Raw genomic sequence first — 57,671 nt, 5'->3', positions numbered from 1 at the left:
TTTCCCAGGAAATGATTTCTTCACCCCGCCCCGGTGCCATGGTTTCACTTTCATCCCGATTTCCAGCTCGGAATAATCGAGGGCATTACCATGTTGATCTTGAATATATGTATCATTGGTCACCTTATAGTACGTTCCTTTAATCAAAATCCTTTTATCGTCAAGATCCGTAATGAAACCTTCTTCCCCCTTATCAATGACTTCATCCATGTTCCAATCAGGGGATTGGCAGCTGCCCAGAATAAAAGCAACGAATATAGAGATATAAAGGTTCACTATCATCTTCATACAAATCCCTCCTAATAGAAATAGACGGCTTCTCCCTGAAATAGTTACCAATTATTTATTTAATATAGACAACTTCGGTCATTTCCAAAAGGGGAATGTCATCGACATTCCCCTTTGCCTATTATTAGACCAACTTTCAACTTTACCGGTATCGAAAGTTTAGCCTACTTTTTAAAAAATGCTTTTTTCCCTAATGTTTCGGTGATCTTCGGAAACATGTTATACCATTTCCCAGCTAAATTCATCCAGCCAGGGAGATTGATTTCCCTCTTATTGGTCAGCATCGCCGCTACGATTTTGGCAGCGACATCTCCAGGCTTAAGCATGAATTTTTCAACATTCTTTAAGTATGTACCTGATTCATCCGCAATGTTAAAGAAATTCGTTTCTATGGGTCCAGGATTGACGGTGGTCACAAAAACATGATCGTCCATCAGCTCGAGCCGAAGTGCGTTTGAATAGCCAAGAACCGCGAACTTGGTCGAAGAGTACAATGTTGATTTAGGAGTGGCGATTTTACCGGCCTGTGAAGCTATGTTGATGATATGCCCCGCTTTTCTCAGTTTCATATACGGAAGAACCAGCTTTGTGCAGGCCATCAATCCAATGACGTTGACAGCAAACATTGCTTTCGTTTCATTTAACTCCGTATCCTGTGCTTCTTTAAACGTGCCGAAACCAGCATTGTTGACCAACACATCCACTTCTCCTATTTGCGCATGGATGTCATTAAATACATTTGTCACCTGATCAGTATCTGCAACATCAAGCTTATAGGCATATGCATCAATCCCATATTGGGTGATCAGTTCATTCTTTAGCTGCAGTAATTTATCCAGGCTTCTGGCCAAGAGGACGAGACAGGCTCCCTGCTTTGCACTTTGAATGGCAACTTCCTTGCCAATCCCTCCGGAAGCACCGGTAATAACAATGACTTTGCCTTGCAACTTATTCAAAAAAATGAGCCTCCTTGCGAACATTAAGCGATTGAATACAGAATGACCCCTGATTGGATTTCTGTTTCGACTTCACCCAAGTCTTCTAAATAGTCCAGCTGACCGACCGTTTCCGAAAGTGTCAGGCCCACTTCCTGAAGGTATACTTTCGGAAAAAGCTGCTGACAAACTTCAAAGGCCGATAAAGGCCGATCTTGAAGCATGTTTTTCACCTGCATGGCACGGTTATGCTGCCGCTCGAATCGATACTGAATCAAGTCGGCAACCGCCTCTCCTTCCACTTCAGATCCATGTCCGGAGTAAACAGTGGAGATGGAAAGATCCAATAATTTCTGAAGTGATGCATTATATTGCAGTAAAGGACGAGGCCTCATGCCTCCGGGAAGTAAAGGTGGTTCCATTAATGGATTAGGTGAGATCTTGGCAAGCAAGTGATCGCCTGCGATCATGACACCGTCACTTTCCCGGTAAAAGGATAAATGACTTTGAGCATGCCCAGGAGTCTCGATCACTTTCCAGCCTGGAAGACCGGGGAGCTCATCTCCCTCAGCCAAATATCCATGAAGCTTCCGTTCACTAAGGAAACTGATTTCGTCGCGGTTATGGGTCAGTTCATTTTTCAGCTCTTCTGCCACTCCGAACTTTGTGGCATAATCAAGGAAAAAACGATTATGGGTTTCAAGGAATTCATCACTGATAGTCAACCAGCGCTGATTATTTTTGTGTCCATAAACCGGGATTTCCTTTTCAAAGAAATCGAGTGCACCAGCATGATCAGGATGATGATGGGTTAAAATGATTTGTTCGATATCAGTCAGTTTCAGACCCAAATCCCCAAGCCCTTTAGTCAGGGCTTCCTTTGATCGTTTTGTTTTCACTCCCGTATCGATTAACGTTAAAGCATCCCCTTTAACAACATAAACATTCACATCACCCACTGCAAACGGCGTGGGCAAAGCAAGTTTTGCAATATCTCCATTCCAATTCGCCATTATCTTATCCACCTTAGAAAATTATATTTATATAAATCTTTTTATACGCTAAACAGAATTCCTAGTATACTTATCATGTATAATTACCATTTTACATGTATTTTAAATCACTGTCATTATTTTCACATAATTCATGTCTACTTTTTGTCGTCCTTGCATATATTATCATTGACAGAGTACTGATATATCCTTCATAATCACAAGTAATTAAAGACGGCGTGGCATTGATTAAGGCCAAGTAAATTTATGATGGCGTAAAGAGAGTGAAGCTCGGAATGTGCTGAAAGGCTTCACCGCCCCCTCATTATTGAACCTACCTTATGAGCCTTCAGGAAAACCTGACGTAATTCCCGCGTTAGAGGATTCAAGTGCAGCTTTTCTGTTTATTCGTTATGGAAAAGTTGAACAAAGGTGGTACCACGGAAGCTAGACCTTTCGTCCTTTATTGGATGAGGGGTCTTTTTGTTTTTCAAAAAAGGCCGAAAATACAAAAGAAAAAGGAGCGGGAAATATGGAAAAAATCGCGTTTATCGGAGCTGGATCGATGGCAGAAGCAATCATTTCAGGGCTGGTGACCCAACAGGTGATCGAACCAGCAAATATTTTTGTTACAAATAAATCAAATGATGATCGGTTCGATTATTTAAAGAACCAATATGGTGTTACTGCCACAAGGTCGCTGCAGGAATTAGTACAGGATGCAAGCCTTGTCGTCCTGGCGGTGAAACCGAAAGACATTTTAGAAACGATGCAATCAATAAAAGAATACATCCGTGAGGAAATGCTGTTCATTTCCGTTGTTGCCGGGGTTCATACAACAAGCTTGGAAGGAATCGCCAACAAGCGGTTCTCGATCGTCCGTGCCATGCCTAATACATCGGCAGCCGTAGGAAAATCAGCAACGGCCCTTGCGGCTAACGGTCATACGAAAGACTCGCAATTACAAACTGCGATTACCCTTTTTGAAACGGTAGGTACGGTGGCAGTCGTAGACGAAACCCAGCTAGATGCGGTAACAGGCTTATCAGGCAGCGGCCCTGCTTATATTTATTACTTGGTAGAGGCATTGGAAAAATCGGCAGAAAAAATAGGTCTCGATTCCGAAACCGCCAAGCAATTGATTCTGCAGACACTGATGGGTGCGGCCGATATGTTACAGAAATCACCTAAAACGCCTGCCGTACTAAGAAAGGAAGTAACTTCACCAGGCGGAACGACTGAAGCAGGTCTGAAAGCACTTCAAGCACATCAAGTGGAAGAAGCATTCATTGCCTGTGTACAAGAAGCGACAGAGCAATCGAAGCGAATGGGTAATCAAATAAGTAAAGAACTAGCCAAATATGTAGTTTCGCAGTAAGACGCATGATGATGATCAGCTGTTGCCTGGCCACTCCTACAGCAGTGGCCAGGCAACAGCCCTTTATAAGATCGTGGCATCTTATAAAGGGTAACAGCGTTACTTTATAATCAGCATATCATTTTCATCGAAACTCCAATCCTTCGAATACGCAACCTCCCAATAGTAACCGTCGGGGTCTGAAAAATATCCGCTGTATCCTCCCCAAACAACATCCTGAGGTGATTTTTCGATTGTTCCCCCAGCCTTTCCAGCATTGTTGATCACATCATCCACTTCTTCAATTGATTTAGCATTATAAGCGAGCGTAAGACCCGGGAACCCCTTTTTCTTAGGCGGTTCTTTCTCGTTGATGTCTTTTACTAGCTCCTCTAAAGGATACAAAGCAAGTTTCGTTCCGGCATTATTAAAAAATACGATTGCGGGTTCGCCCTCTTTAATCGATGTACGGAATCCCAATCCGTCCCGGTAAAACCTCAATGATTCAGTAATATCCCTGACACCTAAAGTGATAATGTTGATCCTGTTCATACTAGTCCTCCTTTTTCCATGTTTTAAGGGTAAATTCGACACCTGGATCACTTTTCCCTTTATAGCTTGATTGATCATCAGCCACACCATCACAAATGCTTCTTAAAGTTTCTAAAAATGCTCAACATTTGCATAAGGATCAATCCAAGGGGAAATTCCATCTTGAATTGATCCTTATGCAAATTACGTAGGAATTTCACTTTCTTTGCCGAATGAATACATGTTTTGTCATCTGTAAAGGAATTCCCTCATACTTATCGAATTCAACAACCAAAAGGGGGAATCTCGATGAATACAAGTGCAGTTGCCCGGTTACTGAATGTTTCCCATAGTACGATTCAACGCTGGGTCACCCAATTGAACATGGAAGTAGAACGGAATCAGCTTGGCCACTACCAGTTTTCGGATGAAGACATTGCATTATTGAGAAAAATCCAAGATCAACTGAACGAAGGCATCATTCTCCAAAAGGTCAGCATCTCAGAGAAAAAAATTAGAAAAGCAAGCATCCAGAAACACTCCGAACCGGATAAAGAACATGATCAACTGCTAGAACGGGTCACCCGGCTTGAAAATGGTCTGAAAACAAAAGCGGACGATGTTGTATCCTATCAGCTTTTACAACACAGAAGTGAAATGGAAGACATGCACAAACTCGTTAAGAAACTCGAAGCCCGTATCGAAGCGTTAGAAACACCAATGGGTCAGCCGTTTGATTATTTACTCGCGGCTGAAGAGGCTGCTGCCACTAAAAAGACAAAGAAAAGGCCATTTATAAAAATGATTTTTGGAAACAGAAAGAATGATAGTTCATCATGGAGTACAGCCGACAGCGATTAACATCGATTATCATTCAAGATGAATCATGAGCACCCCACGATAGCCATTTTTCTCATGCCAGGCATTTCTTCAGTAATAGGACCTGATCTAATTAATCACCCCAAAAATAAAAAGGCCCGGCCAAGGTTTAAGTCTCACCTGGGTCGGGCCTTTTCTCATCTTAAATCAACACTGCACGGTCATTGAGCATTTTTTCACCTTTGATGCGCTGGAATTCGTTAAGCAGTTTTTCAACGGTAAGCTTCTGCTTTTCAGCACCTCTTGCTTCAAAAATGATTTGTCCTTTATCCATCATGATCAAGGAATTTCCAAGATCGATTGCCTGCTGCATATTGTGAGTCACCATCAACGTCGTTAGCTTGTTCTTTTCGACGATTTCCTTCGTCAGATTTGTAACAAGCTCTGCCCTGGAAGGGTCGAGAGCGGCTGTATGTTCATCAAGAAGCAGGATTTTAGGATCGGTGAAGGTCGCCATCAACAATGATAATGCCTGGCGCTCCCCTCCTGATAATAATCCCACTTTTGCAGTCATCCGATTTTCCAGGCCCAAATGAAGGGTACCCAAACATTCTTTAAAAAGTTCTTTCCGTTTTTTTGTCACCCCGAAGCCTAATCCTCTTCTATTGGTTCTGCCATAAGCGATCGCCATATTTTCTTCAATCGTCATATGTGGTGCAGTACCAAGCATGGGATCCTGAAAAACGCGGCCAATCATTTTGGCACGGGCATGTTCTTCAATGGCCGATACATTTTCCCCATCAATGATGACTTCACCGGCATCAGGGAGAATTTTGCCGGATATCATGTTCATCAGCGTCGATTTACCTGCCCCATTACTCCCGATGACTGTAATAAATTCGCCTTTTGCCATCTGCAGTTCCAGATTCCCAAGGGCTAGCTTTTCATCTGGTGTCCCTTCATTGAAGACCTTATAAATCTGATTTAACTGAAGCATATCCTTCTCCCCCTTTCGATAAAGTCCCACCATGGCGCATCTGTATTTCTTTTAGACGCCTTTTCTTTCGGCTTTTCTCTTTTTGTTTATCGGTAATTTTCGGAATGACAAGTGCCCCTACCACAATAAGTGCCGTAATTAATTTAACATCGCCTGTTTCAAGAAATTCTACGCGAAGTGCCAAAGTTACGACGATTCGGTAAATGATCGCTCCTCCAATGACCGCAAGGGTCGCACGTGCAATCGTTTTGGAGCCAAATAATGCTTCGCCAATTATAACGGATGCCAATCCGATGACGATGATTCCAATCCCCATGCCAATATCGCTAAACCCATTATATTGGGCAACCAAGGAACCCGAGAAAGCCACAAGTGCATTTCCAATCGCAAGGCCCAGGATCTTCATGTTTCCTGTATGGGCGGAAAAACTCTTGACCATCGCTTCATTATCACCCGTTGCCCGTAAAGCTAGACCGATTTCCGTTTTTAAAAAAGCTGACATCCCAGCTTGAATGATTAAAGCCACAATCAACATAACAATTAGTATGGCCCACGTTTTTGGCAAGCTATCACCAAGGCCCACGATCGATAAAAGACCATTCAACATATTGTCCAGGCCAGTGCCAGCCCAGGCATCCTGGATATTCGTGATAATGGTCGTTTGAGAAAGCAACGGAATGTTGGATGCACCCATGATCCTTAAATTGATGGAATAGAGGGCAATCATCATTAAGATACCTGCCAGAAGTGGATTGATTTTTCCTTTCGTATGCAGGAATCCCGTTATTGTCCCAGCAATGAAACCTGCCACCATGGCACAAAACGTGGCCATGGCTGGCGAGAAACCGTTAACGATCATAATGGCGGCCACAGAGGCACCTGTCACAAAGCTGCCTTCCACAGTCATATCCGGGAAGTCGAGAATCCTGAATGTTAAATAAACACCTAGTGCCATAATCGCATAAATCATTCCCGACTCAAAAGAGTTGAATAAAGCTGAGAACATTTTTTTTCTTCCTTCCCCGAACAAAAGCAGAGTTTATTTTACAAACTCAGCATCTGCTTTCCATTCTTCTTTTATTTCAACACCCATATCTTTTGCTGCCTTTTCATTGATGACCAATTTCAGTTTTTGTGGATATTGAACTGCAATATCTCCAGGCTTTTTGCCATCCTTCAAGATTTCAACCGCTTTTTGCCCCGCTTCATAACCAATATCATAGTAACTGAATCCATATGCTGCAAAACCACCAGCATTCACGGAATCAAGCTCACCAACAAACAATGGAATATCTTTATCATTTGCCACCGAAATGACCGATTCCAGTGCTGAGACAACGGTATTATCAGTAATGATATAGAAAGCATCGGCTTTTCCGATTAATGATTCCGTTGCCTGTTTAACCTCGGCTGAAGTGGACACGGATGCTTCCACGACTTTCAAGCCCGCTTTTTTCGCTTCCGCTTTCACGTTTTTTATTTGGACGACGGAGTTTTGCTCCCCTGTATTATAAACGGTCCCAATTGTCTTGGCGCCAAGTTCTTCTGCCAGGAATTTCATTGATTTGGCAATGGCTTCAGGATGGGAATCCGTCGTACCCGTCACATTTCCGCCTGGCTTATCCAAAGATGTAACGAGCTCCGCCGCTACAGGATCGGTAACCGATGTAAAAACGATTGGTATATCCTTTGTCGCATTCAAAGCGCTAAGAGCACTAGGAGTAGAATTGGCAAAGATTAAATCCACTTTATCCCCAACAAAGTTATTGGCAATCGTTTGACTATTATTTTGGTCACCCTGTGCAATTTGAAGATCATATTTGGCATTGATGTCACTATCCTTTAATGCCGCCTGGAATCCTTCATAGGCCTGGTCCAGGGAATCATGCTGAACGATTTGTGTTACTCCAATGTTGAAGGTATCCTTTTTGCTTTCATCCGTTGCCGTATCTTTTTCCTTGTCATTTCCACACCCAGCCAATAATAATCCTGCGACCAATGTCATAGCTGCAGTTGAATATAATTTCTTTTTCATATTTTCCCCCCGCTTTTCTCTTATTTAAGATTAGGTTTTTTCTAGCGACGTCAACTTTTTCGCTTTTATTTCCTAAATTATAATCGTTTAGTCCCAATTATTCCAATATATTTTTTAACTTTTTAGAATTTTTTGAGTTCTAAATATAAAACATAAAAAAAGCTGCTGTGAAAGGGATGGTAACTTTCACAGCAGCTTTATGGAAAAATCAGTGTTCGACAACTTGGCTGACAATTTCGGTAACTGTAGTACGATCGATTTTTTCTTTGCCTTCTTTTAGGGCTTTCAATGTGGCTTTTGCCAATTCCAAGGGTATTTTACAGAATTGGATGATCTCTTTCGTTTCAATCTCTCCAATGTACGCATCGGCTAATGCAAGATTATGTTCCGTATGGGCAAGCATCTCATCGAAACCCCAGCCATCCGGATAAAAGTTAACACCACGTTCTGCATCTTCCTCACGGTTACGCAGGATATTGACCGTTTGGAGCCCGCGTCCAAATGCGATGGCAAGTTCGCGGTCCGTTTCGGTTCCATCGTACCAGTTCCACATATCAGACAGCATGACCCCCACTAAACCTGCAACATAATATGTGTAATCATCGAGTTCCTCTTCATTATGGATTTGCCAGTCCATAGTAACCCATTTTGCCATGCCTTCGGCCATTTCCTTTGTCGATTCCAAGACTTTGCCTTTTGCACCGGGAGGACAAAATTCAATCCAGTCCGAAAGAAACAGGGTCACCTCGGGAAGATCATCCTTATATGGTTCAAATAACGATTGAAGATCTTCTTCCCTGAAATCTGCATCAAGCAACTCACTAAGAGCCTGTAAAAGGGAAACCTTAATATCTGCAGGAAGACCGGGGTGATCCTCGATCTCATCGATGGCGCGCATGCAAAGGTACGCAGCTCCAATAGCTTCTTGCAATCCCTTTGGAAGGTAGCTGATTGGAATGAAAAAAGTCCGGCTTGTTTTTAGGAGAAAATCCATTGCTTTAGTATGTAGGTCACTTTTGTCAGTCATATTTACACTCCTTTAAATATCCAATGAACAATTGATTAATTATATCAAACATTGGCTTTGATTTCAGCTGCCCGATTCCCCTGAATACAAAGGAACTTTAATTGCCATTAGATCTTCACCCATAATCGTGTTTGCAAAGACCGCTTTGCTTTCCTCTTTTAGCCTCTCAGCATCCTCCGGAGTATACCGTGAACTGATATGCGTAAGGATTAGATTCTTAGCTCCCGCTTTCAAAGCCGTTTCTGCAGCCTGAACGGTGGTCGAATGATAATAGGCTGATGCCATTTCGGATTCTTCCGCTGAAAATGTAGCTTCATGAACAAGGTAATCCGCCGATTCAGCAAGAATGATCGCATTGCTGCACATTCTTGTATCACCAAGAATCGTGATGATCCGTCCTTTTTGCGGAGCACCGAGATAGTCCTTCCCATTTAAGACACGGCCATCATCGAGATAGAGCGTTTGTCCATTTTTCAATGCTTTAAAAAGAGGCCCCGGCTTCACACCTTCAGAACGCAGCCGGTCGACCAGTAAGCTTCCTGGTCGATCTTTTTCAACAATCCGGTAACCGATGCTGTAAATGCCATGATCAAGCGACATGGCCGTGACTGTGAATTGTTCGTCCTCAAACACTGCGCCTTCTTCTATTTCGATGATTTCCAAGGGATATTTTAAATGAGTTCCACTCACCTGTAAGCTCGTCTTAATAAATGCATCTATTCCTTGTGGACCATATACGGTCAATTTATCCATACCGCCCTGAAAAGATCTGCTGCTTAAAAATCCAGGCAGTCCGAAGATATGGTCACCATGTAAATGGGTGATGAAGATCTTTTCAACCTTTCGCGGCTTTACCGCGGTTTTTAATATTTGATGCTGTGTTGCTTCCCCACAATCGAATAACCAAACCGTCCCTCGTTCTTCCAATAATTGCAGGGCGATTGATGTCACATTACGCGCTTTAGCCGGAACGCCGGCGCCTGTACCCAATAAAACGAAATCCACTCATACTACCTCCGTTGCAAATGCTACTTTATCCATTAACTATAGCATAACCAAGGCCCTGTTTCATTTATGACCCCTAAAAACCGAAACCAAATTAAACTTTTAATGAAATATGAGAAAAAATGCGCAAATTGATTGCTTTGAGGGAAAGCTAAACGTAAAATTAGAAATTGGTACACATACGGGAATTCCAACTTTATAGACAGATTTAACGGAAAGTTGAGGTTTTAACATGACAGAAAACAATAAACCCACAGCATTGATCATGATTTTTGGTGCTACCGGAGATTTAGCGAAAAGGAAATTGTTTCCTTCCATATATCGACTATTTCAAAAAGAGAAAATAAATAAGTTCGCCGTCGTTGGAGTAGCAAGGAGGCCATTGACGAATGAGGAGTTCCAAACGAGTGTCAAGGATTCCATACTTACTTTCGGACATGCAAAAGAAAAGGTCGACGAATTCATTTCCCATTTCCATTATCACTCCCATGATGTCTCCAGTTCGGAATCATATCTGCAGTTGAAGGACATTGCCGAAAAATTGGACGGACAATATCAATTAGAAGGAAACCGGATCTTCTATTTGGCGATGGCACCCGAGTTTTTCGGAACGATTGCCGAACAGATTAAAGCTCAAGGCCTGACCGACACGAATGGATATAAGCGCCTTGTCATAGAAAAGCCGTTTGGACACAGTTTCGAAACAGCACAAAAATTGAATGAGCAGATTCGAACGGCATTCGCTGAAGATGAAATCTACCGTATCGATCATTATTTAGGTAAAGAAATGGTACAAAATATTGAGGTCATCCGTTTTTCAAATGCCCTATTCGAGCCGCTTTGGAATAACAGATATATATCCAATATCCAGGTTACTTCAAGCGAAACACTTGGCGTTGAAGAACGTGGGCGTTATTATGAAACCAGCGGTGCCCTGAGGGATATGGTCCAAAATCATCTGCTCCAAATGGTGGCCTTGCTTGCCATGGAACCCCCGATTGCTTTGACGACAGAAGAGATTCGAAGCGAAAAAGTGCGGGCATTGCGCTCACTTCGACCAATGAAAGTGGACGAAGTAAATCAATACTTCGTCCGTGGCCAATATGGTGAAGGAACGATAGACGGTCAAACACTTCCGGCCTACCGCAATGAACATAACGTAGATCCCGAATCCAACACTGAGACCTATGTGGCGGGTAAATTGATGATTGATAACTTCCGTTGGGCCGGTGTTCCTTTTTATATCCGTACCGGTAAGAGGATGGATGTCAAATCAACGAATATCGTCGTTCAATTCAAAGATATCCCAATGAATCTGTATTATAAAACGGAAGAAACGCTGAACCCGAATCTTCTCGTTATCCATATCCAGCCTGACGAAGGGATCACACTGTACTTAAATGTTAAGAAATCCGGGACGACATCCAATACAAAGCCAGTAAAACTGACCGTCTCCAACAAAGGGATCGAACACATCAATTCTCCCGAGGCATATGAAAAGCTATTGTTTGACAGCATGCGCGGTGATGCTACCAACTTTACGCACTGGGACGAGGTTGCCCTATCATGGAAGTTCGTCGATACCATTTCCAATGCATGGGAAAATACTAAGGACGATTCTTTCCCTAACTATGAAGCGGGATCCACAGGTCCGCTGGCATCCGATGAACTCCTGGAAGAAGATGGACATATTTGGTGGGAAATCAAGAATAACGAAAATGATGTTGACTGAAATGAGGAAGGGATGCAGATTTGAATCTGCATCCCTTCTTCATTCATGAAACACTCTTCCTCAGCAATTTATTCCGGATAATATCAAACATTTCCTTGGGCTTAGACATTTCTTCCTCTATTTCCGAATTAAGCCAAAAGGAAACACCAGATTCTAAGGCAATGAAAAATAAAAAAATGGCTACAGCCCACCAGATGATGAACATAAGTCTCCGCTCCTTCTCTCTTCTTTCTGCCTACTGTATCCTACGGTCCGTCCAACTCTTTCAATGTTTATATTCCTTTTTCCGCAGGTGTTTAAACCTAAAAAGCAAGGATGAATGACATACATCATACTACATATTCCCTAAAAAAGGTAAAATAATTGGAACTATTTACAATTAGTTCGTTTTTTCCATTTTTACCCTCATGGAAAAAGAATGCTAAGTCCTTGCTAAGGTTACACTATAAAAGGTGCCAGAGGACGGCACCACTAACTTCGGTGTGGAGGGATTAAACTTATGGACATTCGTGAAGGATTAATTCCAACAGCATTGGGCACAGCCGTGACAGCTGCGGGTTATGCAATGAAGCAGACCCGGGGCTCAAACAAAATGGTTGCTAATACGGTTTTTGGTTTCGGTTTGGCACATGTTGTATTAGGGGTCATCGACCTTGTAGAACATCGGAGATAGCAAAAAAAAAGGGCGCATGGAAGCGCCCTTTTTTTCTGATCCTTAACATGATGAATATTACAACCAAAAAAGCCGGTATAAAAGGGAATCCCCTTTTATACCGGCTTGAACTTTTTATTTTTCCATCCATTCGGTATGGAACGTTCCTTCTTTATCAATACGTTGATAAGTATGAGCTCCAAAATAGTCACGCTGAGCTTGAATCAGGTTAGCTGGCAGCGTTTCTGTGCGATAGCTGTCGAAATAGGCAAGTGCTGATGACAGGCAAGGAACCGGAATTCCGTTCATCACAGCCGTTGACACTACCTCACGTAAAGCTCCTTGATAGCTTTCGACGATCCCTTGGAAGTATGGATCTAGAAGAAGATTGTTCAAGTTCGCTTCACGATCATACGCCTCCTTGATTTTTTGGAGGAATTGTGCACGAATGATACAGCCGCCACGGAAAATCATCGCGATTTCCCCATATTGCAAGTTCCAGTCATTTTCTTCTGATGCTGCTTTCATTTGTGCAAATCCTTGTGCATATGAACAGATTTTGCTCATATAAAGTGCTTTACGGATATTTTCAATCAAAGCCTTTTTGTCGCCTGTAAATGATTCGGCTTTTGGACCACGAAGGATTTTACTCGCTTCAACGCGCTCTTCCTTGATTGCTGAAATAAACCGGGCAAACACGGATTCCGTAATGATTGGAAGCGGAACGCCAAGATCAAGCGCACTTTGACTTGTCCATTTCCCCGTACCTTTTTGGCCAGCTTTATCTAAAATGACATCGACCATCGGCTTACCGGTTTCTTCATCATATTTTTTGAAAATATCAGCAGTAATTTCAATTAAATAGCTGTCAAGTTCCCCTTGATTCCATTCAGTAAAGACTTCATGGAATTCTTCAGCAGATAATCCAAGGAGATTTTTCAAAAGGAAATATGATTCGGAAATTAACTGCATGTCCCCGTATTCAATACCATTATGTACCATTTTAACATAATGACCTGCTCCATCCGGTCCGATATACGTACAGCAAGGATCACCGTCCACCTTAGCTGAAATATCCTTCAAGATCGGTGCAACAAGTTCATATGCTTCTTTTTGACCTCCAGGCATGATGGATGGACCTGTTAGAGCTCCTTCTTCCCCTCCTGAGACGCCTGTACCGATGAAATGGATGCCAAGCTTGCTTAATTCCTCATTGCGGCGCTGAGTGTCCTTGAAGAAGGTATTCCCTCCATCAATAACGATATCACCTTTTTCAAGTAACGGTTTTAATTGCTCGATCGTTGCATCTGTTGCCTCCCCGGCTTTAACCATCAATAAAATTTTGCGTGGCGTTTCCAAAGAATTGACGAATTCTTCAAGCGTATAAGCGGCTGATACGTTTTTGCCTTCCGCTTCCTTCATCATTTCGTCCGTTTTTGATCCTGAGCGATTATACACGGAAATTGAATATCCCCTGCTTTCAATATTAAATGCCAGGTTCTTGCCCATTACGGCTAGTCCGATAACGCCAATCTGTTGTTTTGTCATGCTTCATCTTTCCCTTCTCTATATCTTTACACAACTTGTCCGCTATTCTTTGTCAAAAGAGGGATCATTCCTCCTGGATTGCCCAAAGAAATCTTTGCTGAAGCTAGTGTCTGTTCCAATTGAACGGTTTTTCAAGGGTAATCCCTTTTTAATAATATTTTCTCCGTACTTATTTTGCAAGTGTTCCATCGCTTCATACAGAGGTTCTTTTTCTGCATCCTCTTGAAAGGAGAAAATATCCAGTTGCTTGAAGGCCGACTCTTTTTCGATGACATCATAGGCCGTGACACCAAGAAGCCTGATTCCTTCCCCATTCCAATTTTTCTTAAAGAGATCGATAGCTCCATCCAAAATATCCTTTTTTTCAAAAACTGGATTAGGGACCGTTCTGCTTCTCGTTATTGTGCGGCGGTCTTTGTAACGGATCGTCACACCTATTTTTTGACCAAGCAGGCGTTTATTTCTCAAACGGGCTGCTACCTTCCCGGAAAGCTTATCCAGTACACCGATCAGTTCTTTTTGATTGGTGGAGTCATGCGGAAGAGTTGTAGAGTTCCCAATGCTCTTATGCTCAAAAATCGCTTCGGGATCCACTGCCCTTGGGTCGATTCCATTAGCCCTATCTTTCAAACGGATACCATTGATCCCTAGAAGCTGTTTAAGTTGACTATCATTGGCGTGTGCAAGGTCCCTGATCGTCATTATCCCGATAGTTTGAAGCTTTTCCGAGGTCTTATCCCCGATGCCATGCATTTGGCCAACTAGTAAAGGCCAGAGCTTTTCCGAAATGTCCCGTTTCCTTAACACGGTGATTCCCATTGGCTTCTTCATATCAGAAGCAGTTTTGGCCAAAAATTTATTAGGGGCAATCCCGATGCTGCAAGGGAGATCCATCGTATTAAAAATTCTTTCCTGAATGCTATTGGCTATATCTAAAGGGGAACCCAATTCGGCGCATTCACTAATATCCAGATACCCCTCATCTATCGAAACCGGTTCAACCATCTCTGTATATTGCCTTAAAACATCAAAAATAGCCAGTGATGCCTTTCGATAACGCTCGAAATTCGGTTTCTGAATGACTAATTGAGGACATAGTTTTTTCGCCTGCCAAATCGGCATGGTCGTTTTAACCCCGAACTTCCTCGCCTCATAGCTGCAGGTGACGATTATGCCCCTTCTCTCTTCAACATTGCCTGCAATGGCAAGCGGTTTGCCTTTTAATGAAACATCATATGACATTTCCACTGAAGCATAGAAACTATTCATGTCTACATGGAGAATGACCCTGCCATTTTTGGGATACATGTCCTTCATGTTTGACCGTCACATCCTTGTAAAATTAAAAAATACCGGATAATAGGCCCAATAAAAAACCACTTCTATTAAGGTACCCCTATTTATCTTTGGTAACCACGTTGAAAGATGCTTCCACTCCAAGAAAAACAGCCATCATGTCATTGATGACTGTTCATATATTCCTTCAATACTGTTAACACCTTTGCAAATATATACGAGTTTTTGCTGATCAATGATCGTAATCAAACGGCAACACCTTGAATATATTCGGTAAAAATCAAGATTTCACGTGACCCTGGACAATAGTTTGATGGAGGATATCCTTCTTTATTGCAATCCACCTTTGACCATCATAGGCTGGGCTGATTTATCTAGTTGCTGGAAATCCGGAAAGCAAGGCATCAGGTCTTGCGATGGAATCACGAATTCAAAAGGCATGGCATATTCCACGCCCTCTGCAAGAAATCCGATAACCTTTTCACTCAGGAAACTCTCCCCCATCTCCCTGTCATATTCCGGGTGATTATTCCCCTGATACTTCTTTGATGATAGTGACAACCATTTCAGCTAGCTTCGTTAATTCCTCAACTGGGATTCTTTCATTCGTAGTATGGATATCTTCATAGCCCACTGCGAGATTGACAGTAGGGATGCCAAAGCCTGCAATGACATTCGCATCGCTTCCTCCGCCGCTTTTAACCAGCTCGCAATGACGGCCGATTTTCTCTGCTGCCTTTCTTGCGATTTCGACTACATGATCACCGGCACCATATTTAAAACCAGGATACATGACGTTAACTTCAACTTCAGCACGTCCGCCCATTTCAATGGCTGCAGTCTCGAATGCCTCTTTCATTTTCGCTACCTGTATCTCCATTTTTTCAGGAATCAAAGATCTTGCTTCTGCAAGGATTTCAACATGGTCACAAACAATATTGGTTTGCTGTCCCCCCTGGAAACGTCCGATATTGGCTGTCGTTTCCTCGTCGATTCTGCCCAATGGCATTCTAGAGATTGCTTTGGCAGCGATCGTAATGGCCGAAACGCCTTTCTCAGGAGCGACACCAGCATGAGCAGTCTTGCCTAAAATGGTTGCAGATACTTTCGCCTGAGTAGGTGCAGCAACAACCACATTTCCTACTTTTCCATCACTATCAAGTGCAAAACCGAATTTAGCCGTTACAAGGGAGCGATCCAATGCCTTTGCCCCAACCAAGCCAGATTCTTCACCTACTGTAATGATGAATTCGATTGTACCATGTTCGATATTCTGTTCTTTCAACACTTTAAGCGTTTCTAACATGACCGCTAATCCAGCTTTGTCATCTGCACCTAAAATGGTCGTTCCGTCTGACACTATGTATCCATCCTTGATGGAAGGCTTGATTCCATTACCTGGTACAACCGTATCCATATGGGAGGTGAAATAAATGGTATCTACGCCTTCTTTCATTCCTTTTAAAGTACATACTAAATTCCCTGCTCCATGACCGGTAACTGCTGTTGTATCATCTTCAAAAACCTCTACACCCAGTGCCCCGAATTTTTCTTTCAGCACTTTGGCGATGGCTGCTTCATTTTTCGTTTCGGAATCAATCTGCACCAATTCCATAAATTCATTAACTAAACGTTCTTCATTTATCATAAAATAAAACCTCCAAAAAAGTTTTCCTCTTTAATTATACTTCTAAAAGCGGCGCCCCGGCAAATAATGTGAAAAGGAAGACCCCAGAATGGCATGCTGGTCATTTCCCTGCCAAAATGTGAATGATGACATATAAATGGTTTTCTTTTAAATGATATCTTCCCAGTATGGAAAGGAGCCCAAAACAGATAGTTTGGGCTCCTTGCAATGTTGGATCGGATCACAACGGGATATTTCCGTGTTTTTTCCATGGTCGGTTTTCTTTTTTGTTGCGCAGCATATCAAGAGATTGAATGATCTTAATCCTTGTTTCACGGGGATCAATTACATCATCCACCATTCCAAGACTTGCGGCTACATATGGATTGGCGAACTTCTCACGGTATTCTTCAATTTTAGCTGCACGTGTCGCTTCCGGATCTTGGCTATTTTGAATTTCACGGGCAAAAATGATATTTGCCGCTCCAGCAGATCCCATTACAGCGATTTCAGCATTCGGCCATGCAAACGTAAGATCCGCACCGATGGATTTACTATTAAGGGCCACGTAAGCTCCTCCGTATGCTTTACGCAAAATGATCGTCAATTTTGGTACTGTTGCTTCCGAATAAGCATATAGCAGCTTTGCACCATGGCGAATGATCCCGCCATGTTCTTGTTTAACGCCCGGGAAAAACCCTGAAACGTCTTCAAACGTAATTAGCGGAATGTTGAACGAGTCACAGAAACGAATAAAACGGGCAGCTTTATCTGATGAATCAATATCAAGTCCCCCAGCCAACACCTTTGGCTGGTTACAGACAAGCCCCACTGATTTCCCTTTGATACGCGCCAAGCCGACCACAATGTTTTTCGCAAAGCCCTCTTGAACTTCCATAAAGGAATCCTCATCGACAACCTGCTCCAATACTTTCCGAACATCATATGGACGGATCCCTTCATAAGGGACTACATCCGTTAAGTCCGGACGGTAGTCATCTCCTTCGTCGGCTTCCAAAACCGGCGGCTTCTCTTCATTATTTTGTGGAAGATAACTCAGGAGACGTCTAACGTCGGCCAATACTTGCTCCTCAGATGCTCCCTTGAAATGGGCATTACCGCTTATGGTATTATGTACTGCCGCTCCACCCAATCCTTCAGATGAAATCTTTTCCCCTGTAACCGTTTCAATGACTTTAGGACCTGTTATGAACATTTGGCTCGTTTTTTCAACCATGAAGACAAAGTCGGTTATGGCTGGGGAATATACAGCTCCACCTGCACAAGGTCCCATAATAACCGAAATCTGTGGTATGACCCCTGAATAAATGGAATTCCGGTAAAAAATTTGACCATATCCGTCTAGCGAAACCACGCCTTCTTGAATACGCGCCCCACCAGAATCGTTTAAACCTATGAAAGGAGCTCCATTCTCCGCTGCCAAATCCATAACATTGGCAATTTTCAGAGCATGCATTTCACCGAGTGCCCCGCCAAAAACAGTAAAATCCTGTGAAAACAGATAAATATCACGGCCGTTGACCTTTCCGTAACCGGTGACAACCCCTTCTCCTGGCCCTTCTTCCTTTTCCATGCCAAAATTGGTATTACGGTGTTTGATAAAAGGATTAAGCTCTATGAAAGTACCCGGATCAACTAAAAGTTCAATTCTTTCCCTTGCAGTAAGTTTGCCCTTTTCATGCTGCTTATCGATTCTTTCTTCACCGCCGCCCATTTCCACTTTGCGGCGTCTGTCATATAGGTCATTGATCGTATCGTATATGTCTGTCATTCCTGCTCCTCCTTTGATACTGCTTGTTCACAAAGCTCATATAATACACCCGCGGTAGACTTGGGATGAACGAAAGCAACATCCGCTTTGTGTGCTCCCTTTCTTGATGAATCATCAATCATCCGCAATCCAGATTCTTTAATTTCTTTTATTCTCTCTTCAATGTCATCGACGCCAAGTGCCACATGATGAATCCCTTCACCGCGTTTTTCGATGAATTTGGCGATTGGGCTTGCCGGTGACAACGCTTCCAACAACTCCAAACGGGTATTGCCTGCCAGGATGAAGGCCACTTTCACTCCTTGGCTCCCAACTGTCTCGATTCCTTCAAGTTTCAATTTCAACGTTTCTGTGTAAAGTGGCAAGGCCTCCTCAAGTGACTTGACGGCAATACCTATATGATCGATATTTTTAATCATCATAAAAACCCCCATGCTATGTATTATTGGATGACTCCATTAGAATACTACTAATCTTGCATTAAAGCCTTTTAAGATTCGGAATAATATGAACATTATACTTTTACTTGTTTCTACTAAATGTTCAAGTTAAAATAAAATCAATTAAACTGTTTTAAGGGAGAGAGCATATGGGAAACAAGAAAATCAGAAAAATCGTCGTGTATTTAATGCTTATCTCAATGTTATTAATGAGCTTATTATCAGGTATCGCATTTCTTTTGTAATAGAAACCGTTGGGAGGGGAGCAAAGCTTCCCTCTCTTTATTTTATCGCTCCATTTTTCTTTGCCAACGTTTCGAAATCCTCGTTCGATATGGTGATCAAAACTTTAGTGCCGATGGGGACTTTTTCGTACAAACGCTCTACATCGGATTTATGCATCCGTACACAGCCATTTGAAATGTATTTACCAATTGATGATGGCTTATTCGTACCATGAATGCCGTAAATCCTCCCATCGGTATTTCGTGCATCGAATCCAATCCACCGCGACCCCAGAGGGTTCCTGGGATCGCCGCCAGGAATATTTTTTTTCCGGTAATATGGATTGACTGCTTTTACTTTGACCGTGAAAATCCCTTCGGGTGTAAGTTCCTGACTCTTTCCCGTACCGACCGGCAGAATCTCCTTGACCTCATTATCATCAATGAACGCCAATTTATTGTTAGCTTTATTGATGATGATAAACGGATCGCCAGGCTTAACCGATTGAGGTTGGGCCTGTACCTGCAACGGCCACAAAAGTAGCATAAGCAACAAAGAAAGGATCCATTTCATTTTGTATCATTCCTTCACTTTTTTGCTTAGTTTAAGCCAAGTGCCTCTTTTTCATTCGGTTGCCGTTCAGCTTGGGTAGTCCTTTGAAGGAATGCTTCAACAATAAATAACGCTCCATTTCCTTCATGAGCTGCAGTAATGCGGCCCTGGATTCGAACTCTTCCCTTGTATGCGGCAGTGCCATTCCCCTAAAATGAATCTCCATTTCTTCAAGCTTCTTCAGATAAAGAATGGCCGTATTTTGTGGGTGGACGTTTTCTGCCAAATCTTCTATAAAATCAGCCACTATTCCGCTTTGCTTGACGACCAATGGAATATTCGTGACAAGGGGCAGAATTCGCTCAATTATTTCAAATTGCTTTTCACGCATTTTGAAATAATGGTAATACAGGTCTTCTTCCCTTAAAAAATGATTTTCCACGTCCCTGAAGGCAAGGCTTTTGGCTTGATTAAGAAGATTGGCCGTTTCGGTGATTTCCTTACCATCCCATGTATGATCATTATCCCTTAAATAGCGGACAATTCCCATCAAGATCGCACTAAAGTTCGTTTCGATGCTTTCCTGGTAGGCCAGCAGTTTGTCATCGACACTGGGCATGTACAGATTCATGACAAGCGCCACTCCAACTCCAATCGCGATTAATATCGTTTCATTGATCAGCAGGGAAAAAGTGATGTCACCCGCCCCGTATAGATGCATGATGATGACGCTGCTCGTCACAATCCCCTCATTAATCTTCAAGGCAACAGTCGTTGGAATGAAAATCAAGAGAATCAAACCTATTATCAGCGGATGGAATGCGATGAAATGAAAGAATAGGGATGCATAGGCCATAGCGATCAAACAAGCTAAAAAACGGTGCCAGGAGGCATACACCGACTTCTTTTTTGTAACTTGAATGCATAAGATCGCAATGATTCCCGCAGCAGAGAAATATTCGAGATTAAGCATTTGTGCAATAATAATTGCCAGGGTGGCCCCCAAAGCAGTTTTAATCGTCCTGTACCCGATTTTAAACATTGTTATGTATCACCTGGCTCTTTCTCTATCTATTATAATACTATCAGGAAATCAGATATTTTCACAGTCCTTTGCGAGTTAAATTTCCATTTTTTCTAAATACTTTCACACAAAAATACATTATAGGAAAAAAATAAAAAAGGTAACCTAAACGTTACCTTTTTTACAATTATATACTATTTTCTTCAGCTTATAAAACTTTTTCCAAGAAGTCTTTTGCACGCTGGCTTTTCGGATTGGAAAAGAATTCTTCCGGAGCACTTTCCTCAACGAGCAGCCCCCCATCCAGGAATAGTACACGATCGGCCACTTCCCTGGCAAATCCCATTTCATGCGTTACGATCAGCATGGTCATCCCCGTATGTGCCAGTGACTTCATAACCTCAAGCACTTCTTTTACCATCTCGGGATCAAGCGCTGAAGTCGGTTCATCGAAAAGGATTACTTCCGGGTTCATTGCCAATGCCCGCGCAATCGCGACCCTTTGTTTTTGCCCGCCTGACAGACGATTCGGATAAGTCGATTCTTTATCGGACAAACCTACTTTGTTCAAAAGTTCACGAGCTTGTTTTACAGCCTCGGCCTTTGATAGTTTTTTCACCTTCATAGGTGCATATGTCAGATTCTCCAGTACGGTTTTATGCGGAAATAAATGAAAATGTTGAAATACCATCCCGACATTTTCACGCACTTTCATGATATTGGTCTTTTTTTCAGTGATGATTTGATCTTTAAACCTGATTTGACCATCAGTTGGAGTTTCAAGCATATTGATGCAGCGTAAGAAAGTTGATTTTCCCGAACCGGATGGGCCGATGATTGCTAACACTTCTCCCTGCCCTATCTCGGTGCTGATTCCTTTTAATACTTCGAGCTTACCATAGTTTTTTTTGAGTCCATCAATTTTAATCACTGCGTCTCATTCTCCTTTCAATCACTTTGCCTAAGATGGTGAGAACCATGACCATCACATAATAAATGAGACCGGCAAATAATATCGGCTCGAAGAATTTATATGTCTCACCGCCGACAATATAAGAACGGCGCATGATATCCCCTAATCCAATAATTGTGACTACGGCTGATTCCTTGGTTAAGGAAATCAATTCGTTCACAAGCGATGGCAGGATATTCTTGATGGCCTGCGGAAGGATAATATTTAGCATCATCCCTGAATAGGGAACCCCAAGTGCGAGCGATGCCTCTCGTTGGCCTTTATCGACAGCTAAAATGCCTCCCCTGATAATTTCAGAGATGTATGCCGCTGAATTTAGCCCGAATGCTAAAAATGCTGCTTGGAACGCTTCGATTTGAATCCCCAATATTTGTGGTGAACCAAAATAAATCAACATTAATTGCAACACCAAAGGTGTACCGCGAAAAATGGATGTATAAAAGTCAGCAATCCAATTTAAGGGCTTAATTCTGCTGATTTTAAGTATAGATAGTAATATTCCCAAAACAAATCCGATTACTGCCGCTACCGCAACAACCTTTAATGTTGTCGGTATCCCCTCCAGGATATATGGAAGGGAAGGCATAATCCTTTCAAATTCCAGATTCACTCCATTCATCCTCTCTTATGAAGGCCTTTATCTTAGGTCCTTCCTCCTGCTTCATTTTATTAACAATAAAGCGCGGAAAAACGTTCAGAAGGCATACTAGATCTCTTCTGAACGCTTTTCATCTCTCTGTATTATTCAGTTTCACTGCCACCGAACCATTTTAAAATTAATTTTTCCATTTCACCGTTCTCTAACATTTTTTTCAACTCGGCATTGAATTCTTCAGTTAACTTGCTTCCCTTTTGGAAAGCGATTGCTGAACCGGCATCTTGTTCACCGGACTCGATCAAATGCCCCACCAAATCTTTATTATCATTCAAGTAACCTTTTGCAACAGTATCTTCCATGATTACGGCATCAAAACGTCCTGTTGACATTTCTTGAACAACCTCAGGAATACGATTCCGTTTTTCAATTTTCATCCCGATATCTTGGGATTTATTCAAGTCATTTGCCAATGTCTCCTGAATGGATGCAAGCTGTACGCCTACGGTTTTCCCTTTTAAATCTTCAACAGTTTTGATTTTGCTGTCCTTTGTCGTGATGATCATGTTTTTAGCTGTATAGTAAATATCACTGAAATCGACTGATTGCTCACGTTTTTCAGTTGGAGTCATTCCAGAGATAACGAAATCGACCGATTTATTTTCCAGAGCAGGCACAAGACTATTAAAGTCAATGTCCTTCACTTCAACCTCATAACCTAATTTTTTTCCTATTGCTTTAGCGATATCGATGTCAAATCCTTTAATTTCATCACTTTTAGATGTTTCAACATATTCAAATGGCGGATAATCCGCAGATGTTCCCATTACCAGGACCTTTTTATCTTCTGTACCTGCTGTGTCTTTATCTTCTTTCCCCGATGTTCCGCATGCTGCTAAAATACCTACTAATAAAACAGAAGTAAGCAACAATGCTAACTGCTTTTTCAACTTCATTATTATTCCTCCAAAATGATATTTTCAATTCTCTTGTTATTGAATTTGGTTTAGTTAAAATTTGAATAACTAATATTCATACACTAATGTGTATTTTAACACACTCTTATAATTATTCAATAACGTAAATAATAGATTTATTTTTCAGAATATTGCTATAATTTTATTTCTAAATTTTGCGCTTTAAGCTCCAAAGGGAATATATCGGCATCCTTATCTATCTTCTTTCCTAAATGCCCCTGACTTATGCAAAATCATGGATAAAAAAATCCGCCGCAAGGGCGGTTTTCAGACTGTATTCAAACTTCAAGAAAAGCGAGTTTGACTACGGTTTGTTTCTAAAAAAACATTCCAGTTGATTTCAGAAATCCGCTCCCTTTCCGCCGACTGTCTGCCAAGCCTCCTCGCTCAAGCGCCTCTAGGGGGTCTCGGCTAGACAGTTATTCGGCAGGAGTGCCGCATATTTCTTCAATACAATAAGGATTTCATCCCCTATAAAAAAGGTAACATCCATGAAGAATAACTTTTTATAATCACGGTTCGGGATGAGACTACTTCCAAACCCCTTTTTGTCGTCAAACTAAAACCCGCCGATTGGCGGGTTTTTTAGCTATGGCTATGGGCTTACACTTCTTCGCAATATTGATCGAAGTAGTCTTGTAATTTTTCTACTACAGACATCGGGTGGTGCCCTTCAATTTCATGACGCTCGATCATGGTGATGATTTTTCCATCCTTCAGCAATGCAAATGATGGGGATGACGGCGGATACCCTTCGAAATAATCACGGGCTTTTTCCGTCGCCTCTTTATCTTGCCCAGCAAAAACGGTTACAAGCTGATCTGGGCGTTTATCATTATGGATTGCATGAGCAGCTGCTGGTCTAGCAATTCCCCCAGCGCAGCCACAAACGGAGTTTACCATGACAAGTGTCGTACCTTTTTGCGCAAATACTTCCTCTACTTCCTCGGGAGTAGTCAATTCTGTATATCCAGCAGTCTTTATCTCATCGCGAGCCTGTTTGACTACGTCGTTCATTAAAAAATTAAAATCCATATTCATGGCATTTGCCCCTTCCAAGTTTTCTCTTCAACCCTATCATAACAATTGCCACTTCTTGATTCAATAAATTTACCTGTTAAAACCGCATAAACCGTTTCGAACGAAATAGAAGCGAGAACCATGTGCGAAACAAATAGGCTTACAAAAGGATGGGGCATGCCAGGAGACATTCCACGCTGCCCCATCCTATTTCTTTTTTAATTTGATTTAAATGTTTCTGTAAAAGATCCAAAGGCCTGCTTAACGGCAGCAGTGACCGTTTTATTCCCTGACATCACTTGATTCTCGAGTATAGGGAGAAGACCTTTGACGGTTTCATTTTTATAAAACATCGTTTTAAGCTGGTGATCAATCAATGAATAAAGCCATTCCTTGGATTGCATTCTTCTCCGTTCTTGAAAAACACCCGATTCCTTGGTCATATCGGAAAATTCATTCACTACATCCCAAAGCTCAGGGATCCCTTTACCGGTGATGGCGGAACAAGCATATGCCTTTCCTGCCCATCCCTTTGTTGCAGGCTGAAGGAAGTGCAAGATTCTGCTATATTCGGATTTCGTCCTAATCGCCAGCGGAATATTCTCTCCGTCGGCTTTATTGACCACAATTCCGTCCACAAGTTCCAGAATCCCTTTCTTCATCCCTTGTAATTCATCTCCGGCACCTGTTAGGACAAGGAGCATGAAAAAGTCGACCATACTACGTACTATAGCTTCACTCTGACCGACACCGACAGTTTCTATCAGTATCACATCAAATCCTGCCGCTTCACAAAGCAACATCGTTTCCCTCGTTTTGCGGTGAACTCCGCCTAGAGTGCCTTCGGATGGTGAAGGTCTTATGAAGGCATGAGGGTTTCTTGCCAGTTCCTCCATCCTTGTCTTATCACCTAATATACTTCCGCCATTGATCGAAGAGCTTGGATCGACAGCTAGAACGGCAACCTTATGGCCCCTGTCACATAAGTAAGTTCCGAACGTCTCGATGAAGGTACTTTTTCCGGCACCGGGCACTCCGGAAATCCCGATGCGAATCGAGTTCCCTGTATGGGGAAGGATGGCATGCAATAATTCCTGTGCATGATCCATGTGGTGGGATGCATTGCTTTCAACCAATGTAATCCCTTTAGCTAGCTTGGCCCTGTCCCCTTTTATGATTCCCTCTTTAAGTTCATGGACCGGTATGTTTACATTATGTTTTTTGACGAATTTGCTTTTTGAAGGCTTGTTTTGGCTGGCTGCTAATTCCACACCTGGCTTTAATGAAGAAGCAAAACCTTCCTGATTGTTAAGATCGACCCATTCCGGCTTCTTGTCTTCACTCATTATTGGGCCACTTCCTCATATCCGAGGCGATTGTATATTTCCTGAAGCACTTTCTTCGCTGCCTGTGGTATGACCGTACCAGGTCCAAAAATGGCTGTAGCCCCATTTTCCATTAGGTAATCATAATCCTGTGCAGGGATGACACCGCCTACGATCACTATTATGTCCTCACGGCCCAAGTTCTTCAGTTCCATCATAAGCTGCGGCAACAAAGTTTTATGGCCGGCAGCAAGCGAACTCATTCCGACTACATGCACATCATTTTCCACGGCTTGGATGGCTGTTTCTTTCGGTGTTTGGAATAATGGACCGATATCGACATCATAGCCTAAATCCGCAAACCCCGTTCCTACTACTTTAGCTCCACGATCATGACCGTCCTGACCCATTTTAGCCATTAACAAACGAGGCCTTCTTCCTTCATTTTCAAGGAACTCTTCCGTCATGCGGACGACCTCCTCAATTTCCGCTTCTTTTGAGTATGCCGAGCTGTATACGCCGCTGATGGAACGGATCGTTGCTTTGTGACGTCCAGCAACCTCTTCGATCGCATCGGATATTTCACCTAATGAAGCCCGCACTCTTGCAGCTTGCACAGCCAGTTCTAGAAGGTTACCTTCGCCAGTTCTGGCAGCCATGGATAGCGCTTGAAGTGCTTCATCCACCTTTGCCTGATCACGTTTCGCTTTTAATTCGCTCAAACGCTTAAGCTGACTTTCGCGAACTACCGTATTATCAATCTCCAGTATTTCAATAGGATCCTCTTTTTTCAAACGATACTTATTGACGCCCACGATCGTTTCAACTTGAGAATCGATTTTAGCCTGACGCTTTGCAGCTGCTTCCTCGATCCTCATTTTTGGAAGGCCGGTTTCAATAGCCTTCGCCATTCCACCCAGACCTTCGATTTCTTCTATGTGAGCCCAAGCCCGTTCGATTAATTCATTGGTGAGCGATTCTACATAGTATGAACCCGCCCATGGATCGATTACTTTTGTGATCCCGGTTTCCTCCTGCAGATATAGCTGCGTGTTACGGGCAATGCGTGCCGAGAAATCAGTTGGCAAGGCAATGGCCTCATCCAATGCGTTCGTATGCAGGGACTGTGTATGCCCAAGTGCAGCCGCATGCGCTTCAATAAGGGTCCTAGCGACATTGTTAAACGGATCCTGCTCGGAGAGGCTCCAGCCTGAGGTTTGGGAATGCGTCCTCAATGCCATCGCTTTATTATTTTTCGGTTCAAATTGTTTCATCAGTTTTGACCAAATGAAACGAGCTGCCCTCATTTTCGCCACTTCCATGAAATAGTTCATTCCTATGGCCCAGAAGAATGAAAGGCGTGGTGCAAATTTATCGATATCAATACCTGCTTTCATTCCGGTACGTGCATACTCAAGCCCATCCGCCAACGTATAGGCAAGTTCGATATCAGCCGGCGCCCCCGCTTCTTGCAGATGATAGCCGGAGATGGAAATGGAATTGAACTTGGGCATATATTTGGATGTATACTCAAATATATCAGCTATGATTTTCATGGACATTTCCGGTGGATAGATATACGTATTCCGAACCATGTATTCCTTTAAGATGTCATTTTGAATCGTGCCTGAAAGCTTATCCTGTGTTACGCCTTGTTCTTCAGCTGTCACGATATAAAATGCAAGAATGGGTAATACAGCACCGTTCATCGTCATTGACACGGACATCTGATCAAGCGGAATGCCGTCGAACAGGATTTTCATGTCAAGAATGGAATCAATGGCAACTCCCGCCTTCCCCACATCACCGACAACGCGTGGATGATCGGAGTCATAACCACGGTGTGTAGCTAAATCAAAAGCAACTGAGAGCCCTTTTTGCCCCATCGCCAGATTACGCCTGTAAAACGCATTGGATTCCTCGGCAGTCGAAAAACCTGCATACTGACGTACCGTCCAAGGACGATTGACATACATGGAAGGATAGGGCCCTCTTGTAAAAGGAGCGATGCCTGGCACACTCTCCATATGCTCCAAATCGCGATTATCTTCCTCAACATAAAGCGGTTTGATTTTTATTTGTTCATTGGTTTCAAACAGAAGATCCTCCATGTTTTTTTCAACAGCTTTTTCGGCTTCCTTTTTCCAAGCTTCCACCGTACCTTTAATCTCAGGCTTAGCAGGATTTATAGCAGAAAAATTCGGTCTTTTCATTTTAGTTCACCCCAAGATTCTGCAATAATTCCGATAAAATGGATATTGCATTTGTTTTAACATGGACAAAATCTTTAACTCCGGCTTCAATTAGTGTAATCTCCAATTCTTCTTTTTGCTTGCCGGCACAATAAATAGTGATTTCAGGGAATTGCTTTTTAATTTCTTTAATGGTGGCTGGTGCGAATTCCGAATAGTCAGCATCACTGCCGCAAACACAATAGATAGGGAGCTTGGTCGCAGCTACATAATTGACTGCTTCCTCCACGGTTTGACACCCCTTACTGCCGTTCGTTTCAATACCACCTGCTGCAGCAAGACTTTTAACGAAATCTGCACGAGGTTTAAAGGATTTGAGATTTTTCAAATTAATCAAACCAATAGTTGGAGCCGTTCCATTTATTTCTTTATACTTTTCACTGCGTAGTCTTAACTGTTCGAACTGAATGGATACCCGATTCAAGTCAAGTGGGGTAATGCCCACCGGCTTCTCAACGTTCATATATGACACATGGTTATTCCGTGTCGGGGTTTTAATCTTATCAGCTGGATTCGGATAAACATTCGTTCCGATGATGCTTTCTTTTCTGAAAGCCGCATTTTGGACTCTTCCTTGGTAAACTTCAGCTATTTCTTTTTGAAGGGTGCCTTGTTTAATTAGCTCAAGTATTCCTCCAGCTGCATCGATTTCAAGGAATTTCGCCCAAGCCTTTTCAGCCAATTCATCCGTTAGTTGCTCAACATACCATGAACCGCCAGCAGGATCGACCACTGTTGTTATATTTGTTTCTTCTTTTAAAATCAAGTGAGTGTTACGGGCAATTCTTTCTGAAAAATCATCGGTTTCACCAGTTGCATGTGTGAATGGATGGATTTGAAGGTATTGAATGCCTCCAATAGCTGCAGCGAAAGCCTGATTTGTGGTCCGAAGAATATTGACATGCTGATCATAAAGCGTTTCTGTCAACTCGGAAGTAACGGCATGTATCTCCATTTTAAAATGATCCGATGCCGTTTCGAAAGCTTCTGCAAGTCCTGCCCAAAGCCTTCTGGCAGCCCGCAGTTTAGCGATGGACATGAAGTAATTTGAATCCAAAGCAAAAGAGAATACTATTTTTTCGGAAACAGAAGCAATGGAAAGCCCTTGTTTTTGACCTTCCAATAGATATTGGACGGCAGCCGCTAAACCATAAGCTATTTCTTGTACGGCATTAGCTCCCCCATTATGGTAGACTGCCGTATTAATCAAAACTGTTTTTAAATCCCTGCCTACACTCTGATAATCTTGGATCGTCTTCAGCCAGTCTGCAAAATAGTTATCCGTATCTTCTGGCAGCTGACCGCAAATGAGCCATTCTGCAATGGGATCTTCAGCAATAACGCCTGTCAATTGGGTATTTTGTGCTTCGGCTACCGCCTTGAATTGAGGGAATAATCCTTTTTGTTTCCCCTTTAGGTCAATGAAAACCGGAATTCCTTTTAACGGGATATCCTTAAACAATTTTTCTGCCCTTGCGCCCTCGGCAAGCAATCGTGCAGGGTATGCCACGACATTTTGACCGCGTTTGAATGAAGCCTTCATCTTTTCATTTGCTTCTTCAGCCGTGATACCGCTTACAGGTTGAACGACAAGCCAAGGTTTTTCGTGATATCCCGTTGGGGAAGTTCCTCGGGTGAAAGGGAAAAATCCTGGTAATTCAGCTTCTTTTTCCGTTGAATCCTCCGTTTCTGTATAGAGCGGTGATAAAGTGATGCCCTCATATGTATTCGTTTTTAATTTTTCTACACTTTTCCCTTTTAAACTTGTTTCCGCAGCTTCTTTCCACTCTTCAAAAGAAGGCTTAGGAAAGGTTATATTTTTTACATCTTTCAGTTCCATCTGTAATCGCTTTCTTATCTTCTGCCGCATCATAAGCCCTGTCCTTTCATTGGGAGAACGAACGCTCAGTCAGTTTTGGATAAGAAAACCACCCTCCCGTCAATTTGTTCTGGATTACACTAACATTCTACCATAATTTTCTTTAAATTTAAGAAAATAGAAATTAGAAAATCGGTTATTAGGGAAACCACTAGCCTGTTTCACCTTTTTTAAATCAAGTACAGCCGCTGACCTGTATTAGAACAGCCCTTAATAAAATAATAGCAAAAATAAAATTTTTGTCGATGTTTTTCTACGGAAAAGAGAAATGACAGTGTCTGAACTTTGGCGAATCAATAGCTGCTGGATTAAAAGATGGTCAGGACCCCCCCTCGTCACCATAGTCATTGTTTCTATCATTTTTTTAAAAAAAGGTGATTGGAATGGGTGTGCAAGACTCCAGCAGGAATGGCGCGTCCAAGGAGAGACCCCATAGGCGTCAAGATTGCCAAGGGCAACCCGCCCGGGAAATCGAGTGCGGAGTTCCAATTAACATGAAAATTGTACCAATCAAAAAAACTGTAGGCAAACCCGATTTTCATCGAGTTTGCCTACAGTCTGAAGGTACAACTTTCCGGTCATCCTTTTAGTATATGGAAGTGTTATCTTTGGAAATCTTTTCGATGATTTCTTTAACCCTTGCAAGGAATCGTCCGCATACCAGTCCGTCCAAAACACGATGATCAAGTGATAAACAGAGATTCACCATATCTCGTACTGCAATCATATCATTTATGACCACTGGACGTTTTACAATCGTTTCAACTTGTAAAATGGCCGCCTGTGGATAATTGATGATTCCCATGGACTGGACAGAACCGAATGAGCCAGTGTTATTAACAGTGAACGTACCACCTTGCATATCCTCCGCTTTTAACTTACCCGCCTTCACTTTGGATGCAAGTTCCTGTATCTCCCTTGCTATACCTTTGATTGATTTTTCATCGGCATTTCTAATGACCGGTACAAATAAGGCATCTTCGGTTGCAACGGCTATGGATATATTGATTTCTTTCTTTTGTATGATATTTTCGCCTGCCCACATCGAATTGAGCTCTGGAAATTCCGTAAGAGCTTGAGCAACCGCTTTGACGAAAAAGGCAAAGTACGTTAAATTATAGCCTTCTTTTTGTTTAAACTCGGATTTAAGATTATCACGCAACTTCACCATATTGCTTGCATCAACTTCCACCATCGTCCAAGCATGCGGAATTTCGTGCTTACTTTTCAACATATTGGATGCAATTGCCTTACGGATGCCGGTAACAGGTATTTCCTTGTCCCCAGCCGCAGTCGGCATGTTTGGTACTGGACTGGTTTGACGATTAACTTGAGGTGCGTTCTCTACAGGAGACGAATCGGATATTGCGGAAGGCTCATCCGCCTTAGGAAGATTCCCTGATTCAACAAGTTTCAGTAAATCTTTACGGGTGATCCGTCCCTCATTCCCCGTTCCTTTAACTTTTGAAAGATCGATTCCATGCTCCTGGGAAAGTTTTAACACAGCTGGCGAATAGCGAGCTTTCCTTGATGGTTCGGCCGACGCTTGCTGCACATCTCTTATAGCAGGTGCATCAACAATTTCCTCACTATGAGAAACTTGCCCAGCATTTCCGTTATCCGTCTTTGCCGCTTCAACTTCAATCGAGCAAATGACTTCCCCGACTGCCAATGTTTGATTCTCATCCGCTTTCAATTCCTTGATGATGCCGGTGAAGGAAGAAGGAACCTCAGCATTTACTTTATCCGTCATCACTTCAGCTAGCGGGTCGTATTTCGTGACATGATCCCCGGGCTTCACAAGCCATTTACTGATGGTCCCCTCTGTGACACTTTCGCCTAATTGAGGCATCTTCATTAATTCCATAGCCATAATTCGTTCCTCCTTCTTAACAGTCATTAATACTCGGCCAATTCCCTCATTGCTTTTTCCACTTTATCAGGATTGACCATAAATTGTTTTTCCATCGTAGGCGCATATGGCATGGCAGGTACATCAGGTCCGGCCAACCGTTTTACAGGGGCATCCAAATCAAAAAGGCAATGCTCGGCAATGATGGCTGCAACCTCACTCATGATGCTTCCTTCTTTATTATCTTCCGTAACCAGTAATACTTTCCCCGTTTTAGAAGCTGCTTCTATGATAGCATCCTTATCCAAAGGGTAGACCGTGCGCAAGTCAAGAACATGTGCAGAAATTCCATCTGCAGCTAATTTTTCTGCTGCCTGAAGGGCAAAATGTACACAAAGGCCATAGGAGATGACAGTAATGTCTTCCCCTTCCCTTTTCACATCCGCCTTACCGATGGGAAGGACATAATCTTCAGTCGGTACCTCACCCTTGATCAAGCGGTATGCGCGTTTATGTTCAAAGAAAAGCACTGGGTCTTCATCGCGAATGGCAGCTTTAAGCAACCCCTTTACATCATACGGAGTGGAAGGCATCACAATTTTCAAGCCCGGCTGATTGGCAAAAATCGCTTCAACCGATTGTGAATGATAAAGAGCTCCATGAATTCCTCCTCCATACGGAGCACGGATTACCATAGGACAGCTCCAGTCATTATTAGAACGGTATCTAATTTTGGCTGCCTCTGAAACTATTTGGTTAATGGCAGGCATGATGAAATCAGCAAATTGCATCTCAGCTATCGGGCGCAGCCCATACATGGCGGCTCCAATTCCCACTCCTGCAATTGCAGATTCAGCGAGCGGAGTATCGATGACTCTTGCTTCACCGAATTGGTCGTACAAACCATTAGTGGCTTTAAAGACCCCACCTTTTTTTCCTACATCCTCTCCCAATACGAATACACGGGAATCGCGTTCCATCTCTTCCCTCATTGCCATTGTCACGGCATCTATATAAGAAATCACTGGCATTCTATTACCCCCTTACTTTTGTGCATACACATGATTCATAGCACTTTCAGCCTTCGGATATGGAGCATTTTCAGCATAATCGGTTGCTTCATTTACTATCTTCATGACTTCATCATTCATTTGTTTCTCAAGGCCATCATCCATGATTCCCACTTCTTTTAAATACGCTCCAAATGTCATAATCGAATCCTTCGTTTTGGCTTCGGCCACTTCGTCCGCAGTCCGGTAGCTTCGGTCATCATCATCACTTGAATGAGGCGTGAGCCTGTATGAAACGGTTTCTACAAGTGTAGGGCCTTCTCCCCTTCGTGCACGGTCAGCCGCTTCTTTCACCGCTCCATACACTTCCAATGGATCATTGCCATCCACCGTTATTCCAGGCATCCCATAGCCAATCGCCCTGTCGGAAACATTTTCACACGATAGCTGTTTCTCAATAGGAACGGAAATCGCATATTTATTATTTTCACACATGAAAATGACCGGTAGCTTGTGCACACCTGCAAAGTTGGCACCTTCATGAAAATCGCCCTGATTGGATGAACCTTCCCCAAACGTTACGAATGTCACCAATTCCTTACCTTCCATCTTCCCTGCAAGTGCAATTCCAACAGCATGCGGGACCTGTGTCGTTACAGGCGATGAACCAGTGACGATCCTATTTTTCTTTTGACCAAAATGACCAGGCATTTGGCGCCCGCCGGAATTGGGATCTTCCTCTTTCGCGAAACCTGAAAGCATCAAGTCTTTTGCGGTCATTCCGAAGGTAAGAACTACACCGACATCCCGATAATAAGGCAGTACATAATCCTTTTGCCGATCCAGCGCAAACGCAGCCCCAACCTGTGCAGCTTCTTGCCCCTGGCAGGAAATCACGAAGGGAATTTTCCCGGATCGGTTTAAAAGCCACATGCGCTCATCAATTCTGCGGGACAAAAGCATTGTCCGATACATATCTAAAACCGTTTCCTCATTTAAGCCTAATTGTTCATGACGTTTTTCTACCATCATAAAACCTCCTGACCTTATTCTTTATGAATGAATGGCACGTCCATCGACAGCAAGGGCCGCCTCTCCGATTGCTTCAGAAAGACTTGGGTGCGGATGAATTGTCTTGCCTATTTCCCAAGGTGTCGCATCAAGCACTTTTGCAAGTCCGGCTTCTGAAATCATATCCGTAACATGTGGTCCGATCATATGAACGCCCAGTATATCATCCGTTCTCTTATCGGCGATGATTTTTACAAAGCCATCCGCTTCCCCGAATACAAGGGCCTTACCAACTGCACGGAATGGGAATTTCCCAATTTTAAGGTCATAGCCTTCTTTGTTTGCCTGTTCTTCCGTCAAACCGACACTTGCAGCTTCAGGGCTTGAATACACACATTTTGAAATGAGCGAATAATCCAGCCGTTCCGGTTTTTGGCCTGCGATATGTTCAACGGCCGTAATACCTTCATGGGAAGCAACGTGAGCCAACTGGAGACCGCCAATACAATCACCGATTGCATAGATATGTGATTCCTTCGTTTGGAAGAAGTCATTGGTTTCAATAAAGCCTTTTTCTTTCACAATTTCCGTATTTTCAAGGCCGATTCCTTCAACATTAGCTGATCTGCCTACGGAAACCAGCATTTTTTCAGCTGTGAACTCCTCCACCGAACCCTTGACTTCTGCAGAAATGGTCACTGAATCATCCGTTTTCAGGGTTTCAGGCATAACCTTCGCACCTGTAACGAATTTGACGCCTTTTTTCTTTAAGAGACGAAGCATTTCACTAGAAATATCATGGTCCTCAGTCGGGATGATTCTATCTGCATATTCCAGTACTGTCACTTCCACACCGAAATCATTGAGCATCGAAGCCCATTCAATGCCGATGACTCCACCGCCTACAATAATCATTGATTTTGGCAGGCTCTCAAGCTTTAGAGCTTCATCCGATGTAAGCACCAATTCCCCATCAATCGCTAAACCGGGCAGTGTCTTCGGACGCGAACCGGTAGCAATGATGACATTCTGAGGAATGAGCATTTCATTTTCACTGCCATTATTCATTTCCACGGAAATTGTCCCAGGCATCGGTGAAAATATAGAAGGACCAAGTATACGCCCTAACCCTTCATAAACCGTTATCTTTCCTTGTTTCATCAAGTGCTGAACACCTTTATAGAGTTGATCGACCACTTTATTCTTTCTTTCCTGCACCTTAAGGTAGTCTACCTTTACATCCCCGGTAACTATACCGAATTCCTCACTTTTCACTGCAGTCTGATATACTTCCGCACTCCTTAAAAGTGCTTTCGAAGGGATACAGCCTTTATGTAGACACGTTCCGCCGAGCTTGCCTTTCTCCACGACAGCCGTTTTCAATCCTAATTGAGCAGCCCTTATTGCCGCCACATACCCGCCAGTTCCTCCTCCGAGGATAACGAGGTCAAAATCTTCAGCCAAAACCACTCCTCCTCACAAATACATACTATTTAATCACCATTTTTACTTGGCATATGTTTATTACGTTATCCATGTTGAAAATTCCTGTGTTTAATTAAAAAAACACAGGAATCTATATCTTGTGAAACTACAATCATTTTCTTCCATTCAAGATATGTTTTTCATTTTGCAAGAATTGGCTCCTTGAATTCCTCATGCGAGCAATTCGCTCCTCTGCCATCCTATCCGCTGCTTTATATGTTGGGATTTGATCGCGTTTTGCAATCTCGATGACTCTTTCAATTGTATCATAAACCGTTTCCACTTTCTTAAGGGCTCTTTCCCGATTATATCCTAAAAGCTCATCGGCCACGTTTATGACTCCACCTGCATTAATTACATAATCAGGTGCATATATAATACCTTTTTCATGAATTTGATCGCCATGAACAGGTTCCTTTAATTGATTATTGGCCGCACCAGCAATGACCTTCGCCTTGATTTGATTGATTGTATGATCATTTATGACAGCCCCTAATGCACAAGGTGCATAGATATCACAGTCGACTCCATAAATTTCGTCAGGATCAACTGCAGTCGCCCCAAAGGATTCAACCGCACGGGCCACGCTTTCTTTATTGATATCCGTAACGATCAGCTGGGCGCCCTCCTCATGAAGGTGACGGCATAAGTTATAAGAAACATTCCCTACACCTTGGACCGCAATCACCCTGCCTTCTAAAGAATCAGTTCCGAATGCCTCTTTCGCAGCAGCTTTCATACCGCGATATACCCCATAGGCAGTTACAGGGGAAGGATTCCCCGAAGAACCGAATGCAGGGGAAATCCCAGTGACAAAATCCGTCTCCTCATGAATGAGATCCATATCCTCAACCGTTGTACCTACATCTTCCGCCGTTATATAACGCCCATTCAGCCCTTGTATATACCTTCCGAAGGCACGGAACATTTCTTCATTTTTATCCTTACGGGGATCGCCGATGATGACAGTTTTTCCTCCGCCTAAATTCAAGCCGGCAGCTGCGTTCTTATATGTCATTCCTCTTGAAAGCCTTAAGGCATCTTCAATGGCATCTTCTTCAGATGCATACGTCCACATCCTTGTGCCTCCAAGCGCAGGCCCTAACGTCGTATCATGAATGGCAATAATCGCTTTCAAACCCGATTGTTTATCCTGACAGAATAACAATTGCTCGTAATCATACTTTTCAAGATATTTAAAAATTTCCATAAAGGAATCCTCCCTAGATGTTTTAATTCATATCAGATATGAGAACACTGAATTACTCCTCATTCTTACTTGTTACTACGTTCATTTAAAATAAAATCCGCTACTAGCATGATATTTTCCCAATGGGTAATGGTTCCCGTGAATGAACCATTCACTTTTAAATATGCAAATAACATGCCAATTAAATACATAACGCGAGCCTTTTTATCCAAATAAAGGAGATGCTGGTTAATATGTTGGGCAACTATAGCCTATAACAAATTCAAAAAAATTTCATGTTAGAAGTGGAGTCTCGCTTAAATTAAAATAAATCAGAAAATTCCACGCAGTTTTTTTCATAGTACGCAATTATTTGCGTGCAAAAATTTTCACAGTTTTAGTTTTTCAATTTTGTAATATAGATTTCTAACTGAAATCCCTAGCGCTTTTGCCGTAAGTGTTTTATTTCCCTTGTGGGTATGGAACGCCTGCTGAATGATTTCGGCTTCATACTGGTCTATTATCTCCGAGAGCGGTTTCCCCGATACGTAGCCAGAAGGCTTCATTAATAATTTCTCCTGTTTTACTGGAATCCCTTCGATAAAATCCGGAATATGTTGTATATCAATGACCGTCTCGTTCAATTTCATGAAAATGATTGCCCGTCCCAAGATGTTTTCCAGTTCCCTGACATTACCCGGCCAGTTGTAAATTTGCATTTTATGTATAGCTGCTGCTGTAATTCCCTCTATGCTCCGTCCATACTCCTGATTGATTTTATTAATCAAATGCTCTGCCAATTCTCTCAAATCTTCTTTTCTCTTTCTTAATGGTGCAATGAAAATAGGCATGCGGTTCAGCCTGAAATACAAGTCTTCCCTGAATGATCCGTTTGCGATGGCCTGTTCAAGATTGATATTCGTTGCGGCTATTACCCGGACATTGATGGGGATTGGCTTCGTCCCCCCCACTCTGATGATTTCCTTTTCTTGTAATACCCGAAGTAATTTAGCTTGGATGTTGGCTGGCAATTCACCAATTTCGTCCAAAAAGATACTCCCTTGATTTGCCTCTTCAAAAAAACCGACCTTCCCCCCCCTGCTTGCCCCAGTAAAGGCTCCTTCATCATAACCGAACAGTTCACTTTCAAGTAATGATTCCGAGATGGCTGCACAATTTACCCGTACGAATTTATTGAATTTCCTATCGCTCGCATTATGTATGGCATGTGCAAATAACTCTTTGCCAGTCCCTGATTCTCCTCTTAATAAGACAGTAGCAGGTGTTCTTGCCGATAATTTCGCCTGTTCAATGGGAAGCTTCATCTCTTCGGAAGCCCCAATTATATCATCAAAGGAATATTTAGCCTGCAATGTCCGGATAATCTGTCTTGCCCGATTCAGTTCGTGGGTCAAGGCTTGAATTTCCGATACATCATGAATGACACCAACGCTCCCTTTCAGGCACCCATCCACAATGATTGGAGCAACATTTACGATCACTTCCTTATGTTTTGGGCCGACACGCATATTGACACCCCGAACAGGCTTTTTTGTCTGAAGCACTTTCATATGCATACTTTCACCTTCGTAAATATCGATGGAAGCCGGCTTACCGATCACTTGGGTCTTTGTTAAGCCGGTGATTCTTGTATATGCCGGATTGATCAAAAGCCCCCTGCCTTGTTCATCCACAACAGATATGGCTTCATCACTGGATTGAATGATCGCCTGAAGCATCGTCTGTACCTCTTTTAAATCAGTGATCTGCTCTGCCAATTGTACAGCTTCCGTTTTATTCCTAAACATGGAAAAAGCCCCTATGATTTCTTTATCGGCATTCACAAGAGGGATCCTTGTCGTTATGAGTTCCGTCCCATTGCTAAGGGTGATTTCCTGATTTACTTCTTTTTGGTTCGTTTGCATAACTCGCAGCAAGCCAGTAGAAGGGATGAAATCTTTGATATGTCTGCCAATCACATCTTCACGCTTTGTGTCAGATGCACGTTCCGCACTATCATTGAACATGATGATGAATCCTTCATGATCAATCACCACCATTCCTTCACTGGTCGTATTAAGAATCAAGTCCATTTTTGCCGAGGCATTCTCCAATTTACTTATTAATCGATTTTTCTCTTCAAACAGCTTAGTCATAATGAGGGCGACACTTCCAGGAATGAGAATCGTTTGTTCGCCCATGTCCCTTTTTATCTTTTTATAGACAGATGGGTCTCCGGTCGTATCAAAAATGATGTCCAAATCCCGCTCCAATCCCACGCTCCAATCAGTCACTGTAGGAATACTTCGTTCATTTGCGGCAAGCATCCCTTCAGCAGATTCATTCGTATCAGCCATACAAACAATGGAGAATACTTCACTTTCCGAGAGGAGTTTCAACACGGTTGTCCCTCCCACGCCTCCCCCTACTATCATGACCTTTTGCATGAGCCATCCCCCTTAAGATATTATTACACCTTTTAATAGATCGTTCCCTGCAATTTTTTTCATACTCCCAACCATTTTATCATATTGGCTCCCTTTAAAAACAGCCACCAACTACCAGTCATTATCTTGATTCCCGGAACTTGACAAATAATTTATATCCTTTATCATTTTTTAAAGACGGAATTTTCGGAAGGGATTTGACCGCATGAAACGTTTAATCGCTTTTTTGATTCTTTTTATACCTGGTGCCTTTGCTGCCTATGGCATAAAAATAATGAGGGACATGGTATTCGGTATTTTACAGCCTCCCTATCCATTCCTTTGGCTGCAATTTTTAATAGGACTGCTCATTACGATTGGCGGAATAGCCTTTATCGCCGGCTTCATCCTTCATCGAGACCGAAAACAAAATAAGGTCCAAAGCAGGTTCACTAAATTTTAAACGTAAATAGAAGGGGCCATATCTCATATGGCCCCTTCTTTTTTTATCTTGATTTCAATCCTTCTCTGATTCGTACGGCTGCCTCGGGAAAATCGGTAATGATGCCGCTGCACCCCAGTTTGAATAACCGCTTCATCTCTGCTTCTTTATTAATGGTATATGGCCGTACAGGAACACCCATACTCATCGAAGCTTGAATTAGTGCATCAGGGGCAACCCTGATATTTGGGTGGATTGCACTACCGCCTATTGCCTTGGCATATATCCATGGCATGTATAGACCATCCCTATAAAGCGGTGCGGTTTCCAATTCAGGTGCCAATTGGTGGCAATTGACCAAACTGCAATGATTGAATGAAGAAAGGATTACCCTTTCCTCCATTTCGTAAGTGCGGATGAGCCGGATGACTTTCTCTTCTAAGCCTGGATACAGAAAAAGAGTATTTTTCAGTTCAATATTGCAAAAAAGCTGATTATCGTAAAGCCAAATAAATAGTTCTTCAAGCGTCGGAATCTTTTCTTTTCCCAATTTTCCCTTATGGGTTGCAGATGCATTAAGTTTTTTCAACTCCATCAAGGTCCGGTCTTTTACATACCCCGAGGCATTCGTTGTACGATCGAGCTTTTCATCGTGAATGATGACCACTTCCCCATCTTTCGAGAGCTGGACATCCGTTTCAATTCCGTCCGCCCCGACACGGGCAGCTTCTTTGAACGCCGCCATCGTATTTTCAGGATGAGTCCCTGCAGAGCCTCGATGCGCAAAGATTAAGGTCATGATGAAACGCCGCCTCTCTCAATAATTGTTATATCCCAATTTATGAACAGAAACAGCAAATTATTTTCATCTAGATCAATCCTTCAATCAAAATGCAGGTGATTATTTTTTGCATAGAATGTTCCTTTCGTCAAAACACCCAATTTCTTTTCCAAGCTTTTGATTTGCAAGCGGGTATCCAAGAAGGCCATTTGACCAATCGTAATTTCCCCTTCACCTTTTGATTCAGGCATGTCCATGATTGACTTCCGTTTTTCGTCCAAAACAAAAACGCCTTTTATTTATGGGATTTCCTTTAAAATCCAATAAATAAAAGGCGTTTAATTTTTTAAACCGGCGTAAAAATTTTGAAGTTGCCGATTAGAAAAAATCAAGAAGCAACTTCTTCCTGTCCCTTACCTCCAGACGGAGAGTTCCTATTTATATTTAGCGGCTCTAGCCTTTATATGGTCAATTATTACCCTGAATCCTTACAACCGGTTTTTCCCTACCCCTGTCAAGAAGCTTTATGCTCGAGGCGCAGCTTATCTGCAACCATGGCAATGAATTCGGAATTTGTAGGTTTTGCCTTAGTCATGCTTACGGTATATCCGAAAAGAGATGATATGGACTCTATATTTCCACGGCTCCAGGCCACTTCAATCGCATGCCGGATAGCACGTTCGACACGGCTGGCCGTAGTATTGTATTTTTTTGCGATATCCGGATATAAAACTTTGGTGATAGAACCCAATAGTTCAATATCATTATATACCATCGAAATCGCTTCCCTTAAATACAAATAGCCCTTAATATGTGCAGGCACTCCAATCTCGTGAATGATGCTTGTGATGCTGGCATCGAGGTTCTTCGGCTTGGATTCATTTTGGGGACGATAGCTAAATTGACTATGATTTTTTAAAACCGCCTGCCCTTTACCGCTTACCTGACGTATGTGATTGGCCAGATTTTCCATATCGAATGGTTTCAGGATGAAGTAAGACGCACCCAAATCAACAGCTTTTTTCGTTACATCTTCTTGACCAAATGCAGTAAGCATAATCACATTAGGCATAGCACCCCGTTTTACTTCACGAAGTTTTTCAAGTACACCTAACCCATCCAAATGAGGCATGATAATATCGAGGGTCAATATATCCGGATCAACGCTTTCAAGCATTCCCAGGCAATCTTGACCGTTATGTGCCACCCCAATTACTTCCATGTCTTCCTGTGCAGAAATGTATTCATCCAGAAGGCCAACAAGTTCTCTATTATCATCTACAACGCACACCTTAATTTTTTTCACGCTTGATTTCCTCCTCAACTACAATTGGTCTTTTTTTCTATATGACTAAATTCTATTGTAATTGAACTTTTCGACAATGGAAACTAAATTCCTTTTATTTTTGAAAAAATATAAGGAATTCAATATTATTCTCCGGATATCTCTTGTTTTCGACTTCGTTTGCTATTCGAATAAAGCGATTGTCGAAAAATCTTCATATCGTTATCATTTTATCACATCGTTTCAAAAAAACCTCTATTTTTTACAGAAATCAAATTTAATTCCTACCCAAAACCTCTGCTAACCATAACTTTCCATTAAAAAGGGGCATCCAAAAGGATACCCGGATTCTTAGCTTGCTTTTTCAAAATTATCTTTGTCGTATATATTTATACCGGCTTCGTTTAACATCCATTCGATATGGACTCCATACCCACTTGTAGGATCATTAACGAATACATGGGTGACTGCACCGATTAATTTCCCATTTTGTATGATAGGACTGCCGCTCATTCCTTGAACGATCCCACCTGTTTTTTGCAGCAATTCTTTATCCGTCACTTTTATGACCATACCTTTAATTGCAGGAAACTTCTGTGGTATGGAACTGACGATTTCGACATCGAATTCCTCTACTTCAGAACCGTCCACCACTGTAAGGATCTTTGCTGGTCCTTCCTTTACCTCATGTGAAAGGGTGATGGGGAGTGGCTTGTCGTTAATTCCATTTTTATAATCTTGATTTAATTTCCCAAAAATTCCAAAGGGACTATTGCGATTGATATTTCCAATTTTTTCTTTATTAGAAGAAAAGCGTGCCAATTTTTCTCCGGGATCACCATTGCTTCCTTTTTCGATGGATGTGACCGTCGATTGAACAATCTGTCCGTCCTTAACAACAATCGGCTTTTTTGTGTCCATATCGGAAATGACATGTCCCAACGCCCCATATTTTTTTGAATCCGGGTGATAAAACGTCATCGTTCCGATACCAGCTGCCGAATCACGGATATACAAACCCAATTTGTAAGTTCCTTCATTCTTATCTTTTAGAGGTAATAGGGTACTGTGGAGCACTTCATTATCACGGTTAATGACAAGATTCAACGCCTCACCCTTTTCACCTGCCTGCTGAACAAAAGGGGTTACATCCCCCATCTTCTTTATCGTCTGACCATTGATTTCTGTAATAATATCACCGATTTCAATTTTCGCTTTTTCTCCCGGTGATTTTTTCCCCTGCGCAGTATCAATAAGATGATGACCTACTACGAGCACCCCAAGAGTATTAAGCTTTACTCCAATGGATTGGCCACCAGGCATGACTTTAAAATCTTTTAACACCCTGATGTCGACCTTTTTGGCAGGCAAGCCTGCTACATCCAGTAACACTTCATTCGTACCTGGTTTCTCGGCACCAAGCGTAATCGAGGCTTGTTCATCATGAAGCGAAATTCCTTCACTGGATCTCGAAGTTTTTGCAGAAACAGGCAATGACTTGGAAATACTATATTGACTTCCTTCAAATAGTACAAGATGATTTGGAATTAAAAAATATTCACGAGATGGCTGGTATAACCCTAATGTTAATAGCGCAACAAGGAGAATTCCACCGATGATTCTGTTTATCCATATAAATTTCAATCCATTCACTCTCCTCGCTCTCTGAAACTTAATGGCTACACCTTTAATTTAGCCCTCATGACAGTCATTTATAACAGGTGCAAAAAATAAAAGCTATCCGTTTTTGGATAGCTTTACAATGAATGCTTATGATTAGTTTAATTAATCTACTTACCGGCCCTTCAAGATGTTATCTTCAGCCTTTTGGCAAGCTGGATTAATTCATTGGCATGCTGTTTAGTCAAATCCGTTATCTCTACTCCTGAAATCATCCTGCCAATTTCTTTTATTTTTTCAGTTTCAATTAACGGCTTTACCGAGGTATTCGTGCGTCCGGCCCTTACATTTTTCGCTATGAAAAGGTGAGTATCCGCCATAGCTGCAACCTGTGGCAAATGGGATATGCACAGTACTTGTGATCCAGTTGCCACTTTATAGATCTTTTCTGCAATGGATTGCGCAACCCGTCCGCTCACACCTGTGTCCACTTCATCAAAGATAATGGACGTTATGCCTTGGTGCTTGGAGAATATGCTTTTCAATGCAAGCATGATCCTCGACAGTTCACCACCAGAAGCGATTTTAGATAGAGGTTTTAATGGTTCACCTGGATTGGTGGAAATATAAAATTCCATTGAATCCAGCCCTGACTGATTGATGCCCTTATCTGACAATTCATCGAAAGTATAGGCCGTTTGAAGGAAATGTGGTTCGAAAATTGTCTTTTCCATGTATAAATCTTTTAATTCCTGATGAATCTTTTTTGTAAGCTGCTGAGCGAATTTCTGGCGAAGTTCAGACAGGTTCTTTGCTTCGACAATTAAATCTGCCTTGATGGATTTCATTTCCTTTTCAAGCTTCGCTATATGGGTTTCCCTATTTTGAAGTTTTTCGACTTCTTCTTCAATAGCGGCCCCATACTCCAGGATTTCCTCGATGGTCCGCCCGTATTTACGCTTTAATTGATTTATTTCATTAAGGCGACTTTCAATGAATTCCACTCGTTCTGTATCATAATCCAAAGAGTCTAATTGGTCACGGATGTTAGACACGGCCTCTTCAAGCAGGAAGTAGCTATTTGAAACGGTTTCAGAGCTGTTCTTTAAACCTTCATCAAGCCCTGCCGCTTCCTCCAAATTATTCATGGCTACGGAAAGCCAATCAATTGCATGCTGCTCACCATTTAAAGCATTATAACTGGTTTGCAGCGCTTCATGGATTTTTTCAAAATTATTAATTTTCTTCCGCTCTTCCATCAATTCTTCATCTTCGCGTAATTTCAAATCAGCTTTTTGGATTTCATCGAATTGAAATTGGATCAAATCAAGGCGGTGGACCATTTGCTGTTCATTTTGGCTCAAACCATTCAATTGTTTAGAAGCGGTTTCATAACTTTTATATAGCTTTTGGTATTCAGTGAGTGCAGATGCGATCTTTTCACCGCCGAATTGATCGAGCAGTGGAAGATGGAGTCGTTCGTCCATTAATTCCTGATGTTCATGCTGGCCATGGATATCTATCAACGTCCGCCCTATCTCACGTAAGATGGCAATCGTTACAAGCTTTCCGTTTACCCTGCAAACGCTTTTGCCGCTCAGTGAGATATCCCTTCGAAGTATCGCCATCCCATCATTCATATCGATGCCAAACTCTTCCGCCTTGGCAAAGACGGGGTGTTTTTCATCTTCAATTTGGAATAATCCTTCTATTTCAGCCTTCGACTCACCATGCCGAATGAACTCTGCAGAACCACGTCCCCCAACCAAAAGATGAACGGCATCTATTATGATTGACTTCCCTGCCCCTGTTTCTCCTGTCAAGACTGTCAAGCCTTTCTCAAATGAAACGGACAGGCTGTCTATGATCGCAAAATTCCTAATCGATAGTTCTGTTAACAAACTAGGTCACCTCACAACATTATTAGAGCATGTCCAAGAATTTGCCGGAAATGATCTTTGCATCTTCCTCAGAACGGCAGATAATTAAACAAGTATCGTCGCCGCCGATCGTCCCGAGTATTTCTTGCCAATTTAAATTATCAATCAATGCACAGATTGCCTGGGCATTACCTGGAAGCATCTTCATAACCAGTAAATTGTTGGCTGAGTCAATGCGTACAAATGCATCGACAAGGATTCTCTTTAATTTTTGAAGTGGATTGAAACGTTGGTCGGCCGGCAGACTGTATTTATATCTTCCATCCGTTAAAGGCACTTTTACAAGGTGGAGCTCTTTAATATCCCTAGAAACAGTGGCTTGAGTTACATTGTATCCAGCTAATTTCAATTCTTCAACTAACTCATCCTGGGTTTCGATATCATTATTCGTTATAATGTCCCTTATTTTTATATGTCGTTGTCCTTTATTCATAAGTAGAAGCACCTCTTCTCAACTGTTGCTCATTTAATGGTAATGGTTCACTTTCATTTCTTACTTAAGCAGTCTGCCCCAATATGGGATTGCTTCAATTATCAGTACGTGCAAATAGGCCGCTTTTGAAAGTGGCTAATATTAATGTTATCGGATTTTTATGCAATTGTACAACTTTTTTCTCTAAAAATGAATATAAGTCTATTATTTGTACTTACCTATTTTATGTATCCATCGATAAATGATTCAAGTACATGACGCACAATGTATAGTTAAAAAGCTCCTTTAGCCAACCATTCAGCCAAAGGAGCCCATACAAAGTTCTAGCTATTCTTTTTTAAATTGGGCATGGGCCTCTCCAACGATGTCATCAACCGTTTTCGAAAGCAATATCGTTCCATCTTCCTTCGAGCCTTGCCAGTGTAAATGAAGTAAGAATTCAATATTTCCATCACCGCCGGTAATCGGCGAGAAGGAGGCATCCTTAATATCATAGCCTTCCTTTAAAGAAAAAGAAATGATCTTATCCAACACTTGTTTATGGATTTTGGGATCACGAACAATCCCCTTTTTCCCCACTTGATCCTTCCCAGCTTCGAATTGCGGTTTAACCAAGGCAACGACATCACTATTCGGGACGAGCAAGGTCTTTAGCACCGGTAAAATTAACGTAAGCGAGATGAAAGAAACATCAATGCTTGCAAAGTTTGGCATCTCCCCATCGAGATCGGCGGGTGTAACATAACGGAAATTGGTCCGTTCCATTACTTTTACCCGCTCATCCTGTCTAAGCTTCCAGGCAAGCTGATTATAGCCGACATCAAGCGCATAAGACATTATGGCGCCATTTTGCAAAGCACAATCGGTGAACCCACCAGTTGATGAACCTATATCAAGCAGTATTTTTCCATTCACTTGTAAATCGAATTCCCTTAATGCCTTCTCAAGTTTAAGACCGCCTCTTGAAACATAAGGCATGACTTTTCCTTTGATCGTAAATTCGAGATCGACCGGCACTTTTTCCCCCGGTTTTTCATACCTTTCTTCATTCGCGTAGACAAGACCTGCCATAACCATACGCTTCGCTTTTTCACGTGTATCGGCCAAGCCTTGTTCTACAAGTAATACATCTACTCTTTCTTTCATCACTTTCATATTGTCAGGCCCTTTTTTCTTTTTTGGGTGTTATCATTTTAATCTTTTTGATGGCTGTCTCAGTCGTTAAACCGATTTCTTCAAGAAGTTCATCGACACTTCCATGTTCAATGAAATAATCAGGTATTCCCATTCGATCTATAATTGCACCATAAAATCCTTGATCATGGGCATATTCAAGTACAGAGCTACCAAAACCACCTTGAAGTACCGCTTCTTCTATTGTCAAGATTGGCATTTTTTCACCAAGGAGACTGCTTAACATGTTCTCATCCAAAGGCTTAATGAACCGGGCATTGATCACCTTAACTGAATAATCCTCTTTCTCCAGCATTTCTGCCGCTTCAAGAGCCATGGGAATCGTTGTTCCGAACGTTAAGATCGCAGCATCCGTTCCTTCTTTAAGAACTTCCCACGAACCGATTGGAATCTGCTTTAATTCGGTATCCATCACAACTCCCCAACCATTCCCACGAGGGAAACGCATAGCAATCGGACCATCATTATAGTTTAATGCTGTATTGACCATATGCTGACCTTCGTTTTCATCTTTAGGCATCATCAACACCATATTCGGAACATGGCGTAAGAAAGCAATATCGAAAACGCCCTGATGCGTTTCACCATCGGAACCAACCAATCCGGCACGATCGATCCCTATGAATACGTTCAAATTTTGACGGCAGATATCATGAACGACCTGGTCATAAGCTCTTTGCAGGAAGGTTGAATAAATAGCCAGGAAAGGTTTCATTTTTTGCGTTGCCAATCCTGCAGCAAAAGTTGCAGCATGCTGCTCGGCAATCCCTACATCATAGAAACGCTCTGGGAACTCTTGAGAAAAGCCCACCAACTTCGATCCTACGGGCATTGCAGGCGTAATCGCGACAATCCGCTCATCGTCACGAGCCAGCCTGCTGACAGTATCACTTACAAGAGCGCTCCAAGCAGGACCTTTACTAGGGGATTTCACGAAATCACCAGTCTCGATCTTATATGGACCTGTCCCATGCCAGTTCCCTGTTGTATCCAATTCGGCAGGTGAATATCCTTTGCCCTTTTTGGTGATGACATGCAACAGTACAGGTCCCTTCGTTTTCTTGGCATATCTTAAATTCTCCAGCAATTCTTCATAATTATGACCATCTACCGGTCCAAGATATGTGAAACCAAGCTCTTCGAAAAAGATTCCTGAGACCAATAAGTACTTCATGCTATCCTTCAAGCGTTCAGCTGTAGCTGCAAGTTTACCACCGACTGCAGGTATTTTTTTCAAAAGCTGCTCTAATTCATCTTTTGCCCAGTTATATTTACCTGCTGTCCGCAATCTTCCCAATATCGTGTGTAAAGCACCTACGTTAGGGGCTATGGACATTTCATTATCATTCAGGATAACGATCATGTCCTTTTTTTCATCACCGATATGGTTCAACGCTTCAAGCGCCATTCCGCCTGTTAGTGCACCGTCCCCGATTACAGGCAGAATAAAACTGCTTTCCCCTTTGATATCACGGGCAGCCGCCATTCCCATTGCAGCTGAAAGGGAAGTCGAACTGTGACCTGTTTCCCAAACATCATGGGGGCTTTCAATCATTTTCGGAAAACCGCAAAGACCTTTATATTTCTTTAATGTGTCGAACTCTCCTGCTCTGCCAGTCAGGATTTTATGGACATAGGATTGATGTCCGACATCCCATAAAATTTTATCATTCGGACTGTCGAATTCTTTATGCAAGGCTATAGTCAACTCGACGACACCTAAATTGGGCCCAATATGCCCACCCGTCACCGATAATTTTTCCACAAGAAATTTACGTATTTCCATACTTAACTCGACAAGTTCTTCATTATTCATCTTCTTCAAAAAAGAAGGGTCTTTTATAGATAGAAGATCCAAACAGGACCACTCACTTTCTGTAATTTTCGGTTTTAAGCATAAACAAAGCCTCATTAAAGAGGAAAGGATGACTAGACCGAAAAATTGGTTTTAAGTTAAAAAATAGCCGCCAACACCCAGGTGATTTCGGCGGCTTATCATACCTATTTTATCACGTATCTCAATAAAAAAATTCATTTTGATTTTCACATATTTTTGCACAATGAGTATACCATAAAACCTCAATTGATAACAAATTTAGCCACAATCAATGATTACGGTTCGCTATTAAATCAGTTAGATCATTCAACAAACCCGTTTGTAAGGTTGTTTTTCCTAAAGCGGCATGGGCAAGTTCTATATGATGTTCCAACTTTTCCTTTGCCCCTTGAAGCGTAAGTAAAGATGGATATGTACTTTTATGATTCCCCACATCACTGCCAACCGGCTTGCCGATCAACTCGACCGACCCTTCAATATCCAGGATATCATCGCGAATTTGAAAAGCAAGCCCCAGGTGGTATGCAAAGTCACGTAAATGCAGTTGCTGTTCTTCATTCGCCCCGGCTAATATAGCACCGGAAAGGATGCTTGCAGTCAATAACTTCCCTGTTTTATGTTCATGTATATACTCCAATTCCTGAAGGGTCAACTGTTTATTTTCACCTTCCATATCCGCAACTTGACCTCCAACCATTCCTTCGGCTCCGGCAGATTTCGCAATTTCACTTACCAGGTTCAGCTTCATTTCAGCCGTCACCTCGGGATCGATCATATCCGTCACCAATTGAAAGCTATATGTAAGAAGCGCATCACCTGCCAGTATTGCTACCGCTTCACCGAACACTTTATGGTTCGTCGGTTTTCCGCGGCGGAGATCATCATCATCCATCGCCGGAAGATCATCATGAATCAAAGAATATGTATGAATCATTTCAATGGCTGCCGCTGCAGGAATCCCCATCCTCAAGTTTTTTCCAAAGGCCTCCAGAACGGCAAAGACCAATAACGGGCGAATCCGTTTACCTCCTGCCTCCAGTGAATAGACCATGGCTTCTTTGACCACTGCCGGAGCTTTAAGTTTATTGACATATTCCACGGTTTCCCGTTCTATAATCGCCTTATATTCTTTTGAAAACATTTCAAAAGACTCTGTACCCATGTCATTCTTCCTCCTGTACAGCGAAGTTTTCAAGTTCCCCATCTTCGCGTAAAATTTGAGTCAACTGATCTTCAACAGCCTTAAGCTTCGAATGGCAAAGCCTTGATAAGTCCATTCCTTGTTTATATATGGAGATGGCTTCTTCCAAGGGTACATCGCCTTCTTCCAACTGCTCTACAATTTTTTCGAGATTCTCCATCGCTTCTTCAAATGTAGCTTCCTGTTTTTTTGTCATGGTTCAATCCGCTCCTTTATTTCTTTAATTTCACATTCAAGTGTTCCATCTTTTATCGAAACCGCTATCTTATCCCCTTTGGATACTTGCTGTGTACTTTTCACTAATGTCTCATCCTCAGCAAAAACCAATCCATAACCCCGTTCCATGATTTTTAGTGGACTTAGGGCAGATAAAGTGGCAGTTATATGGACGAACTGCTGTGATTTTTGCCGATAGATGGCTTCCATGGCCCTACGCAAAACCTTTGCATGCTGCTGTAATTCATCTTTCGCATTTTGCACCGCTTGTTCAGGATGCTGCTTTTTCAGAATATCGTTCAGCTGATTCAGCTCATCTCTCTTTTTCATGAAATACCGCGTGCTGGTCCTTCCTAGCCTGTCCATCGTCTTGTCTAGCTGTTCCAGCTTCTGTTCATACATTTTATGTGGATAACGGAAGGCATAAGACCTCTCCATCCTGGTCAACCGGGTTCGTTCAAAATTCACCGCTTCTTGAATGGAGCGGGTCAATCGGTTCTTGCGGTTCATCAGGCGTTCGAGTATTTCATTCAAGTGAGGAACCGCTAACTCTGCTGCACCAGTCGGTGTAGGAGCACGCATATCGGCGACAAAATCAGCAATTGTAAAATCGGTTTCGTGACCGACAGCAGAAATTACCGGTATATCGGAATCATAAATCGATTCAGCCACAATCTCTTCATTAAACGCCCATAGTTCCTCGATCGATCCGCCGCCCCTTCCGACAATGAGAACATCGCTTTCCGCCCTTGCGTTAGCCATGGAAATTGCCTTTGCAATCGATTTAGCTGCATTATTCCCTTGTACAAGGGCTGGATAAACGATGATCCTGGCAATTGGATATCTCCGCTTGATGGTTATCAAGATATCCCTTAATGCCGCTCCGGTCGGCGATGTTATGACACCTACAGACTTAGGGTACTGCGGGATCGGCTTCTTGTGTTCGGCCAAAAACAAACCTGCAGCCTCCAGCTTTTTCTTCAGCTGTTCATAGGCAAGATACAAATCACCCACACCATCAGGGGCCATGCTTTTCACATAAAGCTGATACTGTCCCCCTGCTTCATATAATGATATATCACCCTTAACAAGTACCTTCATGCCATTTTCGGGCAGGAATTTCATCCCTTTATTATTGGCGGCAAACATAACGGAGAGGAGTCGGGCTTTCTCATCCTTTAAAGTAAAATACATATGTCCGCTTGTATGTTGTTTGAAATTTGAAATTTCACCTTTTATGTATACATTTTGCAAATGGGGGTCGGCATCGAACTTCCTTTTGATGTACTTCGTTAAAGCCGACACACTCAAATATTGTTGGTTGCTCATATCATGTCTCCTTCCGATGGAAATCGGATATAAAGAAAACCGCTATAGATTACACTTGAAACTTGATCAATCCATGAATGGAAAAAAGCGGTCTCCCGTTATTATAAAACAAGAGGTCCGCTTCTTTAAAATAATTTAACGTTTTTTCAGCTTTTTATTGCTTGCTCGTACTTTTCATGTGCTTTTTGAGCAGATTTGACCGTATTCTTCATAAGCATCGTAATCGTCATTGGACCAACGCCTTTAGGAACAGGTGTAATATATGAAGCCTTATTTTTCACTTCTTCAAACGCCACATCACCGCAAAGCTTCCCTTCATCATTCCTGTTCATTCCGACGTCAATGACGACTGCGCCTTCTTTAATATGGTCACTCGTGATCGTGTCCCTCTTTCCGACAGCTGCCACAACGACATCGGCTTGCTTTGTATAATAGGCAAGATCCTTTGTCCGTGAATGACAGTATGTAACGGTTGCATTTGCATTTAAAAATAATTGTCCGGCTGGTTTTCCGACGATATTACTTCTCCCTACGATGACAACATGCTTACCTTCAAGGTCATAGTCGATATACTCAAGCATCACCATGACGCCGTATGGAGTACAAGGTAAAAAGGCATCTTGCCCCGTCATCATCCGCCCAATATTAATCGGGTGGAATCCATCAACATCCTTTTCAGGCGAAATCGCTTCAATGATCGCTTTTTCCTGAATATGTCCAGGCAATGGCAGCTGCACCAATATACCATGAATGCTGTCATCCTGGTTTAATTCAGCAATGCTCTGAATTAATTCCTCCTGTGAGAGCTCCTCAGGCTTTTTAATCAATACGGAATGCATGCCCAAATCCTCACAGGCCTTTTGCTTATTGCGCACATAAGTTTGTGATGCTTGATTGTCACCCACCAGGATTACAGCCAAACCCGGAACGATATTTTTTTCACGTAATTGTTGAACTTCCTTACTGATGTCCTGCCTAACTGACTCTGCAATTTCTTTACCATTAATGATTTGAGCTGACATGTGTTTATTCCTCCCAAGTTAATTTAGCTAAAGAAATTGCTGTGAGAATCCTTGTTCAAGGCTACAACTTTAGCTGCCGCTTTTCACCTTTACCTTGGATAAAACGGCATTTACAAAGCTGCTCGATTGATCATCACCGAATTTCTTAGCAATTTCAATAGCTTCATTCATTGCAACACTTACAGGAACATCTTCACTGTGAACCATTTCATAAACCGCGATCCGCAGTAAATTCCGATCAATGTTCGCTAGTCTTTCCAACGTCCAATTCTCTAAATTGTCCCTGATCATTCCATCAATTTGTTCTCGATTTTCCGTTATCCCCATTACTAATTTCCTGAAATATTCATCAGTTGGAGCACCATCCAATACGCTTTCCATTGCTTCTTCTGCATTCGAGTTGGCAATATCTATCTGATATAGTGCTTGAAGGGATTTTTCACGGGCTTCTCTTCTTTTCATAATCTTACTCCTTTAACATCTACTATTATATATGAAAATGCTAGAACAAACGAACATTAAATAACATTTTTTCAAAAATATTAAGATTTTCGCTATTTTTTTAAAAAATTAAGCTAAATCCCACTAAAATCAAGGCCAAAAGGTTCAATATCTTGAATCAAGATTACTTTCCAATTTAACGGCCAACACAGTCCCATACTTTTTGAAAGTGTCAAAAAGCTCATGCCTAGCTTTCATGCTCATATTTCACCTTTTACACTCTAACAGAAATCACCCTTGAATTAAAGGGAAACTTCCAGACACCGCTTTATTATGTTCATTTAAATTTAATATTATAAGCAGGCTCCAAATTAGGGTTGTCACGGAGTATACATTCAAAAAAACAAAAACCCGGCTTTTTGCCGGGTTTTTGCAGGTTTGAATCGAATGAACACTTATACTTCTTGTTCGTAATCCGCTTCTTGTTTAGCGTTTTCAAACGCAATGCCCACTACATGAATGTTCACTTCGCCAGCGTCGATAGCGGTCATATTCAACAAAGCTTCACGAATGTTATCTTGCACTTCCTGAGCAACTTTCGGAATTGAAACACCAAACTTCATGACACAATAAAGTTCGACTTTGATGGATTCTCCCGTTAAGTCCACTTTAACACCTTTACCGTGATTCTTTTTACCAAGCTTTTCAACAACACCCGTAGCGAAATTCCCGCGCATATGTGCAACACCTTCAACTTCCGATGCAGCGATACCCGCGATCACCTCTATCACCTCAGGCGCAATCTCCACTTTGCCCAGCCCACTATTATAATCATTCATTTCCAGTAATTGGCCTTCCATTTCACTCATTCAAAAGCACCTCCTGTCTTCCTTTACATTATGAGTTCATTACATCATATATTTCAAGGAATTTGGTATTAAATTCCCCGGAAACAAATTGTTCATGTTGAAGTAACTTAATATGGAAAGGAATTGTGGTACTGATTCCTTCAATGACAAACTCACCTAAGGCGCGTTTCATCTTCTCGATCGCCTCTTCTCTAGTCGGTGCATGGACGATCAATTTAGCGATCATGGAATCGTAATACGGCGGTATCGAGTACCCAGGGTATGCCGCGGAATCCACACGAACCCCGTAGCCGCCTGGCGGTAAATACATTTGAATCTTACCTGCGGAAGGCATGAAGTTCTTTTCTGGATTTTCCGCATTTATCCGGCATTCGATAGACCATCCGTTAAAAGTGACATCTTCTTGTGAAAGCGATAGTTTGTTACCTGAAGCAACTTTGATCTGTTCTTTAATCAAATCCACGCCCGTTACCATTTCCGTAACTGGGTGTTCAACCTGGATACGTGTATTCATTTCCATAAAGTAGTATTTTCTATTCACATAGTCATAAATAAATTCTACTGTTCCGGCACCTGAATAGTTAACGGCAAGTGCAGCCGTTACTGCAGCCTGCCCCATTTCCGCACGTATTTCACCATCCAACGCTGGTGACGGGGTTTCTTCAACAAGTTTTTGCAAACGTCGTTGAATCGAACAATCACGCTCACCTAAATGGATGGCGTTTCCATGATTATCTGCCATGACCTGTATTTCAACATGACGGAAGTCCTCGATGAACTTTTCAATATACACGCCAGGATTCCCAAATGCCGTAGCGGCTTCCTGTTGCGTAATATTAATGCCCTTGATAAGATCTTCTTCCGTCCTTGCAACGCGGATACCTTTACCGCCTCCGCCGGCAGTAGCTTTGATGATGACTGGATAGCCCATTTCATTAGCTAGGGCTACACCCTCATCCGTATCTTTAATTATTCCTTTAGAACCTGGAACGATCGGTACACCAGCTTTGCGCATGGTTTCCCTTGCTACGTCCTTTGTTCCCATTTTATTGATCGCTTCGGGGCTAGGACCGATGAAAATGATATTGCATTCACGGCATAGCTCAGCAAAGTCGGCATTTTCAGCTAGGAATCCATACCCTGGATGAATTGCATCAGATCCCGTTTTCTTGGCTGTGCTGATAATGTTCGTTGTATTCAAATAACTGTCTTTTGATAATTTAGGACCGATACAATATGCTTCATCCGCAATTTGAACATGTAATGCTTCTTTATCTGCTTCTGAATAGACTGCAACAGTCTCGATTCCTAATTCCTTGCATGCCCGGATGATTCGGACAGCAATTTCCCCACGATTGGCAATTAACACCTTTTTAATCATTTAGAAACAGCTCCTCATTCCGGCTTTACTAAAAATAATGGTTGACCATATTCTACAAGCTGCCCTTCTTTTACAAGGACTTCAACGATTTCACCGCTTACTTCAGCTTCGATTTCATTGAAAAGTTTCATGGCTTCCACGATGCAGACGATGGAATCCCCCGTTACTTTATCACCCGTTTTTACGTATGCAGGTGAATCCGGTGCAGGAGATTGGTAGAATGTCCCCACCATCGGAGAAGTGATTTTATGTAAATTTTCCTGTTCGGTGACTGCAGCAGCAGGTTTTGCTGGTTCAACAGCTTTCGTCACTGCAGGAGCAGGGGCCGCTGCGGGCTTGACCTCTACAGCTGCATTGGCTTGAACAACATCTGGAGCAGCTACTGATTGTAATACTGTACCCGCTTCAGTTTTTTTCAATTTAAGTTTCGTTCCTTCATTTTCAAAAACGAATTCATTGATATTTGATTGATCGACTAGCTTAATAATTTCACGAATTTCTTGCACTTTCATTTTGTGGCACCCCTTGTCTAATTTAGTATGAATTTGTGAGGCAATAATATTTTATGTAACCATACCCTTAGCTTATCCTACTTTGTCCAATACTGCACAAAGTAGCCGCCTTCTTTATGAGAATGCGAATAAACTGAATACAAACCTCATCTGTATTATAACAGATATTTCACTTTCTCAAAATATTGTTTCCCTAGAAAATTGAAAAGTTTATGACCAGCTTCTAACATCATACAATATTAGCTTATACAAATTCAATGATAGATTAGTTGTAACTTATTATCCATACTTCTATCTTACACCTTTATTATAATATTGTGAATATTTTTCAACTGGGGCACCTTAACGCCTTCCCTTGAATTTTGCCTTTAATTCCTAAAAAACCAGCAATAATATCCACTTTTATTACTTTTCTAGAATATTACGGATGGTCATTATCACCATTTTCATTTGAGTTCCTTATGCCAATTGACATAAAAAAAACTTTTCCTCTAAAGTTTCCAGATTGTAAGATAGTTAAAAAAATCATAATAAAAAAGCCTCCTTTTTTTTGCTAAGGAGGCTTTCAAAATTTTATGATGCTGAACTGTTCTGTATCAGCATTTTTTTCTGTATGTGTGTTTACTTTTCCGGTTGAAAATCGACCACAACATTTTGTGCATCGCTCACTTCTTTCCTTACAAGGCGGATAATGTTATTGGCCTCTGTTTTCGTTTGTTTATCGGCCTTGACACTCACCTTTACATCCGTACCGTCCACCCGGACCAGTGCTGCATTGTAATCCATGGCAACTATTAAGTTTTCGATGATATTTTCTTTTACTTTCGTTTCACTTAATTGTTCGATTTTTGCATAAGCCTCGTCTCTTTCTTCAGCTGATAGTTCTGTGTTGCCCATCTTTGCAGTCAATTCTTCATTCAGCTTCGCCCGTTCATCTTCGATCTGCATCCTTAACGATTCGAACTCATCTCCAGATGCAATGGTTACAGAGGAGCCTTCTGTATTTTTGGTCGTTTCTTTTTCACTTTTATTTTCCCCTTTTGTATCCGCTTTGTTCTCTGTTTTAGTTTCCGCTTTATTTTCTTGTTGCTCTGTTGCCGTCATATCAGCGGCATTTTCTTCAGGAGCGGTTAGATAATAGACTGAAAGCACAACGACCAGACTTAGCATAGTCAATAACCAAACGGTTTGTTTTTTTAATAACATGTAGATTTTCCCCCTTATTTTTTAGGCATGACAGAAACCCTGTGACTCGGTACATCAAGTGAGCGTGTAACAGCCTCGATAATCCACTTCTTTATTTGAATGTTTTCGGCCCCTTTAGCGACAACCAGGACTCCTCGTACACTAGGTTTTTTCGTTTCCGAAATGATCGGTCCTTCTTTTTCTCCGCTCTTGACCAAAACTAGCTGTTCATCAACAGATGTGTCTTCGACCGTCCTTTTTCCGCCTTCCTGGTCGGTTTCTTCAGTCACTTGTTTTTGGGTGACTTTGTTTCTTTCATATACTTTTTTCTCGGATGCATCGACGTAGATCACGACTTTTACATCCTGGACGCCTGCGATGGATTCAAGCGCTTCCTTCATTTCATTTTGAAGATATATTTCATAGTCTTTTGTTGTCTTGAATTCTGATTTCTTCTGGCCAAATGTTTCAACATCCCCTTCATCATCCTGCTGTTTATCATTATTGAATACAGTCTTCACTTCAGGTGTTTGTCCAGTCTGGTTGGTGGTTAACAAATTCCCGGCCATCATGATTCCCGCTCCCAAAAGGACAACTATTAGAGCATAGACATACAGGGAAGGTTTTTTTTCCTTAGGCTCTTTTTGGTCAGGGTCTTTATTTAGTATTTTTTGCAGCCAGGATAATGGACCTTTGTCTTTGTTCAATACTCAGTCACTTCCTTTCCCCGGCGATTTCAATGATTTCTTCATCAACAGACCAACTTGTTGCCAGAAACCTTTTGACAGCATCCAGATTGGCATCATTCGAAGTGGATGGGCCATCTGCATTGATATCAACCTTCGCTACTGCCTCTATCTCCGAGTTTTCTTTCCCTTCTGCCTTTTCCAATGAGATGGTTATGTTCTGCAGATCATCAACACCCGGATCTTCCTCATTCTTGACCCCTACATCAATTGAACTAATCTTCATGTTATAATCCACCATCAGCTCCTCTTCCACTTCTGCCTGTAAGTCAACAGCCATTTGTTTTAAAATATATGCACCCTGGGTAGCTTGTATTTCTTTTTTCTTCATTTCTGTCAAATTTCCTAAATCTTTTTTTTCCTGATCCT

Annotated in this window: 56 protein-coding genes (2 of these 56 running past the window's edge); 6 read left to right on the top strand and 50 right to left on the bottom strand. The window is 42.1% G+C overall.

Translation table 11 applies throughout. From position 1 onward, the window contains the following. The 3 genes from ACQKFG_RS06105 to ACQKFG_RS06095 all read right to left on the bottom strand — a co-directional run. Positions 1-288, bottom strand: partial view of a DUF3221 domain-containing protein gene (locus ACQKFG_RS06105; RefSeq protein ID WP_427557079.1) — the 5' portion only. The gene continues 240 nt to the left of window position 1, outside the view; only the first 288 of its 528 coding nucleotides appear in the window; the start codon lies at positions 286-288; its stop codon lies beyond the left edge, outside the window. 164 nt (positions 289-452) lie between these two features. Beyond that, positions 453-1,268, bottom strand: a complete 816-nt coding sequence (locus ACQKFG_RS06100) for an SDR family NAD(P)-dependent oxidoreductase (RefSeq protein ID WP_427557076.1) — start codon at positions 1,266-1,268, stop codon at positions 453-455. Beyond that, complete coding sequence (locus ACQKFG_RS06095; RefSeq protein WP_192205419.1) at positions 1,268-2,236, bottom strand: MBL fold metallo-hydrolase; 969 nt, start codon at positions 2,234-2,236, stop codon at positions 1,268-1,270. Before ACQKFG_RS06095 ends, ACQKFG_RS06100 begins: the two co-directional genes overlap by 1 nt. A 511-nt stretch (positions 2,237-2,747) precedes the next feature. On the opposite strand from ACQKFG_RS06095, the gene proC reads away from it, so the two are divergent. Then, a complete protein-coding gene (gene proC / locus ACQKFG_RS06090) occupies positions 2,748-3,593 on the top strand; it encodes a pyrroline-5-carboxylate reductase (RefSeq protein WP_192205420.1) in 846 nt (281 codons plus the stop codon). A gap of 99 nt (positions 3,594-3,692) precedes the next feature. Here proC and ACQKFG_RS06085 read toward each other — a convergent pair whose 3' ends face one another. Continuing rightward, positions 3,693-4,124, bottom strand: coding sequence for a VOC family protein (locus ACQKFG_RS06085; RefSeq protein ID WP_427557072.1), 432 nt, complete (start codon positions 4,122-4,124; stop codon positions 3,693-3,695). Positions 4,125-4,412: 288 nt separating this feature from the next. On the opposite strand from ACQKFG_RS06085, the gene ACQKFG_RS06080 reads away from it, so the two are divergent. Continuing rightward, the gene (locus tag ACQKFG_RS06080; RefSeq protein ID WP_427557070.1) at positions 4,413-4,964 is read left to right on the top strand and encodes a MerR family transcriptional regulator; all 552 of its coding nucleotides are present in this window, start codon (positions 4,413-4,415) and stop codon (positions 4,962-4,964) included. A 160-nt stretch (positions 4,965-5,124) separates the two neighbouring features. On the opposite strand, the gene ACQKFG_RS06075 is transcribed toward ACQKFG_RS06080, so the two are convergent. The 5 genes from ACQKFG_RS06075 to rnz all read right to left on the bottom strand — a co-directional run bounded on the left by ACQKFG_RS06075 (position 5,125) and on the right by rnz (position 9,986). Next, positions 5,125-5,919 carry an ABC transporter ATP-binding protein gene (locus ACQKFG_RS06075; protein WP_192205423.1) on the bottom strand — a complete coding sequence of 265 codons (795 nt, stop codon included), beginning with the start codon at positions 5,917-5,919 and terminating at the stop codon, positions 5,125-5,127. Next, positions 5,894-6,925 carry an ABC transporter permease gene (locus ACQKFG_RS06070; protein ID WP_192205424.1) on the bottom strand — a complete coding sequence of 344 codons (1,032 nt, stop codon included), beginning with the start codon at positions 6,923-6,925 and terminating at the stop codon, positions 5,894-5,896. Before ACQKFG_RS06070 ends, ACQKFG_RS06075 begins: the two co-directional genes overlap by 26 nt. Positions 6,926-6,958: 33 nt before the next feature. Continuing rightward, positions 6,959-7,954: an ABC transporter substrate binding protein gene (locus ACQKFG_RS06065; RefSeq protein WP_427557067.1), complete on the bottom strand. Its 996-nt coding sequence runs from the start codon at positions 7,952-7,954 to the stop codon at positions 6,959-6,961. Between the two features lie 208 nt (positions 7,955-8,162). Beyond that, on the bottom strand, positions 8,163-8,981 hold the full coding sequence (locus tag ACQKFG_RS06060; RefSeq protein ID WP_427557064.1) for a squalene/phytoene synthase family protein: 819 nt from the start codon (positions 8,979-8,981) through the stop codon (positions 8,163-8,165). A 63-nt stretch (positions 8,982-9,044) separates the two neighbouring features. Then, the gene (gene rnz, locus ACQKFG_RS06055) at positions 9,045-9,986 is read right to left on the bottom strand and encodes a ribonuclease Z (RefSeq protein ID WP_427557061.1); all 942 of its coding nucleotides are present in this window, start codon (positions 9,984-9,986) and stop codon (positions 9,045-9,047) included. Between the two features lie 232 nt (positions 9,987-10,218). Here rnz and zwf point away from each other — a divergent pair, with 232 nt between their 5' ends. Beyond that, positions 10,219-11,718, top strand: coding sequence for a glucose-6-phosphate dehydrogenase (gene zwf, locus ACQKFG_RS06050; protein WP_427557058.1), 1,500 nt, complete (start codon positions 10,219-10,221; stop codon positions 11,716-11,718). Between the two features lie 43 nt (positions 11,719-11,761). On the opposite strand, the gene ACQKFG_RS06045 is transcribed toward zwf, so the two are convergent. After that, positions 11,762-11,923, bottom strand: coding sequence for a hypothetical protein (locus ACQKFG_RS06045; RefSeq protein WP_179890982.1), 162 nt, complete (start codon positions 11,921-11,923; stop codon positions 11,762-11,764). A 294-nt stretch (positions 11,924-12,217) separates the two neighbouring features. Here ACQKFG_RS06045 and ACQKFG_RS06040 point away from each other — a divergent pair, with 294 nt between their 5' ends. Next, positions 12,218-12,391 carry a hypothetical protein gene (locus tag ACQKFG_RS06040; protein ID WP_034308217.1) on the top strand — a complete coding sequence of 58 codons (174 nt, stop codon included), beginning with the start codon at positions 12,218-12,220 and terminating at the stop codon, positions 12,389-12,391. 114 nt (positions 12,392-12,505) lie between these two features. Here ACQKFG_RS06040 and gndA read toward each other — a convergent pair whose 3' ends face one another. The 6 genes from gndA to mce form a co-directional block, all read right to left on the bottom strand. Further along, positions 12,506-13,918, bottom strand: a complete 1,413-nt coding sequence (gndA, locus tag ACQKFG_RS06035) for an NADP-dependent phosphogluconate dehydrogenase (RefSeq protein ID WP_192205429.1) — start codon at positions 13,916-13,918, stop codon at positions 12,506-12,508. 42 nt (positions 13,919-13,960) lie between these two features. Beyond that, entirely contained in the window at positions 13,961-15,235 is a 1,275-nt protein-coding gene (locus ACQKFG_RS06030; protein WP_349728014.1) for a DNA polymerase IV, read from the bottom strand. 309 nt (positions 15,236-15,544) lie between these two features. Next, positions 15,545-15,718, bottom strand: a complete 174-nt coding sequence (locus ACQKFG_RS06025) for a hypothetical protein (protein WP_427557054.1) — start codon at positions 15,716-15,718, stop codon at positions 15,545-15,547. A 22-nt stretch (positions 15,719-15,740) separates the two neighbouring features. After that, positions 15,741-16,862: a tripeptidase T gene (locus ACQKFG_RS06020; RefSeq protein WP_342614137.1), complete on the bottom strand. Its 1,122-nt coding sequence runs from the start codon at positions 16,860-16,862 to the stop codon at positions 15,741-15,743. Between the two features lie 220 nt (positions 16,863-17,082). After that, positions 17,083-18,633, bottom strand: a complete 1,551-nt coding sequence (locus ACQKFG_RS06015) for an acyl-CoA carboxylase subunit beta (protein WP_192205433.1) — start codon at positions 18,631-18,633, stop codon at positions 17,083-17,085. Next, entirely contained in the window at positions 18,630-19,055 is a 426-nt protein-coding gene (gene mce, locus ACQKFG_RS06010) for a methylmalonyl-CoA epimerase (protein ID WP_427557050.1), read from the bottom strand. The genes ACQKFG_RS06015 and mce overlap by 4 nt, the downstream gene beginning before the upstream one ends. A gap of 167 nt (positions 19,056-19,222) precedes the next feature. Here mce and prli42 point away from each other — a divergent pair, with 167 nt between their 5' ends. After that, positions 19,223-19,318, top strand: coding sequence for a stressosome-associated protein Prli42 (gene prli42 / locus ACQKFG_RS06005; protein WP_156404416.1), 96 nt, complete (start codon positions 19,223-19,225; stop codon positions 19,316-19,318). Between the two features lie 37 nt (positions 19,319-19,355). Here prli42 and ACQKFG_RS06000 read toward each other — a convergent pair whose 3' ends face one another. From ACQKFG_RS06000 to ACQKFG_RS05930, 15 genes are all read right to left on the bottom strand, one after another. Further along, positions 19,356-19,871: a L,D-transpeptidase gene (locus tag ACQKFG_RS06000; protein WP_192205435.1), complete on the bottom strand. Its 516-nt coding sequence runs from the start codon at positions 19,869-19,871 to the stop codon at positions 19,356-19,358. Positions 19,872-19,902: 31 nt separating this feature from the next. After that, the gene (locus ACQKFG_RS05995) at positions 19,903-20,892 is read right to left on the bottom strand and encodes an aromatic acid exporter family protein (RefSeq protein ID WP_349728011.1); all 990 of its coding nucleotides are present in this window, start codon (positions 20,890-20,892) and stop codon (positions 19,903-19,905) included. A gap of 190 nt (positions 20,893-21,082) precedes the next feature. After that, positions 21,083-21,805, bottom strand: coding sequence for an amino acid ABC transporter ATP-binding protein (locus tag ACQKFG_RS05990; RefSeq protein WP_192205437.1), 723 nt, complete (start codon positions 21,803-21,805; stop codon positions 21,083-21,085). Beyond that, positions 21,798-22,457 (bottom strand): amino acid ABC transporter permease, encoded by a 660-nt coding sequence (locus tag ACQKFG_RS05985; protein WP_207439437.1) that lies wholly within the window; start codon positions 22,455-22,457, stop codon positions 21,798-21,800. The genes ACQKFG_RS05990 and ACQKFG_RS05985 overlap by 8 nt, the downstream gene beginning before the upstream one ends. Before the next feature lie 131 nt (positions 22,458-22,588). Further along, positions 22,589-23,392 carry a transporter substrate-binding domain-containing protein gene (locus ACQKFG_RS05980; RefSeq protein WP_427558198.1) on the bottom strand — a complete coding sequence of 268 codons (804 nt, stop codon included), beginning with the start codon at positions 23,390-23,392 and terminating at the stop codon, positions 22,589-22,591. A gap of 630 nt (positions 23,393-24,022) precedes the next feature. Beyond that, the gene (locus ACQKFG_RS05975) at positions 24,023-24,460 is read right to left on the bottom strand and encodes a BrxA/BrxB family bacilliredoxin (protein WP_034308239.1); all 438 of its coding nucleotides are present in this window, start codon (positions 24,458-24,460) and stop codon (positions 24,023-24,025) included. A gap of 197 nt (positions 24,461-24,657) precedes the next feature. Then, entirely contained in the window at positions 24,658-25,785 is a 1,128-nt protein-coding gene (gene meaB, locus ACQKFG_RS05970) for a methylmalonyl Co-A mutase-associated GTPase MeaB (RefSeq protein ID WP_349728008.1), read from the bottom strand. Beyond that, positions 25,785-27,977: a methylmalonyl-CoA mutase gene (gene scpA, locus ACQKFG_RS05965; protein ID WP_349728007.1), complete on the bottom strand. Its 2,193-nt coding sequence runs from the start codon at positions 27,975-27,977 to the stop codon at positions 25,785-25,787. Before scpA ends, meaB begins: the two co-directional genes overlap by 1 nt. A gap of 1 nt (position 27,978) precedes the next feature. Beyond that, the gene (locus tag ACQKFG_RS05960; protein ID WP_427557042.1) at positions 27,979-29,889 is read right to left on the bottom strand and encodes a methylmalonyl-CoA mutase family protein; all 1,911 of its coding nucleotides are present in this window, start codon (positions 29,887-29,889) and stop codon (positions 27,979-27,981) included. Between the two features lie 592 nt (positions 29,890-30,481). Further along, the gene (locus tag ACQKFG_RS05955) at positions 30,482-31,768 is read right to left on the bottom strand and encodes a dihydrolipoamide acetyltransferase family protein (RefSeq protein WP_427557039.1); all 1,287 of its coding nucleotides are present in this window, start codon (positions 31,766-31,768) and stop codon (positions 30,482-30,484) included. 26 nt (positions 31,769-31,794) lie between these two features. Then, entirely contained in the window at positions 31,795-32,778 is a 984-nt protein-coding gene (locus tag ACQKFG_RS05950; RefSeq protein ID WP_101222514.1) for an alpha-ketoacid dehydrogenase subunit beta, read from the bottom strand. Between the two features lie 12 nt (positions 32,779-32,790). Further along, on the bottom strand, positions 32,791-33,786 hold the full coding sequence (locus ACQKFG_RS05945) for a thiamine pyrophosphate-dependent dehydrogenase E1 component subunit alpha (RefSeq protein WP_427557034.1): 996 nt from the start codon (positions 33,784-33,786) through the stop codon (positions 32,791-32,793). 24 nt (positions 33,787-33,810) lie between these two features. Beyond that, positions 33,811-35,232 (bottom strand): dihydrolipoyl dehydrogenase, encoded by a 1,422-nt coding sequence (gene lpdA / locus ACQKFG_RS05940; RefSeq protein WP_427557032.1) that lies wholly within the window; start codon positions 35,230-35,232, stop codon positions 33,811-33,813. A 133-nt stretch (positions 35,233-35,365) separates the two neighbouring features. After that, a complete protein-coding gene (gene bcd / locus ACQKFG_RS05935; RefSeq protein WP_260284656.1) occupies positions 35,366-36,463 on the bottom strand; it encodes a branched-chain amino acid dehydrogenase in 1,098 nt (365 codons plus the stop codon). 368 nt (positions 36,464-36,831) lie between these two features. After that, positions 36,832-38,889, bottom strand: a complete 2,058-nt coding sequence (locus ACQKFG_RS05930; RefSeq protein ID WP_192205446.1) for a sigma-54 interaction domain-containing protein — start codon at positions 38,887-38,889, stop codon at positions 36,832-36,834. 205 nt (positions 38,890-39,094) lie between these two features. On the opposite strand from ACQKFG_RS05930, the gene ACQKFG_RS05925 reads away from it, so the two are divergent. Then, entirely contained in the window at positions 39,095-39,331 is a 237-nt protein-coding gene (locus ACQKFG_RS05925; RefSeq protein ID WP_192205447.1) for a DUF2627 domain-containing protein, read from the top strand. Between the two features lie 43 nt (positions 39,332-39,374). Here ACQKFG_RS05925 and ACQKFG_RS05920 read toward each other — a convergent pair whose 3' ends face one another. The 19 genes from ACQKFG_RS05920 to spoIIIAF form a co-directional block, all read right to left on the bottom strand. After that, positions 39,375-40,109 (bottom strand): glycerophosphodiester phosphodiesterase, encoded by a 735-nt coding sequence (locus ACQKFG_RS05920; protein WP_342614142.1) that lies wholly within the window; start codon positions 40,107-40,109, stop codon positions 39,375-39,377. 83 nt (positions 40,110-40,192) lie between these two features. After that, a complete protein-coding gene (locus ACQKFG_RS05915; protein ID WP_342614143.1) occupies positions 40,193-40,372 on the bottom strand; it encodes a hypothetical protein in 180 nt (59 codons plus the stop codon). Positions 40,373-40,605: 233 nt separating this feature from the next. After that, complete coding sequence (gene spo0A / locus ACQKFG_RS05910) at positions 40,606-41,397, bottom strand: sporulation transcription factor Spo0A (protein ID WP_427557026.1); 792 nt, start codon at positions 41,395-41,397, stop codon at positions 40,606-40,608. A 330-nt stretch (positions 41,398-41,727) separates the two neighbouring features. Continuing rightward, positions 41,728-43,020, bottom strand: coding sequence for a SpoIVB peptidase (gene spoIVB, locus ACQKFG_RS05905; protein WP_427557023.1), 1,293 nt, complete (start codon positions 43,018-43,020; stop codon positions 41,728-41,730). A gap of 161 nt (positions 43,021-43,181) precedes the next feature. Beyond that, positions 43,182-44,897: a DNA repair protein RecN gene (recN, locus tag ACQKFG_RS05900; protein WP_427557020.1), complete on the bottom strand. Its 1,716-nt coding sequence runs from the start codon at positions 44,895-44,897 to the stop codon at positions 43,182-43,184. A gap of 22 nt (positions 44,898-44,919) precedes the next feature. Next, entirely contained in the window at positions 44,920-45,369 is a 450-nt protein-coding gene (gene ahrC, locus ACQKFG_RS05895; protein ID WP_034308279.1) for a transcriptional regulator AhrC/ArgR, read from the bottom strand. A 327-nt stretch (positions 45,370-45,696) separates the two neighbouring features. Then, positions 45,697-46,524, bottom strand: coding sequence for a TlyA family RNA methyltransferase (locus ACQKFG_RS05890; RefSeq protein ID WP_192205453.1), 828 nt, complete (start codon positions 46,522-46,524; stop codon positions 45,697-45,699). A gap of 4 nt (positions 46,525-46,528) precedes the next feature. Further along, positions 46,529-48,421, bottom strand: a complete 1,893-nt coding sequence (gene dxs, locus ACQKFG_RS05885; protein ID WP_192205454.1) for a 1-deoxy-D-xylulose-5-phosphate synthase — start codon at positions 48,419-48,421, stop codon at positions 46,529-46,531. Between the two features lie 247 nt (positions 48,422-48,668). Beyond that, positions 48,669-49,562 carry a polyprenyl synthetase family protein gene (locus tag ACQKFG_RS05880; RefSeq protein ID WP_192205455.1) on the bottom strand — a complete coding sequence of 298 codons (894 nt, stop codon included), beginning with the start codon at positions 49,560-49,562 and terminating at the stop codon, positions 48,669-48,671. Position 49,563: 1 nt separating this feature from the next. After that, the gene (locus tag ACQKFG_RS05875) at positions 49,564-49,797 is read right to left on the bottom strand and encodes an exodeoxyribonuclease VII small subunit (protein ID WP_034308286.1); all 234 of its coding nucleotides are present in this window, start codon (positions 49,795-49,797) and stop codon (positions 49,564-49,566) included. Beyond that, positions 49,794-51,146, bottom strand: a complete 1,353-nt coding sequence (gene xseA, locus ACQKFG_RS05870; RefSeq protein ID WP_260284664.1) for an exodeoxyribonuclease VII large subunit — start codon at positions 51,144-51,146, stop codon at positions 49,794-49,796. The genes ACQKFG_RS05875 and xseA overlap by 4 nt, the downstream gene beginning before the upstream one ends. A 146-nt stretch (positions 51,147-51,292) precedes the next feature. Continuing rightward, positions 51,293-52,168, bottom strand: coding sequence for a bifunctional methylenetetrahydrofolate dehydrogenase/methenyltetrahydrofolate cyclohydrolase FolD (gene folD / locus ACQKFG_RS05865; protein ID WP_192205457.1), 876 nt, complete (start codon positions 52,166-52,168; stop codon positions 51,293-51,295). Between the two features lie 69 nt (positions 52,169-52,237). Further along, a complete protein-coding gene (nusB, locus tag ACQKFG_RS05860; RefSeq protein ID WP_098369841.1) occupies positions 52,238-52,630 on the bottom strand; it encodes a transcription antitermination factor NusB in 393 nt (130 codons plus the stop codon). A 434-nt stretch (positions 52,631-53,064) separates the two neighbouring features. Next, positions 53,065-53,469, bottom strand: coding sequence for an Asp23/Gls24 family envelope stress response protein (locus ACQKFG_RS05855; RefSeq protein WP_222620245.1), 405 nt, complete (start codon positions 53,467-53,469; stop codon positions 53,065-53,067). A 37-nt stretch (positions 53,470-53,506) separates the two neighbouring features. After that, positions 53,507-54,859 carry an acetyl-CoA carboxylase biotin carboxylase subunit gene (accC, locus tag ACQKFG_RS05850; RefSeq protein WP_349727999.1) on the bottom strand — a complete coding sequence of 451 codons (1,353 nt, stop codon included), beginning with the start codon at positions 54,857-54,859 and terminating at the stop codon, positions 53,507-53,509. Between the two features lie 14 nt (positions 54,860-54,873). Next, entirely contained in the window at positions 54,874-55,371 is a 498-nt protein-coding gene (gene accB, locus ACQKFG_RS05845; RefSeq protein WP_349727998.1) for an acetyl-CoA carboxylase biotin carboxyl carrier protein, read from the bottom strand. A 621-nt stretch (positions 55,372-55,992) separates the two neighbouring features. Next, complete coding sequence (locus ACQKFG_RS05840; protein ID WP_192205459.1) at positions 55,993-56,577, bottom strand: SpoIIIAH-like family protein; 585 nt, start codon at positions 56,575-56,577, stop codon at positions 55,993-55,995. A gap of 14 nt (positions 56,578-56,591) precedes the next feature. Next, the gene (gene spoIIIAG, locus ACQKFG_RS05835) at positions 56,592-57,263 is read right to left on the bottom strand and encodes a stage III sporulation protein AG (RefSeq protein WP_192205460.1); all 672 of its coding nucleotides are present in this window, start codon (positions 57,261-57,263) and stop codon (positions 56,592-56,594) included. Positions 57,264-57,270: 7 nt separating this feature from the next. Further along, positions 57,271-57,671 carry the 3' portion of a stage III sporulation protein AF gene (gene spoIIIAF, locus ACQKFG_RS05830; protein ID WP_192205461.1) on the bottom strand. It continues 208 nt past the right edge of the window, so only the last 401 of its 609 coding nucleotides appear in the window; its start codon lies off the right edge, out of view — the gene reads right to left on this strand; its stop codon occupies positions 57,271-57,273.

This window comes from Peribacillus sp. NPDC076916 (genome assembly GCF_050269675.1).
GTDB classification, from domain to species: domain Bacteria; phylum Bacillota; class Bacilli; order Bacillales; family DSM-1321; genus Peribacillus; species Peribacillus aracenensis.
Note: the sequence above shows the minus strand (reverse complement) of the source record. Positions and strands in the feature narration are given on the sequence as shown.

Coding starts and splice junctions, on each gene's coding strand:
- mce (WP_427557050.1), bottom strand. CDS start 19,055: ATGATGATTAAAAATATCGATCATATAGGTATTGCCGTCAAGTCACTT.
- ACQKFG_RS06085 (WP_427557072.1), bottom strand. CDS start 4,124: ATGAACAGGATCAACATTATCACTTTAGGTGTCAGGGATATTACTGAA.
- prli42 (WP_156404416.1), top strand. CDS start 19,223: ATGGGAAACAAGAAAATCAGAAAAATCGTCGTGTATTTAATGCTTATC.
- ACQKFG_RS05955 (WP_427557039.1), bottom strand. CDS start 31,768: ATGGCTATGGAATTAATGAAGATGCCTCAATTAGGCGAAAGTGTCACA.
- bcd (WP_260284656.1), bottom strand. CDS start 36,463: ATGGAAATTTTTAAATATCTTGAAAAGTATGATTACGAGCAATTGTTA.
- ACQKFG_RS05995 (WP_349728011.1), bottom strand. CDS start 20,892: ATGTTTAAAATCGGGTACAGGACGATTAAAACTGCTTTGGGGGCCACC.
- ACQKFG_RS05945 (WP_427557034.1), bottom strand. CDS start 33,786: ATGGTAGAAAAACGTCATGAACAATTAGGCTTAAATGAGGAAACGGTT.
- proC (WP_192205420.1), top strand. CDS start 2,748: ATGGAAAAAATCGCGTTTATCGGAGCTGGATCGATGGCAGAAGCAATC.
- folD (WP_192205457.1), bottom strand. CDS start 52,168: ATGTCAGCTCAAATCATTAATGGTAAAGAAATTGCAGAGTCAGTTAGG.
- ACQKFG_RS05920 (WP_342614142.1), bottom strand. CDS start 40,109: ATGACCTTAATCTTTGCGCATCGAGGCTCTGCAGGGACTCATCCTGAA.
- ACQKFG_RS06025 (WP_427557054.1), bottom strand. CDS start 15,718: ATGGGGGAGAGTTTCCTGAGTGAAAAGGTTATCGGATTTCTTGCAGAG.
- ACQKFG_RS06095 (WP_192205419.1), bottom strand. CDS start 2,236: ATGGCGAATTGGAATGGAGATATTGCAAAACTTGCTTTGCCCACGCCG.
- ACQKFG_RS05950 (WP_101222514.1), bottom strand. CDS start 32,778: ATGCCAGTGATTTCTTATATAGATGCCGTGACAATGGCAATGAGGGAA.
- ACQKFG_RS05975 (WP_034308239.1), bottom strand. CDS start 24,460: ATGAATATGGATTTTAATTTTTTAATGAACGACGTAGTCAAACAGGCT.
- ACQKFG_RS06075 (WP_192205423.1), bottom strand. CDS start 5,919: ATGCTTCAGTTAAATCAGATTTATAAGGTCTTCAATGAAGGGACACCA.
- ACQKFG_RS05925 (WP_192205447.1), top strand. CDS start 39,095: ATGAAACGTTTAATCGCTTTTTTGATTCTTTTTATACCTGGTGCCTTT.
- ACQKFG_RS06100 (WP_427557076.1), bottom strand. CDS start 1,268: ATGTTCGCAAGGAGGCTCATTTTTTTGAATAAGTTGCAAGGCAAAGTC.
- nusB (WP_098369841.1), bottom strand. CDS start 52,630: ATGAAAAGAAGAGAAGCCCGTGAAAAATCCCTTCAAGCACTATATCAG.
- ACQKFG_RS06030 (WP_349728014.1), bottom strand. CDS start 15,235: ATGAAGGACATGTATCCCAAAAATGGCAGGGTCATTCTCCATGTAGAC.
- ACQKFG_RS06040 (WP_034308217.1), top strand. CDS start 12,218: ATGGACATTCGTGAAGGATTAATTCCAACAGCATTGGGCACAGCCGTG.
- zwf (WP_427557058.1), top strand. CDS start 10,219: ATGACAGAAAACAATAAACCCACAGCATTGATCATGATTTTTGGTGCT.
- xseA (WP_260284664.1), bottom strand. CDS start 51,146: ATGAGCAACCAACAATATTTGAGTGTGTCGGCTTTAACGAAGTACATC.
- ACQKFG_RS05855 (WP_222620245.1), bottom strand. CDS start 53,469: ATGGAAGGCCAATTACTGGAAATGAATGATTATAATAGTGGGCTGGGC.
- ACQKFG_RS05890 (WP_192205453.1), bottom strand. CDS start 46,524: ATGAAAGTGATGAAAGAAAGAGTAGATGTATTACTTGTAGAACAAGGC.
- ACQKFG_RS05960 (WP_427557042.1), bottom strand. CDS start 29,889: ATGATGCGGCAGAAGATAAGAAAGCGATTACAGATGGAACTGAAAGAT.
- ACQKFG_RS06000 (WP_192205435.1), bottom strand. CDS start 19,871: ATGAAATGGATCCTTTCTTTGTTGCTTATGCTACTTTTGTGGCCGTTG.
- ACQKFG_RS06065 (WP_427557067.1), bottom strand. CDS start 7,954: ATGAAAAAGAAATTATATTCAACTGCAGCTATGACATTGGTCGCAGGA.
- meaB (WP_349728008.1), bottom strand. CDS start 25,785: ATGAGTGAAGACAAGAAGCCGGAATGGGTCGATCTTAACAATCAGGAA.
- ACQKFG_RS06045 (WP_179890982.1), bottom strand. CDS start 11,923: ATGTTCATCATCTGGTGGGCTGTAGCCATTTTTTTATTTTTCATTGCC.
- ACQKFG_RS06020 (WP_342614137.1), bottom strand. CDS start 16,862: ATGATAAATGAAGAACGTTTAGTTAATGAATTTATGGAATTGGTGCAG.
- ACQKFG_RS05875 (WP_034308286.1), bottom strand. CDS start 49,797: ATGACAAAAAAACAGGAAGCTACATTTGAAGAAGCGATGGAGAATCTC.
- scpA (WP_349728007.1), bottom strand. CDS start 27,977: ATGAAAAGACCGAATTTTTCTGCTATAAATCCTGCTAAGCCTGAGATT.
- ACQKFG_RS05880 (WP_192205455.1), bottom strand. CDS start 49,562: ATGGGTACAGAGTCTTTTGAAATGTTTTCAAAAGAATATAAGGCGATT.
- ACQKFG_RS06080 (WP_427557070.1), top strand. CDS start 4,413: ATGAATACAAGTGCAGTTGCCCGGTTACTGAATGTTTCCCATAGTACG.
- gndA (WP_192205429.1), bottom strand. CDS start 13,918: ATGACAAAACAACAGATTGGCGTTATCGGACTAGCCGTAATGGGCAAG.
- ACQKFG_RS05840 (WP_192205459.1), bottom strand. CDS start 56,577: ATGTTATTAAAAAAACAAACCGTTTGGTTATTGACTATGCTAAGTCTG.
- ACQKFG_RS05930 (WP_192205446.1), bottom strand. CDS start 38,889: ATGCAAAAGGTCATGATAGTAGGGGGAGGCGTGGGAGGGACAACCGTG.
- ACQKFG_RS06060 (WP_427557064.1), bottom strand. CDS start 8,981: ATGACTGACAAAAGTGACCTACATACTAAAGCAATGGATTTTCTCCTA.
- ahrC (WP_034308279.1), bottom strand. CDS start 45,369: ATGAATAAAGGACAACGACATATAAAAATAAGGGACATTATAACGAAT.
- ACQKFG_RS06070 (WP_192205424.1), bottom strand. CDS start 6,925: ATGTTCTCAGCTTTATTCAACTCTTTTGAGTCGGGAATGATTTATGCG.
- ACQKFG_RS06015 (WP_192205433.1), bottom strand. CDS start 18,633: ATGACAGACATATACGATACGATCAATGACCTATATGACAGACGCCGC.
- accB (WP_349727998.1), bottom strand. CDS start 55,371: ATGAAAGTGCAAGAAATTCGTGAAATTATTAAGCTAGTCGATCAATCA.
- accC (WP_349727999.1), bottom strand. CDS start 54,859: ATGATTAAAAAGGTGTTAATTGCCAATCGTGGGGAAATTGCTGTCCGA.